Origin of the sequence: Streptomyces sp. Isolate_45, from assembly GCF_024721315.2 — a bacterium.
Taxonomy (GTDB): Bacteria; Actinomycetota; Actinomycetes; order Streptomycetales; family Streptomycetaceae; genus Streptomyces.
In genome coordinates, this window is record NZ_JANFAK020000003.1 from 55,951 (window position 1) to 113,621 (window position 57,671).

Annotated in this window: 48 protein-coding genes and 1 pseudogene (2 of these 49 only partly in view); 24 read left to right on the forward strand and 25 right to left on the reverse strand. The window is 71.9% G+C overall.

Annotation, left to right across the window (positions count from 1 at the left end; genetic code table 11):
• A protein-coding gene (gene katG, locus NOD94_RS01935) for a catalase/peroxidase HPI (protein ID WP_281203912.1) crosses the window boundary here: on the reverse strand, positions 1–905 show its 5' end (the start). The gene continues 1,282 nt to the left of window position 1, outside the view; 905 of the gene's 2,187 nt are visible here — the first part of the coding sequence; the start codon lies at positions 903–905; the stop codon falls past the left edge of the window.
• Positions 906–1,189: 284 nt separating this feature from the next.
• Between katG and NOD94_RS01940 the strand changes: the two genes are divergently transcribed.
• From NOD94_RS01940 to NOD94_RS01955, 4 genes are all read left to right on the forward strand, one after another.
• Positions 1,190–1,366 (forward strand): CsbD family protein, encoded by a 177-nt coding sequence (locus NOD94_RS01940; protein ID WP_281203913.1) that lies wholly within the window; start codon positions 1,190–1,192, stop codon positions 1,364–1,366.
• Between the two features lie 114 nt (positions 1,367–1,480).
• Entirely contained in the window at positions 1,481–1,747 is a 267-nt protein-coding gene (locus NOD94_RS01945) for a DUF4235 domain-containing protein (RefSeq protein WP_281203986.1), read from the forward strand.
• 146 nt (positions 1,748–1,893) lie between these two features.
• Positions 1,894–2,181, forward strand: a complete 288-nt coding sequence (locus tag NOD94_RS01950; protein ID WP_281203914.1) for a hypothetical protein — start codon at positions 1,894–1,896, stop codon at positions 2,179–2,181.
• A 54-nt stretch (positions 2,182–2,235) separates the two neighbouring features.
• Positions 2,236–3,207 (forward strand): LLM class F420-dependent oxidoreductase, encoded by a 972-nt coding sequence (locus NOD94_RS01955; RefSeq protein ID WP_281203915.1) that lies wholly within the window; start codon positions 2,236–2,238, stop codon positions 3,205–3,207.
• Between the two features lie 26 nt (positions 3,208–3,233).
• Here NOD94_RS01955 and NOD94_RS01960 read toward each other — a convergent pair whose 3' ends face one another.
• Positions 3,234–4,340 carry a barstar family protein gene (locus NOD94_RS01960; protein WP_281203987.1) on the reverse strand — a complete coding sequence of 369 codons (1,107 nt, stop codon included), beginning with the start codon at positions 4,338–4,340 and terminating at the stop codon, positions 3,234–3,236.
• 167 nt (positions 4,341–4,507) lie between these two features.
• Here NOD94_RS01960 and NOD94_RS01965 point away from each other — a divergent pair, with 167 nt between their 5' ends.
• On the forward strand, positions 4,508–5,119 hold the full coding sequence (locus NOD94_RS01965; protein ID WP_281203916.1) for a GPP34 family phosphoprotein: 612 nt from the start codon (positions 4,508–4,510) through the stop codon (positions 5,117–5,119).
• Positions 5,120–5,223: 104 nt separating this feature from the next.
• Here NOD94_RS01965 and NOD94_RS01970 read toward each other — a convergent pair whose 3' ends face one another.
• From NOD94_RS01970 to NOD94_RS01995, 6 genes are all read right to left on the reverse strand, one after another.
• A complete protein-coding gene (locus NOD94_RS01970) occupies positions 5,224–5,460 on the reverse strand; it encodes a hypothetical protein (RefSeq protein ID WP_281203917.1) in 237 nt (78 codons plus the stop codon).
• Between the two features lie 111 nt (positions 5,461–5,571).
• Positions 5,572–5,958: a Rid family hydrolase gene (locus tag NOD94_RS01975; protein ID WP_281203918.1), complete on the reverse strand. Its 387-nt coding sequence runs from the start codon at positions 5,956–5,958 to the stop codon at positions 5,572–5,574.
• A 29-nt stretch (positions 5,959–5,987) separates the two neighbouring features.
• A complete protein-coding gene (locus NOD94_RS01980) occupies positions 5,988–7,058 on the reverse strand; it encodes a DUF5954 family protein (RefSeq protein ID WP_281203919.1) in 1,071 nt (356 codons plus the stop codon).
• A 197-nt stretch (positions 7,059–7,255) separates the two neighbouring features.
• Positions 7,256–7,741 carry a hypothetical protein gene (locus tag NOD94_RS01985; protein WP_281203920.1) on the reverse strand — a complete coding sequence of 162 codons (486 nt, stop codon included), beginning with the start codon at positions 7,739–7,741 and terminating at the stop codon, positions 7,256–7,258.
• A gap of 232 nt (positions 7,742–7,973) precedes the next feature.
• Positions 7,974–9,032, reverse strand: coding sequence for a serine hydrolase domain-containing protein (locus tag NOD94_RS01990; protein ID WP_281203921.1), 1,059 nt, complete (start codon positions 9,030–9,032; stop codon positions 7,974–7,976).
• 129 nt (positions 9,033–9,161) lie between these two features.
• The gene (locus NOD94_RS01995; RefSeq protein WP_281203922.1) at positions 9,162–9,479 is read right to left on the reverse strand and encodes a hypothetical protein; all 318 of its coding nucleotides are present in this window, start codon (positions 9,477–9,479) and stop codon (positions 9,162–9,164) included.
• Positions 9,480–9,805: 326 nt separating this feature from the next.
• On the opposite strand from NOD94_RS01995, the gene NOD94_RS02000 reads away from it, so the two are divergent.
• Positions 9,806–10,624 carry a polysaccharide deacetylase family protein gene (locus NOD94_RS02000; RefSeq protein ID WP_281203923.1) on the forward strand — a complete coding sequence of 273 codons (819 nt, stop codon included), beginning with the start codon at positions 9,806–9,808 and terminating at the stop codon, positions 10,622–10,624.
• Between the two features lie 108 nt (positions 10,625–10,732).
• Here the strand turns inward: NOD94_RS02000 and NOD94_RS02005 are convergent, their stop codons facing one another.
• The 6 genes from NOD94_RS02005 to NOD94_RS02030 form a co-directional block, all read right to left on the reverse strand.
• Positions 10,733–11,212 (reverse strand): peptidase inhibitor family I36 protein, encoded by a 480-nt coding sequence (locus NOD94_RS02005; protein ID WP_281203924.1) that lies wholly within the window; start codon positions 11,210–11,212, stop codon positions 10,733–10,735.
• A gap of 221 nt (positions 11,213–11,433) precedes the next feature.
• Positions 11,434–12,879 carry an argininosuccinate synthase gene (gene argG / locus NOD94_RS02010; protein WP_281203925.1) on the reverse strand — a complete coding sequence of 482 codons (1,446 nt, stop codon included), beginning with the start codon at positions 12,877–12,879 and terminating at the stop codon, positions 11,434–11,436.
• A gap of 111 nt (positions 12,880–12,990) precedes the next feature.
• Positions 12,991–13,764 (reverse strand): PIG-L deacetylase family protein, encoded by a 774-nt coding sequence (locus NOD94_RS02015; protein ID WP_281203926.1) that lies wholly within the window; start codon positions 13,762–13,764, stop codon positions 12,991–12,993.
• A gap of 56 nt (positions 13,765–13,820) precedes the next feature.
• Positions 13,821–14,366, reverse strand: coding sequence for an AAA family ATPase (locus NOD94_RS02020; RefSeq protein ID WP_281203927.1), 546 nt, complete (start codon positions 14,364–14,366; stop codon positions 13,821–13,823).
• A complete protein-coding gene (locus NOD94_RS02025; RefSeq protein WP_281203928.1) occupies positions 14,341–15,003 on the reverse strand; it encodes an NUDIX domain-containing protein in 663 nt (220 codons plus the stop codon). The genes NOD94_RS02020 and NOD94_RS02025 overlap by 26 nt, the downstream gene beginning before the upstream one ends.
• Positions 15,000–15,533: an NUDIX domain-containing protein gene (locus NOD94_RS02030; protein ID WP_281203929.1), complete on the reverse strand. Its 534-nt coding sequence runs from the start codon at positions 15,531–15,533 to the stop codon at positions 15,000–15,002. Before NOD94_RS02030 ends, NOD94_RS02025 begins: the two co-directional genes overlap by 4 nt.
• 396 nt (positions 15,534–15,929) lie before the next feature.
• On the opposite strand from NOD94_RS02030, the gene NOD94_RS02035 reads away from it, so the two are divergent.
• The gene (locus tag NOD94_RS02035) at positions 15,930–16,304 is read left to right on the forward strand and encodes a hypothetical protein (RefSeq protein ID WP_281203930.1); all 375 of its coding nucleotides are present in this window, start codon (positions 15,930–15,932) and stop codon (positions 16,302–16,304) included.
• Positions 16,305–16,491: 187 nt separating this feature from the next.
• A complete protein-coding gene (locus tag NOD94_RS02040; RefSeq protein WP_281203988.1) occupies positions 16,492–16,872 on the forward strand; it encodes a metalloregulator ArsR/SmtB family transcription factor in 381 nt (126 codons plus the stop codon).
• A 72-nt stretch (positions 16,873–16,944) separates the two neighbouring features.
• Here the strand turns inward: NOD94_RS02040 and NOD94_RS02045 are convergent, their stop codons facing one another.
• Positions 16,945–17,448: a hypothetical protein gene (locus NOD94_RS02045; RefSeq protein WP_281203931.1), complete on the reverse strand. Its 504-nt coding sequence runs from the start codon at positions 17,446–17,448 to the stop codon at positions 16,945–16,947.
• A gap of 401 nt (positions 17,449–17,849) precedes the next feature.
• Here NOD94_RS02045 and NOD94_RS02050 point away from each other — a divergent pair, with 401 nt between their 5' ends.
• Complete coding sequence (locus tag NOD94_RS02050) at positions 17,850–19,310, forward strand: carotenoid oxygenase family protein (RefSeq protein WP_281203932.1); 1,461 nt, start codon at positions 17,850–17,852, stop codon at positions 19,308–19,310.
• Between the two features lie 73 nt (positions 19,311–19,383).
• On the opposite strand, the gene NOD94_RS02055 is transcribed toward NOD94_RS02050, so the two are convergent.
• The gene (locus tag NOD94_RS02055) at positions 19,384–20,058 is read right to left on the reverse strand and encodes a macro domain-containing protein (protein ID WP_281203933.1); all 675 of its coding nucleotides are present in this window, start codon (positions 20,056–20,058) and stop codon (positions 19,384–19,386) included.
• A gap of 398 nt (positions 20,059–20,456) precedes the next feature.
• On the opposite strand from NOD94_RS02055, the gene NOD94_RS02060 reads away from it, so the two are divergent.
• Positions 20,457–22,124, forward strand: coding sequence for an ADP-ribosyltransferase domain-containing protein (locus tag NOD94_RS02060; protein ID WP_281203934.1), 1,668 nt, complete (start codon positions 20,457–20,459; stop codon positions 22,122–22,124).
• Positions 22,125–22,198: 74 nt separating this feature from the next.
• Here NOD94_RS02060 and NOD94_RS02065 read toward each other — a convergent pair whose 3' ends face one another.
• The 3 genes from NOD94_RS02065 to NOD94_RS02075 all read right to left on the reverse strand — a co-directional run bounded on the left by NOD94_RS02065 (position 22,199) and on the right by NOD94_RS02075 (position 23,774).
• Positions 22,199–22,729 carry an adenylate kinase gene (locus NOD94_RS02065; RefSeq protein ID WP_281203935.1) on the reverse strand — a complete coding sequence of 177 codons (531 nt, stop codon included), beginning with the start codon at positions 22,727–22,729 and terminating at the stop codon, positions 22,199–22,201.
• A 74-nt stretch (positions 22,730–22,803) separates the two neighbouring features.
• Positions 22,804–23,235, reverse strand: a complete 432-nt coding sequence (locus tag NOD94_RS02070) for a hypothetical protein (protein WP_281203936.1) — start codon at positions 23,233–23,235, stop codon at positions 22,804–22,806.
• Between the two features lie 59 nt (positions 23,236–23,294).
• On the reverse strand, positions 23,295–23,774 hold the full coding sequence (locus tag NOD94_RS02075) for a hypothetical protein (protein WP_281203937.1): 480 nt from the start codon (positions 23,772–23,774) through the stop codon (positions 23,295–23,297).
• 307 nt (positions 23,775–24,081) lie between these two features.
• Between NOD94_RS02075 and NOD94_RS02080 the strand changes: the two genes are divergently transcribed.
• Positions 24,082–24,960 (forward strand): aminoglycoside phosphotransferase family protein, encoded by an 879-nt coding sequence (locus tag NOD94_RS02080; protein ID WP_281203938.1) that lies wholly within the window; start codon positions 24,082–24,084, stop codon positions 24,958–24,960.
• Positions 24,961–25,050: 90 nt separating this feature from the next.
• On the opposite strand, the pseudogene NOD94_RS02085 reads toward NOD94_RS02080, so the two are convergent.
• Positions 25,051–25,442: pseudogene (locus NOD94_RS02085) on the reverse strand (alpha/beta hydrolase); the annotation flags it as partial.
• Between the two features lie 355 nt (positions 25,443–25,797).
• Here NOD94_RS02085 and NOD94_RS02090 point away from each other — a divergent pair.
• Positions 25,798–26,856 (forward strand): iron ABC transporter permease, encoded by a 1,059-nt coding sequence (locus NOD94_RS02090; protein ID WP_281203939.1) that lies wholly within the window; start codon positions 25,798–25,800, stop codon positions 26,854–26,856.
• On the opposite strand, the gene NOD94_RS02095 is transcribed toward NOD94_RS02090, so the two are convergent.
• Positions 26,843–27,169 carry a hypothetical protein gene (locus NOD94_RS02095; protein ID WP_281203940.1) on the reverse strand — a complete coding sequence of 109 codons (327 nt, stop codon included), beginning with the start codon at positions 27,167–27,169 and terminating at the stop codon, positions 26,843–26,845. The two genes, NOD94_RS02090 and NOD94_RS02095, sit on opposite strands and share 14 nt — an antisense overlap.
• Between NOD94_RS02095 and NOD94_RS02100 the strand changes: the two genes are divergently transcribed.
• The 6 genes from NOD94_RS02100 (at position 27,156) to NOD94_RS02125 (ending at position 44,942) form a co-directional block, all read left to right on the forward strand.
• Positions 27,156–28,139 carry an iron chelate uptake ABC transporter family permease subunit gene (locus NOD94_RS02100; RefSeq protein WP_281203941.1) on the forward strand — a complete coding sequence of 328 codons (984 nt, stop codon included), beginning with the start codon at positions 27,156–27,158 and terminating at the stop codon, positions 28,137–28,139. The genes NOD94_RS02095 and NOD94_RS02100 overlap by 14 nt on opposite strands.
• Before the next feature lie 55 nt (positions 28,140–28,194).
• Positions 28,195–29,076: an ABC transporter ATP-binding protein gene (locus NOD94_RS02105; protein WP_281203989.1), complete on the forward strand. Its 882-nt coding sequence runs from the start codon at positions 28,195–28,197 to the stop codon at positions 29,074–29,076.
• Positions 29,077–29,228: 152 nt separating this feature from the next.
• A complete protein-coding gene (locus NOD94_RS02110; RefSeq protein WP_281203942.1) occupies positions 29,229–30,293 on the forward strand; it encodes an iron-siderophore ABC transporter substrate-binding protein in 1,065 nt (354 codons plus the stop codon).
• The gene (locus NOD94_RS02115; RefSeq protein WP_281203943.1) at positions 30,290–32,080 is read left to right on the forward strand and encodes an ABC transporter ATP-binding protein; all 1,791 of its coding nucleotides are present in this window, start codon (positions 30,290–30,292) and stop codon (positions 32,078–32,080) included. Before NOD94_RS02110 ends, NOD94_RS02115 begins: the two co-directional genes overlap by 4 nt.
• A 57-nt stretch (positions 32,081–32,137) precedes the next feature.
• Positions 32,138–43,255, forward strand: coding sequence for a non-ribosomal peptide synthetase (locus NOD94_RS02120; RefSeq protein ID WP_281203944.1), 11,118 nt, complete (start codon positions 32,138–32,140; stop codon positions 43,253–43,255).
• Positions 43,242–44,942 (forward strand): ABC transporter ATP-binding protein, encoded by a 1,701-nt coding sequence (locus NOD94_RS02125; protein WP_281203945.1) that lies wholly within the window; start codon positions 43,242–43,244, stop codon positions 44,940–44,942. Before NOD94_RS02120 ends, NOD94_RS02125 begins: the two co-directional genes overlap by 14 nt.
• A 15-nt stretch (positions 44,943–44,957) precedes the next feature.
• Here the strand turns inward: NOD94_RS02125 and NOD94_RS02130 are convergent, their stop codons facing one another.
• A complete protein-coding gene (locus NOD94_RS02130) occupies positions 44,958–46,067 on the reverse strand; it encodes an alpha/beta hydrolase-fold protein (RefSeq protein WP_281203946.1) in 1,110 nt (369 codons plus the stop codon).
• 161 nt (positions 46,068–46,228) lie between these two features.
• Between NOD94_RS02130 and NOD94_RS02135 the strand changes: the two genes are divergently transcribed.
• Entirely contained in the window at positions 46,229–46,453 is a 225-nt protein-coding gene (locus tag NOD94_RS02135) for an MbtH family protein (protein WP_281203947.1), read from the forward strand.
• A 24-nt stretch (positions 46,454–46,477) separates the two neighbouring features.
• Here the strand turns inward: NOD94_RS02135 and gyrB are convergent, their stop codons facing one another.
• On the reverse strand, positions 46,478–48,427 hold the full coding sequence (gene gyrB / locus NOD94_RS02140) for a DNA topoisomerase (ATP-hydrolyzing) subunit B (RefSeq protein WP_281203948.1): 1,950 nt from the start codon (positions 48,425–48,427) through the stop codon (positions 46,478–46,480).
• Positions 48,428–48,878: 451 nt separating this feature from the next.
• On the opposite strand from gyrB, the gene NOD94_RS02145 reads away from it, so the two are divergent.
• Entirely contained in the window at positions 48,879–50,051 is a 1,173-nt protein-coding gene (locus NOD94_RS02145) for an alpha/beta hydrolase (protein ID WP_281203949.1), read from the forward strand.
• A 378-nt stretch (positions 50,052–50,429) separates the two neighbouring features.
• On the opposite strand, the gene NOD94_RS02150 is transcribed toward NOD94_RS02145, so the two are convergent.
• Positions 50,430–51,467 (reverse strand): DUF4436 family protein, encoded by a 1,038-nt coding sequence (locus NOD94_RS02150; protein WP_281203950.1) that lies wholly within the window; start codon positions 51,465–51,467, stop codon positions 50,430–50,432.
• 148 nt (positions 51,468–51,615) lie between these two features.
• Complete coding sequence (locus tag NOD94_RS02155) at positions 51,616–53,196, reverse strand: adenosine deaminase (protein ID WP_281203951.1); 1,581 nt, start codon at positions 53,194–53,196, stop codon at positions 51,616–51,618.
• Between the two features lie 351 nt (positions 53,197–53,547).
• On the opposite strand from NOD94_RS02155, the gene NOD94_RS02160 reads away from it, so the two are divergent.
• The 4 genes from NOD94_RS02160 to NOD94_RS02175 form a co-directional block, all read left to right on the forward strand.
• Positions 53,548–54,960 carry a family 2B encapsulin nanocompartment shell protein gene (locus tag NOD94_RS02160; RefSeq protein ID WP_281203952.1) on the forward strand — a complete coding sequence of 471 codons (1,413 nt, stop codon included), beginning with the start codon at positions 53,548–53,550 and terminating at the stop codon, positions 54,958–54,960.
• Positions 54,961–55,127: 167 nt separating this feature from the next.
• Positions 55,128–56,477, forward strand: coding sequence for a family 2 encapsulin nanocompartment cargo protein terpene cyclase (locus NOD94_RS02165; RefSeq protein WP_281203953.1), 1,350 nt, complete (start codon positions 55,128–55,130; stop codon positions 56,475–56,477).
• Between the two features lie 14 nt (positions 56,478–56,491).
• Positions 56,492–57,373 carry a geranyl diphosphate 2-C-methyltransferase gene (locus NOD94_RS02170; RefSeq protein WP_281203954.1) on the forward strand — a complete coding sequence of 294 codons (882 nt, stop codon included), beginning with the start codon at positions 56,492–56,494 and terminating at the stop codon, positions 57,371–57,373.
• 237 nt (positions 57,374–57,610) lie between these two features.
• Positions 57,611–57,671, forward strand: the 5' end (the start) of a protein-coding gene (locus tag NOD94_RS02175) for a TetR/AcrR family transcriptional regulator (protein WP_281203955.1). The gene runs 587 nt beyond the window's last position; the window shows 61 of its 648 coding nt (coding positions 1–61); the start codon lies at positions 57,611–57,613; its stop codon lies off the right edge, out of view.

The window sequence follows — 57,671 nt, forward strand, 5'->3', positions numbered from 1 at the left end:
AGCGCGTCGACGCCCTTTCCGCTGCCGCACGTGTTCCGCCAGCCGAAGCCCTGCTGCTCGATGGGCCCGGCTTCGGGCTCCGGGCCGATGCAATCGGGATCGACGGCGCCGTGGCACTTGCCGAACGTGTGGCCGCCGACGATGAGGGCCAGCGTTTCCTCGTCGTTCATCGCCATGCGGGCGAAAGTCTCGCGAATGTCCCGGGCGGCGGCCAGCGGGTCCGGGTTTCCGTTCGGCCCTTCCGGATTGACGTAGATCAAACCCATCTGCACGGCGCCGAAAGGACCCGTGAGTTCCCTGTCACCGCTGTAGCGCTCGTCCCCGAGCCACGTGTCCTCGGACCCCCAGAAGATTTCCTCGGGTTCCCAGATGTCCTCCCGGCCGAAACCGAACCCGAAGGTCTTGAACCCCATCGATTCCATCGCGCAGTTTCCGGCGAACACCAGCAGGTCGGCCCAGGAGATCCGGCGGCCGTACTTCTGCTTGACCGGCCAGAGCAGACGGCGCGCCTTGTCGAGGCTCGCATTGTCCGGCCAACTGTTGAGAGGGGCGAAGCGCTGGGCACCGGAGCCGCCGCCGCCCCGGCCGTCGGCGATGCGGTACGTTCCGGCGGCGTGCCAGCTCATGCGGATGAAGAGCGGCCCGTAGTGCCCGTAGTCGGCGGGCCACCAGTCCTGGGAGGCCGTCATCACGTCGAAGACGTCCCGCTTGAGCGCTTCGACGTCGAGGTCCGCGAATTCCTTCGCGTAGTCGTAGTCGTCGGCCATGGGATTGGACAGGGGCGAGTGCTGGTGGAGGACCTGGAGGTCCAGTTGGTTCGGCCACCAGTCCCGGTTCGTCCTGGGTCGCGTCGCGGTGGCGGTCGGGGAGGGGATTGCTGGGTTCTCGCTTTCGCTGCCGGACACGTCCGCCCTCTTTCCTGTCTCGGTTCTTCCTACTGCCGGCTCTCACTACGCCGGAAAGGGTGCCTGGGTCGGCGTCCGTATGGTTGCGCACCGTGGACCGCACCGTCACGAGAACACGCAGAGCACGCTCGCATTACCGGAACGCGAACTCCGCGCGCCAAAGGGATTCGGTGACGGGCGCTTATCAGGGGGACAACGGGGCAGGTGCCCCCACGCATGGGCGAACGGCACGTTGTTCCACCGTCGCGAGCCCCGAACGCAACCCGACCGGATCGGAGATCACCATGGCCGACAAGGGCGCAATGGACAAGGCGAAGGGCAAGGCCAAGGAGGCCGCGGGCAAGGTCACCGGAAACGACCGGATGGCAGCCGAGGGCAAGGCCGACCAGGCCAAGGGCAAGGCCAAGGAAGCCATGGGGGACGCGAAGGAAGCGATGAAGGGCAAGCGCGACAAGATGTGACCGGCGAGATGTGACACTCGCTGACGCACAGCCACGCGCGGGCCCCCGGTAACGCCGCCGGGGGCCCGCGGAACCGCAGGTACCGACACCGGAGACATGGGCAGGCGGAAGGACATGAAGGCATCGAAGGTCGCCTACAAGCCGGTCGGCCTGGCCCTCGGAGCAGGGGCCGGAATCGTGGCCGGGGCGCTGTTCAAGCAGGTGTGGAAGTTGGCGGGGCACGATGACGACGCCCCGGACGCGATGGACGAAGGGCGGCATTGGCGGGAGATCCTGCTCGCCGCGGCGATCCAAGGGGCGATCTTCGCCCTCGTCAAAGCAGCCGTCGAACGCTCGGGAGCCGTCGCCGTACGACGGGTTTCGGGGACCTGGCCGGGCTGAGAAACCGACGCCGGCAGGGCCGGCGCGGTGAGCAACCCAAGGATTCCTTCCCCACCGGGTGAGCTTTGTTATGTGTGACGGCGCGCTCACCGGGCATTTCCATGGTGAACATGGCGCATCGGCCATGCAAGGGGGAAGGGGTTGCCATGTTGCTCACCCACCTGTTCGACGGCGAGGTCCTGTTCGTCCGGCTCCCCGACGACCTCGCCGTCGACACACGCGGAACCGCCGTCTCGGAGTTCGAGTTCCTGCTCAGGTGCTACCGGCCCCGCAGCGTCCTGATGGAGCTCCCGTGCCCCGCGGGGGCCGCGGCCGTGAGCACCGTCCTGCGCGCCGAACGGCTGTGCCGGGCGACCGGGGCCTCGTTCGGTACGACGACCTCCTCCGCGGCCCCGGCCCTCGCCGCGGAGGACGACACGGCGGCGGCGGCCTGAGCCCGGCCGCCGACCCGCAGGTTTCGCGCACGGGAGACCGGTAAGGCGCTGCACATGGTGCGATTCGGATACACGATGATGACCGAGCAGGCCGGCCCCCGGGAACTGGTGGAGCACGTCGCCGCGGCCGAGCGGGCGGGATTCGACTTCTCCGTCACCTCGGACCACTACTTCCCCTGGCTCGCCTCCCAAGGGCACGCCCCGTACGCGTGGAGCGTCCTGGGGGCGGCCGCGCAGGCCACGACGACCATCCCGCTGATGACCTACGTGACCTGCCCGACGGTTCGCTACCACCCGGCGGTCGTCGCGCAGAAGGCGGCCACGATGCAACTGCTGTCCGATGGCCGGTTCCGACTCGGCCTGGGCTCCGGCGAGAACCTCAACGAGCACGTCGTCGGACCCGGCTGGCCCGCCGCGCACGTGCGGCTGGCGATGCTGGAAGAGGCCGTGGGGATCATCCGTGACCTCTTCGACGGCGGCTCCGTGAACCACCACGGGCAGTACTTCGACGTCGAGAACGCCAAACTGTGGGACCTCCCGGACGAACCGCCGCCCATCGGCATCGCGGTGTCCGGCAAGCGTTCCTGCGAACTGGCGGGCCGGTACGCCGACTTGGCGATCGCCATCGACCCGGAGCGGGAACTCCTGGAGTCCTTCGACCGGGCGGGAGGCGTGGGCAAGCCACGCGTCGGCCAGCTGGCGGTCTGCCACGACACCGACCGGGACGCGGCCGTCCGCCGCGCCCACGAACAGTTCCGCTGGTCGGCGGGCGGCTGGCAGGTCAACGCGGAGCTCCCCGGCCCCTCCGCCTTCGACCAGGCCACCCGGTACGTCCGACCCGAGGACATCGCGAAATCGATCCCCTGCGGAGACGATCCCGAGGCCTTCGTCGACGCCGTTCGCCCGTTCGTCGAAGCGGGCTTCACCGAGATCGCCCTGGTCCAGGTCGGCGGATCCCACCAGCACTCGTTCATCGACTGGGCGGAGAGCACCCTCCTCCCGGCCCTGCGCGGCATGGACGCATAGCCCGCACCTCCCGAGCGCCCGACGGCTCACGCGAAAGCGACCCGCATCCCGCCCTGGGAAAGGACGCCGAGCACCTCGGCGACCAGGTCGTACGGGTGGCCGTCCGGGGCCAGGACGTGGGACAGGTGCTCGTGCGCGGTCGCGGAACCGCGCCAGAGCAGGGTCGAGGGGCCAGCGGCGTGGCCGAAGCCTCCGCGCAGGCAGTCGGCGACGGCGTCCAGGCAGCCTCCGAAGTACCCGCCCGGCCCGTTCACGGCCTCGCCGAGGGCCAGGTAGAGGCCCGGTACGTCGGTGACGTGCCGGCCGTCGAGTTCGTACGCGCCACCGGACCGGTCGTGGTGCGCCGGCCGGCAGCCCCGCTCACGGACCAGGTCCAGCCAGGTGTCGCGCTGCCGGGTACCGAGGCCGACCCAGGCTCCGCGCGCCCGCGGCGGCCCGGCGCGCCACCGATCCCACACCGGCCGCGCGTGCGCGGGCACCACCGCGAACGGACTGCCGTCGAGGTCCAGTTCCATATCGATCAGATCCGCCCCGAGGGAGGAGGGACGCCGGCCGCCGACGGTGGGCCACATGGACCGCTCGGTCAGCCGGTCGCCCAGGTCGTCCCGGATCTCCAGCTCGGCCTCTCCTAGGGTCAGCGCCCGACGGGTGCCCTTCGCGAGTACCTGCCGCATGGCCTCGCCCGGGGCGAACCCGCGCAGCACGAGCAGGGGTTGCGCCTCCTCGACGCGCAGGACGCGGGCGAACTCGCGGCAGCCGCCGAGGAGGCGGTACTCGTCGTGCAGCCGCACGGGACCCCGGTACCCGAGGGGCGGACCCTCGTAGTCGTCCGTGCCGGTCAGGACGGGACCGTCCGTCCCCGGGTGCGGACCGAGGCCCTCCACGTCCTCCAACAGCCAGGGGCCGAGGGCCGTGTCCTGCGGTACGAGCCACACCCGACCGCCGCTCCGCCAGGGTTCCCCCGGGCTCTCCGGAGCCCAGCCGAACAGTTCGTACGTCTCCCGGACCGGCTCGCCGAACAAGCCCTCCACCTCGTAACAGGAGCCCCAGGAACGGTCGTTCTCCGTATCGGTCAGCCTGTACCGCATGCGCCCTCGACGGACACCGTTGTTCTCCCACATGCCGACGATCATGCCCTGGGGCCCGGGGAGAGTGCGGCGGACCGCCGAGCGGAGCCACCGGCCGGCCCGGTCGACGTCCGCCGGGCCGGGGACGCGGGTAGCCTGCCCCTGTCGGACCGTGCCGGACCAGCCGTTCAGGTACGCATTCACCAGCGGACGCATCGGACGTGGAGCCCCAAATGACCACACCGCGTGACTTGTTGATCGTCACCATGGGCACGGCAGCCGACCACCCGGCGGAGAAGGGCGATCTGTCGCTCGCGCTCGCGGGCGCCGAGGCGATCGACCTCCTGGGCACCCGGACCATCCGGCTGGACGGCGATCTGATCGTCCCCGACGACGACCGTCCGGCACCGACCGACCCGCTGATGGCGGAGGCGGCCTCCTCGATCGTCCAGGAGGAGCCCTACGAGTCGGTCACCGACTGGCTGTGGCGCCGGGGCCGCGGCCTGTCCGCCGTCTACGAGGCCGCGCTGGAACAGGAAGGGCTGCTCGCCCGGCAACGCCGCCGCGGGCTCTCCTTCCGCGTCGGCACCCCGGAACTCGTCGAATCACCCGCCCGCCGCAGGGCCGTGGACCGTTGGAGGTCGGAGGACCCCGTCCTCGCCAACCTCGCGGAAACGGTCGGGGTCCGCGGTGACCGGACCGGGGACATCCCGGACGTCGCCGACGAGGCCGTGGCCACCGTACTGGCCGCCATCAGCGACGCGGTGGTGGAACTGGCCTCCGTACGGCAACGCCGCGCCATCGACGAGGCCGCCTTCGACAACATCTGGCGGGGCGGGGTCTGACCCGTGCGGCGGCGCACGCACCACCGCCCCGACAAGGACACCCCGCCGCCCGGACGGCGGCTCGGGCCCCGTCCATGACGGACGGGACACATCGCGTCCGGTGGTCACATGGCGGCGCGCAGCATGCCCGCCGTCCTGGCCATGGCGGCCTTCGTCGCCTCGTCGGAGGCGGTCCGTGCGGCTTCCTCCAACAGGAGCGTCGCCGCCTGGAGGAGCCCGACGTGGACGGGGACCGTTTCGAGTCCCGTGAGCGCGGCCATGGCCTGGTCGGTCGCGCTCTGCGGGATGAGGGTGCTGACGCCGCGGCCGACGCCGCGCTGGGACTGGGTTGGTGTGCTCACCCGCCGATTCTCGCCGGTCCGACCACCGAACCGGGCACGATCGCGCACGGTTTCACCGGCGTGGCCCCGGCGACGCCGGGCCGACCACGCCCTGTGGACCGGCACGACCGCTCACGCGATGACGGCGTCGACCTCGACCAGCCGGTCGGGATCGATGAAGCGGGACACCTCGACGACCGTCAGCGCGGGCCGCACGGCCGCGAACCGCTCACCGTGCGCCCGCGCGGCCTCCTCCCACCGGGTCACGTCGGTCAGCATCAGGCGGGTGCGGGTGACGTCCGACACCGCTGCCCCGGCCGCTTCCAGCGCACGCACGGCGATGTCCGGGCAACGTACCGTCCGGGCGTACACGTCACCCGGTCCGACGGTCGACCCGTCGTCGCCGATGGGGGCCGTACCGGCCACCGCCACGTGATGGCCCGCCCGGACCGCCCGCGAGAAACCGATCAGCGGTTCCAGCGGGGACGCGGAACCGACGGTCCGTCGAATGGATTCCATCCGGTCATCCTCGCGGACGGCCCCGGGCCTCAGCCCTGGGGCCGGACGTTGCCGTCCTCGTCGAGCGCGACGTGGATCCGCATCGGATCCTCGCTGTTGACGTCGGAGGGGCGCGGGCCCTCGGGCCCGTCGGGCCCCCAGCGCAGCAAGCGGCGGGTCCGGACGATCCGGTAGACGGAGCCCTCCAGTTCCAGCCGGTTCACGCGCCCCACCCGGAGGGAGTCCGCGGCCCGGGCGTACGTGGCCAACCGTGCGGCCCGCTCGACGTCCGGCGTCGCCGTACGGGCGTCGACGTGCGCGCCGGCGACGGGGGAGATGAGGCCGTGCATGCGCGGCCACATCCAGGTCAGGGCGAAGTCCAATGACTTGCGGGCCTCGTGGGCGGTGGCGTGCGGACCGCTGACCGGCCTCCAGCCGCTCTCGCGCCGCTCCGCGACCGTGAACGTCGCCGGCAGCAGCAGCACGTCCGGATGGGTGTCCAGCGCCCGCCGCGCGTCGGCCAGCACGTCGTCGGGAAACCGCGCACCCGCGTAACACAGACCGCGCAACGCCAACTGCTCCACCGCCCGGCTCGGGGGGACCGGCGCCTCCGGGTCGACGACCAGGCCTTCGTCGATCCCGGGGACCTTGGCCGTACGGTCCCAGTCCGGGACGGGGGGCTCCGGGTCGGTCGGCCGGGGCTGTTCGATGCCGCCAGGGCCGGCACCGGCGTACTCCTCGGCGCGCACGATCCGGTACCGGGTCCCGGCGACGGAAAGGTCGTCGACCCGCTCGGTCTCCAGCCGGGAGACCGCCGCCAGGAGTTCCCGCCGCTCCGCCCGGTCCTGCGCGTGGTCCTTCGCCCGGAACCACAGCCAGGAGTTCAGTCCGTCACGTGCCTGCTGCGGACAGCCGGACGTCACCTCGATCACCACCCGCCACCGCGGCGCGTCCCCGGCCCGTTGCTCGGCGACCCCGAAGAGGGGACCGCGCACCGCCGGATTGCCCACGCCCGCCACGGCGTCGATCGCGTCGGCCTCCACCACGGCCTCCACCGGTTCCACCGGCACCCGCACCACGATCGGCCGTGATCCGCCCGGCACCACATTCCCAGGGTCCATCCGCCCATCCTGGCGCCGCCGACCGTTGCCGCGCTCCGGATCCACCGATTCCCGTGCCCCGATCCGCCGTGACGAGGTACAGTCCGAACGCCCTCACGGAACTACCGAACGCCCGCTCGCCGGGGGGCGTCGACTGCTTGCCCCGCGCCCACGACCCGTCCTGGCGGGGCGCGAGCACGTACGGCGGCCGCCGACGGTCAGGCCTCTTCCGGCAGGCGCCCCTCACCCGCCATGAAGCGCCATACCAAGGCGTGGCCGAGGACGATCAGGGCGATGAGCATGATGGCCTCGGCCTGGATGGGGCGCAGGCCCGTGTGGCGGCCGAGTTCGGGAAAGGCCCCCACGACGGCGATCAGCGCGTAGAGGACGGCGGCCCCCGCCTGCTGCCACACGAGGAAACGGTTGCCCCGCCCGAGGGACAGCAGGCGGAGCGTGCAACCGCAGCCGATGACGGCCAGCACGATGAAGGCGCCGCGCCAGATCTGCGGCTGATCGGTACCGCCGACCTGGGCGAACAGCCCCATCAGGGCGGGGAGCAGGAACGAGAGGTAGATCCCGCCGACGACGCGCCGCAGGGCGGGGTCGCGCATCCAGTCGTGGTGGCTCTGCACGACGTTCCACCACAGGCCGACGAGGGTGAAACAGGTGGCGGAGAACAGGGCGTAGAAGGTGCTGACATCCATGGGTGCCGAGGGTGACAGCCGGAGCGGCGCCGGCGGGCCCTACACGCCCGGAGGACGCCGCCGGCCCGCCGGTACGGGCTAGCGCCCGTCGTGAAACCCGGCAGTGCACGCCCGCCACACAGACGGCCCCGGTCGGTCCCGGTCTGTCCCGGGTCGGCCCCGGCGAGGGCCGCCGACGTGTCGTCCGGGGCGGCGAAGAAGGTGACCATGACGCTCGTCCGGGCCGCCTGCCCTACCTCCCGGGCGACCCTCCGGCGGCCTCCGCCTGCAACGTCCGCAGCAGGTCGAAGGCGGGGCGGTCCACCGGACGGGCGGTGTTGGCGAGGGCGATGACGCCGCACCGGGTCTCCGGGTCGAAGCCCACGAAGGAGCAGAAGCCGCCGGTTCCTCCGTTGTGCCAGACCTGCAGGTGGGAACCTTGCCCCGGGTGCAGACGGTGGGCCGTCCAACCGAGGTGCACCCAGCCGAAGGGGCTCGTACGGTGCTGGTCGGCCCGGCTCGTGCGGATCGCCTCGGCGAGTTCCGGGGGACCGCCGTCGAGCTGGGCCCGCACGTAGGCCACCATGTCGCCGGCGGTCGACCACAGGCCCCCCGCCCCCGCCAGGTCGGCGAGGTGCCAGGGCCGCACGGGGCGCCCGCGCCGGCCGTGACCCCGTGCCGAACGGTCCGCCCTGGTGTCGTCCACCGTCACGAGGGTGTCGGCCATGCCCAGGGGGGCGCAGACCTCCCGGGTCACGAGGCTCTCGTAGTCCGTACCCGCCCGGCGGGCGAGGGCCAGGCCCAGGAGTCCGGCTCCGAGGTTCGAGTAGTGGAACTTCTGGCCCGGGGTGGCCCGCAGTCGGGTCCGGGCGAGCCCGGCCAGGAGCACGTCGGCGGTGCAGTCGGCGTACGGATCCGGCTTCGAGGGGTGGAGCAGGGCCTGGAGCATCATTCCGCGGGGCAGGCGGGGCAGGCCGGACGTGTGGTTCGCGAGGTGACGCAGCGAGATCTGCCGACCCCCGCGCGAAGGCACGGCCACCCCGCTCGGCAGGAGGTCGCGCAGCGGCTCGTCCAGGTCCACCGACCCGAGGACCGCCATGCGCGCCAGGACCAGGGCCGTGAGTGACTTCGTCACCGATCCGATCTCGAACAGGGTGTCCGGCCCCGGGGCACGGCCGAGGTCCCCACCAGTGCTGCCGGCGCCCCTGATCTCCACGTGGTCCCCGGTCACGGCGGCCACCACCACGCCGACGCGCTGCCGCGCGAGCCGGTCGGCGGTCTGCTGGGCAAGGGTGCCGAGTTCTTGATCCATGCTCGAAATCATGACGGCGGCGATCCGTCGACCGATGAGCCTGGATGATGATTTACGGGACGACGCGCTCAGACCTGAGCAGTACGCGGATACGCCGCCGGAACGAAGCGCGGCGCCCGCCCCGCCGGCCTATTCGGTGGCGATGCCCGTGATGACGGGATCGCCCAGTCGGGCCCCCTCCCCGCCGAGCCCGGCGCGCCCCAGCGCCTCCGTCGCCAGATCGCGCGCCTTGCGCTCGGCGGACTTCGTGTCCGCCGCCTCCACCTCCAGGTGCAGGGCGAAGCCGGGCGATTCCGGATAGAGGGAGAGGAGGTGCAGGTCATCCTCCACGCCGATGTCCGTGGTGCGCGGGTCGGCCGGACGGAGTGCTCGGAGCAGCTCGGCGCGCGCGTCCGGCGTGAGCTCGGTCAGTAGGGTCCCGGGAACGGTGACGACGTAGACGGTCATGCCGGTCCGGATGCCCGCCGGAGCCGAAAAAATGCCCCTCCCGCCCGGCCTGCCCACGGACGGCGCCCCGAATCGACCCGACTGGCCGCCGCCGCGGGCCCGCGGCGATGGAACCGTACGCGGTACTTCGCCGAGGCGCCGGAGCTGCCCGCACCCCCTCACGCCCACGCCCCGGCCCGGGCCCATTCCCGTGTGGCGAGTGGCCGTTCTCACGCCCCGGACGGCCGGCACGGGCCGTTCGGCCCATGGGCGCCGCCCTACCCGCCGCCTAGCCTGGACGGGCAACGCGAGTCCAGGGGGGCCGAGTGCAAGGGAAGAGCACATCCATGGGCACCACCACCTCCGGAAGCCGCCGTCGTCGTACCGGCATCACCGTGACGGCAGCCGTTCTCGGCCTCCTGGCCGCAGCCGGCGCTCCGGCCCTCGCTGCCGGTGGAGGCACCCCGGGACAGGCGCCCGAAGCGCCGGGTTCCGGTTCCGGTTCCGGTTCCGTACAGGCACAGCCGAAGGTCCCCGGGGCGGCGCCCGCGAAGACGCCGGAGGGGATATCCCGGCTCGCCCAGGGAAGCGGTCGTGACATCGCGATCACGATCGACGACGGCCCGGACCCGCGCTGGACCCCGCAGGTGCTGGAAGTGCTGAAGGAGAACCACGTCCGGGCCACGTTCTGCATGATCGGCACGCAGGCCCGGGCGCACCCGGACCTGGTCCGTCAGGTCGCGGCCGCCGGGCACCGGCTCTGCGACCACTCCGTCGACCACGACGTGACGATGGACCACAAGCCCGTCGACTACCAGAGCCGCCAGATCCTCGACGGCAAGAAGATGATCGAGGAGGCGGCCCCCGGAGTCTCCGTCGACTACTACCGGGCGCCGGGCGGGGCCTTCACCCCCGAGAGCCGCGCCATCGCCGCCGCGAACGGCATGCGGCCCCTCGGGTGGACCGTGGACCCCAAGGACTGGAGCAAGCCCGGCCTCGACGCCATCGTCTCGGCGGTGGAGAAGGACCTGCCGACCCGGCCCACCGTGCTCTTCCACGACGGGGGCGGAGACCGCAGCGAGACCGTCGCGGCGCTGCGCCAGTACCTCCCCTGGCTCTCCGGCCAGGGCTACCAGTTCACGTTCCCGGTCCGTACCGCGTCCTGAGCCCGATGCGCCTGGCCGGCCGGCCGGTGACAACGGGTCGGCGCGGGCGGTGACAGCCGGTGTTGAACGGGTCGGCCACCGGGCCGTGACCGCCGGTGACGCCGCGACTCAGGACACGCGGCACACGTGGAACCTGCCGGAACGCATGGTGCCGAAGTCCGCGGGGAGCCGGGGAACCCCCTGACCGGGACGAACGGTCAGGTGCTGCCCCGTGTAACCGACGCCGCTGTACACGGTGACGCAGCGCCCCCACAGCCGGCCGCCGTCGCGCCACGTCCCGCCGCCGTTCCACACCGACGAACCGTCGTTGAACCCGACGTAGGCGGTGGTCTCGGGATATCGCGGCATGTCGTGCGCCACGAGGCTCACCACACCCGCGTAGCCGGGGTCCGTCCAGCCGCACACCCAGCCAGGACTGCAATGGTCCGCCGGAGCCGCCGGGCCGGCGGGGGCGAGTACGAGGGCGAGGGCGAGGACGAGCCACGCGGCGCCACGAGCGCCCGGCGGCCCCGCCCGCCCCCGGCCGGGCCGGCAACGGTGCTCAGGGGCTCGGGAGAGGGCGTCGGCGTGCGCGTCCACGGTGATCACCGCCAATCTCCGGCCGACCGTCCGCCGGATCGTGCGACGGCTCGACGCCGGGCTTCCATCGCACCCCCGCACGGGGTTGATCGCACCCCGGCGGCCTCGCGCGACGCACCCCGCCCGGCCTCCTACGCCGGATGGGCCGTCCCGGCACCCGTGGGTGCCGGGACGGCCCATCCGATGGAGCGTCCTGTCGGAGTGCCGGGCCCTGGGCCCGGCGCGCCGGGTCAGTCCGTGCCGGACTCCATCGCGGCGCGGTCCAGGACCTCTTCGTCGGCGGAGACCTCGCCGCGGGAGGCGATCGCCTCGGCGCCGCCCTCCTGGAGGCTGCCGATGAGCCCGGTCGCGGCGGCCTGGGCGGCGCCGATCGCGGGGTTGTCGCTGCCGATGAGGCCGAGTACGGCGTACTGCTCCAGCTTGGCGCGCGAGTCGGCGATGTCGAGGTTGCGCATGGTGAGCTGGCCGATCCGGTCCACCGGACCGAACGCCGAGTCCTCGGTGCGCTCCATGGACAGCTTGTCCGGGTGGTAGCTGAACGCCGGGCCCGTGGTGTCGAGCAGCGAGTAGTCCTCGCCGCGCCGCAGCCGCAACGTGACCTCGCCGGTGACGGCCGCGCCGACCCAGCGCTGCAGCGACTCGCGGACCATCAGCGCCTGCGGGTCCAGCCAGCGGCCCTCGTACATCAGGCGGCCGAGCCGACGGCCCTCGTTGTAGTACTGGGCGAGGGTGTCCTCGTTGTGGATCGCGTTGACCAGCCGCTCGTACGCCGTGTGCAGCAGCGCCATGCCGGGCGCCTCGTAGATGCCGCGGCTCTTGGCCTCGATGATCCGGTTCTCGATCTGGTCCGACATGCCCATGCCGTGGCGACCGCCGATGGCGTTCGCTTCCATCACCAGGTCGACGGGCGAGCCGAAGGCCTTGCCGTTGATCGTCACCGGGCGGCCCTGGTTGAAGCCGATGGTCACGTCCTCGGTGGCGATCTCGACCGAGGGGTCCCAGAACCGCACGCCCATGATCGGCTGGACGGTCTCCACGCCGGTGTCCAGGTGCTCGAGGGTCTTGGCCTCGTGGGTGGCACCCCAGATGTTGGCGTCGGTGGAGTACGCCTTCTCGGCGCTGTCGCGGTAGGGGAGGTCGTGGGCCAGCAGCCACTCCGACATCTCCTTGCGGCCGCCGAGCTCCGTCACGAAGTCGGCGTCGAGCCACGGCTTGTAGATGCGCAGGTGCGGGTTGGCGAGCAGGCCGTAGCGGTAGAACCGCTCGATGTCGTTGCCCTTGAAGGTCGAGCCGTCGCCCCAGATCTGGACGTCGTCCTCGAGCATCGCCCGGACGAGGAGGGTGCCCGTGACGGCGCGGCCGAGCGGCGTGGTGTTGAAGTAGGCGCGCCCGCCCGAGCGGATGTGGAACGCCCCGCACGTCAGCGCGGCCAGGCCTTCTTCCACGAGCGCCGCCCGGCAGTCGACCAGGCGCGCGACCTCGGCGCCGTAGGTCTTCGCACGGCCGGGCACCGACGCGATGTCGGGCTCGTCGTACTGGCCGATGTCGGCGGTGTAGGTGCACGGGATGGCGCCCTTGTCGCGCATCCAAGCGACCGCGACGGAGGTGTCGAGGCCGCCGGAGAAGGCGATGCCGACGCGCTCGCCGGCGGGAAGGGAGGTGAGAACCTTAGACATAGGAAGAGTATGCGCAATAATGCATGGTCATGCAAAACTGAATCTCGGACCGCCCCCGATCGGGGTCGGATCCGGTACCGCCGGCCGTGGTCCCGCGCGCCGCCGACGGGCTCATGCGGTCAGCTCCGTCAGGCCGCCCGAGCCGGCGGTGAGGCCGTGCCGGAGGTCGTGCCGCACGAACCATTCCGTACCCAGGATCCGCTCCCGGGCCGCCTCCGGCACTCCGGACAGGAGCCCGGGCAGCGAGCGGGCCCGGGCCGCCTCGGAACGGTGTGCCCGGATCGCCGCCCACTTCCGCCCGACCCAGGGGCGGACGTCGACGGTCGCGCCGATCGTGTCGTCCGCGACGGTGTGCACCCGCTTGCCGACCCCCAGGAGCAGCTGGGCCAGCTCGCCCGAAGCCGAGCGCGGATGGGCGGAGAGGTAGAGGGCGCCGGGCTGCCACGGCGGACCGGCCTCGGGGCAGAACCCTTCGAGCCCGGCGGCGTGCACGGCCAGCAGGGTCACTCGGTGGGTGTGGACGTGGTCGGGGTGGCCCGAGGACCCTTGGGCGTCGTGGGTGACGACGATGTCGGGCCGGAAGGCGCGCACGTGGGCGACCACCCGCCCGATGGCCTCGTCGAGCGGCGCGTCGCACCAACGTGGTCGTCCGGGGGCCGATGACGGGACCCGGTGGTCGGCGTAGCCGAGCATGCGGGGCTCCCCGGCCCCGAGGACCCCCAACGCGTCGGCGAGTTCACCGGCGCGGTGGCTGTCGGGTGCCCAGGTGGCCGTCACGACGGCGGTCCGCGCGCCCGCGGCCGCGTGCCGGGCGAGGACACCGCCGGCGGACAGGGACTCGTCGTCGGGATGGGCGTACACCGCGAGGACGTCGGCACGGGACATGTCGGATCGGACCTTCCTTCGGGAGGGGCGGGACGGTACGGGTCTCGTGCTCGGGGTCATGAGGCCAAGCCGGCGAGGCTGGTGTCGTTCATGATGCGGTCAGTCGTGTCACGGAGGGTGCTGTCCGCTCCGATGACCGTTTCCGGGCCGCCGGGGAGGAGGTCGCGTTCGCGGTACCAGGTCCGCAGCTCTCGCTCGGTGACCTGGATCAGGTAGTCGTGATCGGCTTTCGTGGCATGTCGGGTCAGCGTCTCCTCGATCGGGATGTCGAGGTAGTAGCAGCGCGAGACCCCGCGGTGGTCGCCGAGCAGGCCCGCGAGCATGTCCGCGTACCGATCGGCGTACAGGATGCCTTCGACCACCACGTGGTAGCCGGCGTCCAGGGCGTAGCGGGCGACCGTGTCGATCAGTCCGATGTTGGCGCCGCCGGGCACATCACGCTCCCTCAGTACGACCCGCCGCAAGTTGTCCTGGCCGACGACGGCCAAGCCGCGGCCGAATCGGTCACGGACGCCTGCCGCGACCGAGGACTTGCCCGACGCCGAGTTGCCCCGAAGGACCACGAGCCGGGTCTCCTCACTTCCTACGGTCGTCCGGGGCACGCCACCCACCTCCGAGGATTTCGCGACGCAGTGTTCGAACGAGGCCGGTGGCCGCTCGCACGCACGCGACCACCTTCCGCCTCCGCGCCCGCGGCGGAGTACCGCCCGCAGGGGAGGGGCCGGTCAGGAGCCGGGTGCGTACGGGCCCGCCGGGTTGGTGGGGCACCGGGTCGCCGGGTTGCTGGAAGTGGACGGCGCCGGGATGGCCGCCGCGGTAGGCGTCCAGCCCGGCACGGCAGTACGCCACCATCGGCTCGGGCAGCGCGTCGAGGGCGTACCAGCCCATGGCGTCGCAGAGGCCGGGCTCCATGATGTCGGGCTCGCCGGTGAAGCGCCGGACCTCGAAGAAGAAGCCGACGCGGGCGCGGCCGTGGGGGCTCCGGTGGTGGACGGTGGTGGCGAGGGCCACGTCCGTCCGGTCGATGGCGACGCCGGTCTCCTCGGAGGCCTCGCGCATGACCCCGTCGACCACGTCCTCGTGCGGCCCGTCCAGATGCCCCGACGGCAGGTGCCACAACCCGGAGGCGTACACGGGGCCGGCCCGCCGGGACAGCAGCACTTCGGGGCCGGTCGCGCCGTCGCGGGCCAGGATCAGGTGCACGTCGACCGTCAGCGCGTAGCGCTCGCGGCCGCTCACGGGCCGTTCCCGGGGTCGGCCGGGAACAGGGTGAGGGTGCCGTGGAGGGTGCCCGTCACGTACTGGTCGAGGACGGCGCGGGCCAGGGGGAGGGCGTCGGCCGGAGGGCCGCCGGGGTCCGCCCACACCACTTCGTCGCGCCTGCCCGGTACGGCGTTGTCCGGGCTTCCCGACCAGTTTTGTGTGGTGAACACGACGCAGAGCCTGCCGGCGCCGTGCTCGCCGCGATAGTGGAGGAGCCCCGAGAACTCCACGTCCCGCTCCGCCACTTGGATGCCGAGGGCCTCGTGTGCCTCACGGCGGGCCGCCGCGGCGAGCCACTCCGCCGGCTCCGGTCGCCCGCCCACCAGGTCCGGCCGACCCCGGTGGGGTCCGTCGGGCCGCCGGATCAGGGCGATCCGCCCGTCGGGGCGGAGGGGGAGCAACGCCACCTGGGTCAGGGGCCGGTAGCCGGGTCCGGTGGAGGAGCCCGCGGCGGGATCCCGTGCGATTTCCCCACCTGTCGTGCGGCGGCCGAACGCTGTCTGCAAGGGTCCTCCCTGGTTGACGCGGAACCGAGCGGTGCTCGAACAACCCCGCACCGCGGGGCGCCGTAACGGGCCTTCGAGGGCGAAGATTTCGAACGGATTTACGGAACCGGTGTGCTGGGCAGTCCCCTCGGGTGGGACGGATCCCGAACTCACACGTTCGAGTGGACAGGGCCCCCGAAGCACTCGATCGGGGACTTGCGGGACTCCCCACGAACCCCGATCCCGCCCGTCGTGGGCTACGGGAGGCCGGTCGTCGGAGGGAGCGGTTTGCGCCATGTTCGTCATTCTCCGCACGCCGCCGAGTGCGCTCAGTAGCGTGACCTTCGAAATCGGTTCGACTTCGTGCACGCGAGTGTCGGACCCCGGTGGAGAACGGCACGTGAGGGAGCTGGACCGATGGCGAACGTGGAAGTGTCCTTGAAGGAGACGATGACCTCGATCGAGGGGGCGCTGGGAGCGGCGCTGGTGGACTACACCAGCGGCATGGCGCTCGGAACCCTCGGTGGTGGCAAGGACCTTGACCTGGTGGTTGCCGCCGCCGGCAACACTGATGTGATCCGCGCGAAGGTGCGCACCCTGGAGATGCTGGGGCTGCGCGACGAGATCGAGGACCTGCTGATCACGCTCGGCAGCCAGTACCACCTGATCCGGCTGCTCAGGGGGCGGGGTACGGACGGTCTCTTCTTGTACGTGGTGCTGGACAAGGGCAATTCCAACCTGGCCATGGCCCGCCACCAGTTGAAGCGCATCGAGTCGGCGCTGGAGGTGTAGCGCGGCCTTCTCGGGCCCACGCATGCCCACGAGTTGCAGAATTCTTCAACTCGGCACATCTGAAACCGGTCAACCTTGGACATGCGTGGGCCCGCGGAACGGGAAGATGGGTTCCGACAGCTGTCCGACTCCGAACCCCCGGAACGGCAAGCACCGTTCCACGCACACGGCGGGAGCATGCGTGGGAATGCAGGTACCCCTCTACCAGGCGAAGGCCGAGTTCTTCCGAATGCTGGGCCACCCCGTCCGCATCCGTGTGCTGGAACTGCTCCAGAACGGTCCCGTCCCCGTCCGGGACCTCCTCGCGGAGATCGACATCGAACCGTCCAACCTCTCGCAGCAGTTGGCCGTGCTGCGCCGGTCCGGCATCGTCGTCTCCATACGGGACGGCGCGACCGTGAGCTACGCGCTGGCGGGCGGGGACGTCGCCGAACTGCTGCGCGCCGCCCGCCGCATCCTGACCGAACTCCTGGCAGGGCAGCACGAACTCCTGCAGGAACTCCGCCAAGGGGAACCGAGGCCCACCCCAGCGGGTCCGCTGCGGACCACGGGCGTACACGCGGAATGAACATCTGCCGCACCCGATCCGGCCGACCTCCGCGGGGGCCGGGCCGGGCCGGGCGGGGCGGGGCGGAGCCGGTTACGGGAGCGCGCTGGTCACCCCATCGACGATCATCATCCACATGGGCTGGGCGCCCGTGCCGAACGCCGACGCCAGCGCGTAGCCGATCGAGGCGTCGACCGGCCGGACCTCGGCGCCCTCCCGCCACTCGGCGATGACCATCTCGTCGCCGTCGCAGGAGAAGTCACCCAGGTGCGTGCCGTCGCGGGTCAGCCTGCTACTGGGGACGGAGTCCGGGACCAGTCGGTAGACGGACCCGTCGTACGTCACGTCCACCCGGTACGAGCGCCTGCTCAGCCCGCCCTTCGCCGGCATCAGTCCGGCCTCCCGGCCGTCGATGCTCAGGGTGAGGAGGGCCGGGTCACGTGTGCCGATCGCGATCTGGGGATCCACCTCAGTGGTGGGGGAACGCTCCAGGACCGCGAGGGGTATCCCTTCGCCCCCGACCTCGATGCGGTCCTGGCCGTCCTGTCGGACGGTGACGCCGCCGAAGAGCGTGTCGTCGATGGGTGCGCGGTCCATGTCGTTCACAGTCATGTGTCGTTTCGGTAGGAGGGGGCGGATCGGTCGGCCGGGCGGCCCGCACCCGGACACGACTACATGCGTACGTGGCAGGGGACATGACGTCCGGCCGGCTCACCGTACTGGTCGCGCGATCTCGCCCGACCTCCGGGGGACGGAGCTGCCCGTCCCGTGCCCACCAGTGCTTTTCCGTGATCCGGGGAGAGCGTCGCGACGGACCCGCCCCTCCCCGGGGCCCCCGGGCCCCCGGGCCCCGCGCCGCCCCGAGGCCGTACGCGGTCGTCGCCTGGCGCCCGCGCCCGGCCCGCGTTTCACTGGAAGGTGCCGCACACGCGTGCCCGCGGAGGGCCCATCGCGTCGGTAGGGAGCCCTCCGGCCGCGGGCGCATGCCGGGAGGTCCCGTGAACACGCACACACCACCCCGCTTCGACCCGACACGGGTGCCCCACCTGCAGGGGTCGTTCGCGCCGGTGACCGAGGAGGTCGATGTCGCCGACCTGGAGGTGACGGGGGAACTGCCGGACGCCCTGGACGGTCTCTACCTGCGCAACGGGCCCAACCCGCGCTTCACACCGATCGGCTCCTTCCTCTACCCCATCGACGGGGACGGCATGCTGCACGGCATCCAGCTCTCCGCCGGCCGTGCGCGCTACCGGAACCGCTTCGTGCGCACCCCGGCGCTGCTCGCCGAGGAACGGGCCGGCCGTGCTCTGTGGGGCGGCCTCGAATCGATGATCACTCCGGACGTCGACCAGGTCGGCCCGGAACTCGCGGGCACCTTCCGGGACCTCCCCGACATCAACGTCGTCAGACACGGCGGACGCCTACTGGCGCTCGCCGAGTCGGCCTGCCCCTTCCGCGTGGGGACCGACCTGGAGACCCTCGGCAAGGAGGACTTCGGCGGGGCCCTGCCCGCAGGCATCACCGCCCACCCCAAGATCGACCCGGTCACGGGCGAGATGGTCGTCTTCTGCTACGGCCTGGAGCCGCCCTACCTGACCTGGTCGGTCATCGACCGCGACGGCGCGGTGACTAGCGGTCCCACCCTGGTCGACGGGGTGGACGAGCCCATGATGGTCCACGACATGGCCCTCACCGCCCGCTACGCCGTCCTCGTCCTGGCCCCAGCCTTCTTCGACCTCGACGCCGCCATGGCCGGCGGTTCCTTCCTGGCCTGGCGGCCCGAGCGGGGCACCCGGGTGGCATTGATCCCGCGCGACGGCGGACCGCTGCGCTGGGCCACCGACGAGGCCTTCTGGCTGTGGCACACCGTGAACGCGTACGACGACGGGGACGCCACGGACGCCCCGGTGATCCTCGACTACGTGCAGTGGAGCCGGCTGACCGTCGGCGGGAGCCCGGAGGCCCCGGCGGACCCGGTGAGCGGCGGCCTCGTACGGGCCCGCATCGATCCGGTGGCGGGCCGCATGACCCGCACCATGCTCGACGACACCCGGGTGGAGTTCCCCCGGATCGACGACCGGCGCATCGGACACCGCCACCGGCAGGTCGCACTGGCGACCGGCACCGGCCGGACCGACCTGTTGCCCGGCGAGTACGACGCCGTGCGCTGGTACGACACAGAGACCGGCACCAGCCGTGTCTGGTCGGCCGGGAACCTGTCCGTCGGTGAGCCGGTCTTCGCCCCGGAGCCCGGACATGATGCGGACGGACCCGGTCCGGGCAGCCCCGGTTCGGACGGACGCGGCTACTGGCTGACCTTCGCCACCGACCGCACCGACGGGTCGAGTTGGTTCCTGGTCATCCCCGCCGAGGACCCCGCCGCCGGCCCGGTGGCCCGCGCACGCATCCCCGTACGCGTCCCGCTCGGACTGCACGGTTGCTGGCTTCCGACGGTGTGACCGCATCCCTGACGCCGCCGGGCCGCACACCGCCGAACGCGTAGCCGCGGCGCGCTCGTCGTCAGCCGCGGTGTCAGCCGATCCGTGAAGGCCGGGGCGGCGCGATGCGTATGCGGGCCCCGGCGGGCGCGTCGCCGATGTCGTCGAGTTGCGCGACGATCGTGCGGCGCAGCTCCTCGTAGTCCTCGAAGCGGTGGTCGTTGAACAGGGTGTGGCCCGTCCACATCAGGTTGGCGCACACCCGCGCCGGAACCCGGCCGGTCCGGGCACCCATGCCGACCAGCGCCACCGACGTGATGCTGCCGGGAACCCGCTGGTTCTGCCGGTGGACGGCCTGGAACGCCGCGGCGCAGGCCAGGGCCACGTTCAGCGTCTCACTCACGTTCTCCGCGGACGTTTCCATCGTCGGCGTCGATATCAGGAACCTCGGGTTCGTGGCACCGGAGGGAACCGTCACCGCGCTGCCCACGGGGAGGCTTCCCGCGAACCGGTCGCGGATCGCCCGCTGTACGCGCAGTTGGATTCCCGCTCCGAGGTGCCGCTTGATGGCCGCGTCGACGCCACCGTCCATCCGACCGCGGGAGTTGGTGGGGGTGACCCAGGCATCGGCTTCCTCGTCGAGGATCGAACCCTGGCGAATCTCGATCCCTGGAGTGTCGGCGAAGGCCGCCCGCCATGCCGCCACGACTTCGGTGTTGATGTCCGCGAGTACCACTCTCAGTGGCGACTGCACGAGATCCACGGCCATGATCCACTCCGATCGACAGGGGTTTTTTGCACTGCTCACGACGTTATCGCGCGCCACTGACAACGCGGCCGACGGAGCGGCGTCGTGACGTACCGTCATGATTGCGAGTGTCCGAACCCGGTGTTAGCCTGCCGCCAGATTCCCGCCGATGAGGCCCCGGAGCCCCCGCCGGCCCGATCCCGCCAGGCTCCGCCCAGCCCTGACCGGGTACACCGACGCCCCGCCCGGGAGCGCTCGGCCTCCATGCCGCAACCCGCTCCGGGGCCCGTGGCCGTGCCGGCACCCGCCGGATGCTCCGCCCGCAAGCCTCGGCAGCAGCCCCACCCCGCTCCCACCCCGCCCCACCCTCTTCGCTCATGTGGCCATGAGCCCCCTCGACGATTCGGAGTGCCTTCACGATGCGTGATGAAAACGCCCCGGCCGATGCCGCCGCCGATGCGGACGTCCCCACCGACGCCGGCGTTCCCGCCCACGCCGACACAGGCGACCCGCTCGCCCTCGCCGAACTGTTCAAGGGCGGCGGCGAACCGTGGCTTCCGCTGCTGAAACCGGTCATCGAGGCGCAGCCGGAAGCAGCCGGGCTCATCGGCCCGGGCCGCGGCCCGGAGGTCGTCCCCGTCCGCGAACTGACCTTCCAGGCCCTCAAGCCCCATCCGCCGCACAAGTGGAAGGTCGTCGTCTTCGGCCAGAACCCCTACCCGCGGCCCGAGAGCGCCACCGGCATAGCCATGTTCGACAACACCTTCCACGACTGGAAGGACAGCCAGTTCGGCAAGGTCGTGAGCATCCGCTGCATCATCAAGGCGGCAGCGATGTGGAAGCACGGCATCCCCAAGAAGACCCCGATCGCCGACGTACGCGCCCTCCTGGCGGAGCACGACGTGGTCCAACCTCCCGAGTGGTTCCAGGCGATGCTCACGCAGGGCGTGCTGCTGCTGAACGCCGCACTCACCGCGAGCAGCGACGGAGCCATGGGAGCCGGACGACACACGGCCTTCTGGCGGCCGGTCGTCGAGCGCGTCGTCGAAGAGATCCTCAAGGCGAAGCAGGATGCCGCCGAGGAGGACCGGGGTGTCGTCTTCGCGTGGTGGGGGGCGCACGCACGCACCCTGAAGAAGGTGGTCCTGCGGCTCCAGCAGAAGTACCCGGACGTCGAGGTCCGGCACATAGACCACCCCAACCCGGCCGCGCAGGGTGACGTCTTCTGCGAGGGCGACCACTTCCGCATGGTCAACGACGCCCTCGCGTCCCTGGGCGCCGACGAGGTCGACTGGCTTCCGAGCAAGGGGTGGAACCAGGCCGGTGCCGGTGCCGGCGGGACGAGCGACGACGGCACGGCCGATCGTATGGGCGCGTTCATCGCGTCCACCATGGAACAGCACCAGCTGTACTTGGACCGCCTTTCCGGCGTCAAGGACGAGGGCCTCGTCCTCCCGGCGATCACCGGAGTGTTCGACACCCCGCTGATGGACTTCACCGAAGCCGTCGCTCCGGTCGCCGCGTTGCTCTCCAACCTCGGCCGGCACGTCGACAGGTCGTACGAGTTCGGCAAGGTGCGGGCCGACGACGGCGTCGACGGCCTGTCCGCGGACGCGATCGCCGCCCTTCACCTCTACACGTGCGAGTCCGCGTTCTACCGCGAGATCAACGCCGTCCTACGTGCTCCGGACCGCACCAAGGTCGTCCCGTACCTGCCGTACCTGCGGCTGCTGTTCTCCGCGGTGTCCCATCTCCCGGCCCGTACGGAGTCCCTGTGGCGCGGGGTGTCGCTGGACCTGCGGGCGCAGTACCCGCTCGGTCGGACCGTGACGTGGTGGGGCGTTTCCTCGTGCACGTCGAAGCTCGGTGTGGCCCGGGCGTTCCTCGGCAGCCGCGGCAAGCGGACGCTCTTCGAGGTGGTCCCGGTCCGGGCGGTGGGGATCCGCCGCTTCTCCGCGTTCACGGACGAGGAGGAGTTCATCCTCTCGCCGGGCACGCAGTTCAAGGTGACGGGCGTCACGACCGAACGCGGCGGCCTGTGCACCGTGAAGCTGACAGAACTGGAGGAACAGGGACTGGTGACCTGACGACGGAACGCCGCGCGCCCCGCACGGCCGCTCGGACGACCGGGGCCGCGCCCTTCGGGCGCCCGGCGCCACTTTCACAGCACGCCCTGGACGCCCCGCAGCCAGTGTCGTACTTCCCGGGCGCTGCGCAGTCGGACGGCGGCGAGGTGGGGATGGGCCGCGAGTCGTTCACCGATGGCGGCGCGCCTCACCGAGTGGCGGGTCCAGGCCCAGCGCATCGGGTGCTCGGGATCGAACAGGAACTCCCGCAGGGTCTCCCGGTTCCCGTTCCACAGTTCACGTCGGGTGACGACCCGGAGGACCGATCGGCGTACGACCCGCCACATCACCGTCCGTCGGGGCAGGTCGAGCCAGACCAGGGTGTCCGCCCTGGTCCACAACAGGCCGCCGAGCGTGGAGTAGTACTGTTCCTCGCACACCCATCGGGGCTCCGCGCTGAACGTGGCCACGTCGTCCTCGAACTCGGGGCGCTTCACCCACTGCGGACCGTGGTAGAGGCCATCCAGTTCGGTCCGCGGCAATCCGAGGCGAGCGGCGAGCGCCGTCGCCATCGTGGTTTTGCCCGATCCCGAGATCCCGGCGACGATCACACGTTCCATACCCATGCGCGGCAGGCTATCCGAGCCGTGTCCGAGCCGTGCCCGAGCGGCTCGGCGAGGAAGTCGCCCCCGGGTGCCGGCTAAAGCTCGTGGTCCCGGGCCAGTTCCGCCCAGCGGATGCCGCGGAGCGCGAGATCGGCGTCCTCGCCCGACGGGACCTCCGGCACGGCCTGGAACCAGGCCACGGTGAGCACGGAACGGTGCAGCACCGGGTCGAGTTCGGGGGAGATGGCCGTCGAGCCGAAAACACCGATGCACGCCACAGGGGGCAGGACCTCAACGGGGCCGAAGGCGCCCCCGCTCAGCTCCGGGTACTCGCGCGAGGGCTGGACGAGATGGACCGGCCCGAAGGAGAACTCGCGGTCGGCCTCCAGTCGCAGACCGCGCACCCGCATGTCGTTGACGACCTTGCACGGGTAGCCCTCCAGCATCCCCGAATAGGTCGAGGACATCCGTAGTTGGGTGAGCTCGATCGATCGACCGGACGTCAGGACTATGTGGCTCAGCGACATGCCGACACCCTATGCGCGTGTTCCGCCGCCGACGCGCGTCCCGGGCGCGTCCTGCGGATTCAACCGGTGGGCGCGTGGGCGGCGTCGTCCGTGCCGGACCGGCACGGACGGAGGACGGGCTCGATCCCGGCCAAGGCGTCTAGCAGTTGTCGCGCCCCCCGGGCAACGCGACTGTCAGGGTCCCGGACCAGTTCCTCACACAGTCGGGCCGCTCCGTCCCGGTCGTCGGAGTGGATGCCGCACACGTCGTCGATCGCGGTGTGGATCCAGTCGGCGTGATTCGGGTCGGAGGCCGCGACGGCGGACGCGAGGATCGCCGGCCCGGGCCGGTCGGCCCGACGGAGCAGGGCTCGCGCCGTCACCCGGGTGACGAAGGTGTCGGAGCGGTCGAGTACGAGTTCCAGCAGTGGTCCGGCGGCGTCGGGTACCTCGGCGAGCGCTGCCAGGCCTTGACCGGCGTCCGCGCGATCCCGGTGGTCGGAGCTTCGCCCGAGCTCCACGAGTGCCGCCACGGCCGCATGCCGCAGTTCGCTGTTCATCCGGCGCACCGCTGGTTCGCCGTGGGGGCGACCGGAGCAGGACGCCATCCGGAGGGGCCTGAGCCCGCGTGGTCGTGCACGTCTCGTCCCTCTCCCTGTTCGTGTTCCGGTTCCACCGGCGAGCCGAACGCGCTTCCCCCCGTTACCGTCACGCGGGGCAATGTAGCGCCCGCAGTGGGCGGGGTGGGATCCGGGAGGGGGCCGGCGGGGCGCCGGCACGGCGAATATCGGTTCCGGGTCGTGGTGCGGTCGTGCGACGATCCGGGCAGGAACCGGGAGAACGGGCAGGCGGGGGAACATGGGCAGGATGCACGCCGACGAAGCGGAAACCGACGTCGGGCTGGTCCGGCGGTTGCTGCGCACCCAGTTCCCCCACTGGGCGGACCTCCCGGTCGCCCGGCTCGCCTCCGGAGGCACCGTCAACGCGATCTACCGGCTCGGCGACGACCTGACCGTCCGGTTGCCGCTGCGCCCCGGCGGCGCCGGGGCCATCGCCATGGAGGCGCGGCTGCTGCCCCGGCTCGCTCCGCTACTGCCGTTGCCGATCCCGGAGGTGGTGGTGACCGGCGCTCCGGGCGAGGGGTACCCCTTGCCCTGGTCGGTGTACCGGTGGATCGACGGCCGCAACCCCGTCGAGGGCGACCTGGCGGAGCCCGGCCCCGCGGCCCGTGACCTCGCGGAGTTCGCCGTCGCCTTCCGGAAGGTCGGCCTCCCCGGCGGTCCGCCCGCACACCGGGGCGCGCCGCTGATCACCGAGGACCAGGAAGTACGGGCCGCGATCGAGGCGCTGCGCCACACCGACGAGCCCTTCGACGCCGACGAGATCACCGCGGCCTGGGAGGAAGCACTCGCCGCACCGCCCTGGACGGGCCCGGCCTGCTGGACGCACTCCGACCTCATGCCGAGCAACCTGCTGCTCGCGGGCGACCGTGTCTCGGCGGTCATCGACTTCGGCACCGTGGGCATGGGCGAACCCGCCACCGACCTCATTCCCGCCTGGAACCTGCTGCCCGCCCCGGTGCGGCAGGTCTACCGGGAGGCGGTGGACGTGGACGACGCGACGTGGGCCCGAGGGCGGGGCTGGGCCCTGTCCATGGCGGTCATCCAACTGCCGTACTACCGGACGACCAATGCGATCATCTCGGCCAACGCCCGCCACGTGATCCGTGAAGTCCTCGGGACCTGAGCACGTGCGGGCCGTGCGCCGCGATCCACCGGTAACCACCCGCCGCAGCGGGGCCGGCGGGCGTAGCCCGTAAGGATGGCCATATCGGCCTCAACGGCCTGAGCAGGTAAAATCGTTGTCCCGTTCCGGCCGGTTGACGGTGCGACGGAGCCGGCGCGTACGGGCGCCGCGGGCGTCCTGACTCAGGGCCGCTCGCGGGCCGTAGGTGTCGAAGCCGTTGAAGGCTCCGGGCCACACGTGCGGTTCGGCCTCGCAGCCGGCCTGTCAGATCTCGTCGGTGTAGGGGACGCCCTCGTCCCTGAAGGTCTCCGGTCGCCCAACAGTGCTCGCCACGCGGTGGCGTTGGACGGCCGATCCCAGGTGTCGACGCCCGCCGTCCGGTGGCTGGAAAAGCCGTCGCCGCGGTCGTCGAGCATCGGGCACAACAACAGCTGCCCGATCGGTACGGGTCCACCCCGAACGCGGGCGAGCAGGGCGAGGGCGGGCGGCGTCTTGCGCCTGCCGTGGGGCTCGGTTCTCCGGCGTGTACGGTTCCCGCGCCCGGGTGCTCATGGCGGCCTGCGCCGTGCGCGGTTAGGGATCGGTCGGGGGCGGGGTACGGGGCGTGGGGGCGGCGCACTCCCGAGCGTCCGTTTTGTCTATCGACAGCCATAAAAGATCAGCTTAGCCTTGCCTAAGTCCTGCACGCGACCGCCTGTCCGTGTGCCCCGATCCTCCTGCTTCGAGTACCAGCCGCACTTCGTCCGGCACCGAGCGACGTCCATCCGCGCGGCCGCCGGTGGTGAGGGCCGCCGATCCGGGTTCACCCGGTGGATCGAAGGGATAACGTACAGCGACATGGGCACGACCACGGTGGAGCGCTTGGCGCGCAAAGGTACAACTGACTTACAAAACCGCAGAGTTACCGGCTTCTTCGCGCTCGTACTGGTTCTCCTGGCCGCCGCGGTCCTGTCGTTGGCGGTCGGGGCGCGGGCGCTGAGCCCCGCCGAGGTGTGGGAGGGGCTGCTGGGGGCGCCGGACCCCGATCGGCGGCTCACCGAGATCAGACTCATCGTGCGGACCGTACGGGTGCCCAGGACGGTGCTCGCGGTCGTGGCGGGCGTCGCCCTGGGGGTCGGCGGGGCGCTGATCCAGGGGTACACGCGCAACCCGATCGCCGATACGGGCCTGTTGGGGGTGAACTCCGGAGCATCGTTCGCCGTGGTGACGGTGATCGCCGTGTTCGGGTTCGTCAACCCGTTCCAGTACGTGTGGTTCGCCTTCCTGGGCGCCGCGGTCTCCGGCGTCGTCGTGTTCGGACTGGCGAGCATGGGTCGCGGGGCGGGGAACCCGTTGACGTTGGCCCTCGCCGGGCAGGGGGTGACCGTGTTCCTCGCGGCGATGACGACGGCGGTCGCGCTGTCGGACAAGGCGTCGTTGAACGCGCTGCGCTTCTGGAACGCGGGCTCCGTCGCCGGGGTCGGATTCGATGTGATCCTGCCCGTGACCGCTTTCATCGGGGCCGGGCTGCTATTGGCGCTGACCACCCTGCCGGCCGTCAACCTCCTGAACCTGGGCGACGACGTGGCTCGGGGGCTGGGGGTGAACGTCGCGCTGGTCCGCACCACCGGCATCATCTCCATCACCCTGCTGGCCGGAGCGGCCACCGCGGCCTGCGGGCCCATCGCGTTCCTCGGCCTCATGGTGGCGCACGTGGCCCGGTACCTGACCGGTCCCGACTACCGTTGGCTGGTTCCGTACGCCGGTCTGCTCGGTGCCATCGTCCTCCTGGTCTGCGACATCGTGGGACGCCTGCTGGTGCGCCCCGGCGAACTGGACGCGGGCGTCGTCGTGGCCCTCCTCGGCGCCCCCTTCTTCGCGTTCCTGGTGTGGCGCGGAAAGTTCAGGAGCGCGTGAACGGGGCCGGCGCCAGGCCACCGGGCGCGCGGGCATCAGACGCGCAGGCGACGGGCGCGCAGGCGTCCGACGTGAAGGCGTCGAACGTGAGGGCGTCGAACGTGAAGTTACCCGACACGAACGCATCGCAGGTGAGGGCACCAGTCATGAGTGCATCCGGTGTGAAGTCATCCGGCATCGAGTCGTCGGACCCGAAGTCGTCGGACCCGAAGTCGTCGAACGCCGAGTCGTCGGGCGCGGGGCCGACCGTGGCGCCGGGCGTGCGGCTCGGCCGGGTGTCGTTCGTCTGGCGGCCGTGGATGGTGACCGTCACCCTGCTGCTGGCCGCGGCGACCTTCCTCGTGTTCTGCCTGTCCATCGGTGTCGGGGACTTCCCCATCGGCCTGCCCCGGGTGATCGGCACGATCCTGGGCGGCGGCGAACAGGTCGACGAGTTCGTGATCATGGATTTGCGGATGCCGCGCGCCCTGGCCGGATGCGTCGTCGGCATCGCGCTCGGCGTGTCCGGGGCGATCACCCAGTCCATCGCGCGCAATCCGCTGGCCAGCCCGGACATCCTCGGCATCACCGGGGGCGCCGGTGCGGTCGCCGTGTTCCTGGTGACCGTGTCGGGCGGGACCGCCACGGCCGTCGTCAACTCCGCCGGCCTGTCAGGGGCGGCGCTCGCGGGCGGTCTGGGTACGGGGCTCCTCGTGTACTTCCTCGCGTGGCGGCGCGGCGTCGACGGTTTCCGGCTCATCCTCATCGGGATCTCCGTGAGCGCCGTGATGGAGGCGATCACGACCTGGCTGTTGGTCAGCGCGGACATCCGGGACGTGGCCCGGGCGCAGGCATGGCTCATCGGCTCGCTGGACAACCGCTCCTGGGACGACATCACGGTGGCGCTCTGGTCCACGCTCGCCCTGATGGCCGTCGTCGCGTGCGTGGCCTTCCAGTTCAAACCGATGCACCTCGGCGACGAGGTGGCGGCCGGCCTGGGCGTCCGGTACACGATGGTCCGGGCGGTCCTGCTCCTGTGCGCGGTCCTGCTGGCCGGCGTGGCGGTCAGCGCGGCGGGTCCGGTCCCGTTCGTCGCCCTCGTCGCGCCGCAGGTGGCCATGCGGCTGGCCAGGTGCCCCACACCGCCGATGGTCGCCTCCGGCATGGTCGGAGCCCTGCTGCTGATCGGCGCGGACCTCGTCGCGCGCACGGCGCTGCCGATCACCCTCCCGGTCGGCGTGGTGACGGCGGCGATCGGCGGTCCGTTCCTCGTCCACCTACTGGTGCGGGCCAACGTCCGCTGACCGGTGCACACGTTCGAGCAAGTCCAGATCAGGGGGAATCGTGTCCGTTCAGCACATCACCGGGACCGGCTCCGGAGGCGACGGCACCGCCTCCGGAGGTGACGGCGCCGCCCGGCTGGCGGCCCGGGGCGTCACGGTCGGGTACGGGGCCCGCACCGTCATCGACGGTCTCGACGTGGCGGTGCCGCCTCGGGTGATCACCACGATCATCGGCGCCAACGGCTGCGGGAAGTCGACCCTGTTGCGGACCCTGTCGCGGTTGCTCAAACCGACCAGCGGGACGGTCGTGCTGGACGGGGAGGACATCGCCACCCTCAGGACCAGGGACGTGGCGAAGAAGCTCGGCCTGCTGCCGCAGGCGCCGGTGGCGCCCGAGGGGCTCACGGTGGCCGACCTGGTAGCCAGGGGCCGTCATCCGCACCAGAGTTGGCTTCGGCAGTGGTCGTCGGACGACGCGGCCGTCGTGGAGCGGGCGTTGGCGATGACCGGCGTGTCCGACCTGGCCGACCGTCCGGTCGACGCCCTGTCGGGCGGCCAGCGTCAGCGGGTGTGGATCTCGATGACGTTGGCCCAGGGCACCGACCTGCTGCTGCTCGACGAGCCGACCACCTACCTGGACCTCGCGCACGCGATCGACGTGCTCGACCTCGTGGACGACCTCCACGAGTCCGGGTGCACCGTGGTCATGGTGCTCCACGACCTCAACCTGGCGACCCGCTACAGCGACAACCTCATCGTGATGAGGGCCGGTTCGATCCTGGCGCAGGGGCACCCCGGCGACGTCATCAACGCCGAGTTGCTGTACGAGGCGTTCGGGCTGCGCGCCAAGGTGATCGACGATCCGGTCGGTGACCGGCCGCTGATCGTGCCGATCGGCCGCGCCCACGTACGGGCCGACAGGTCGGACAAAGATACGGAGCAAGTAAGGCTAGGCTAGCCTCACTTGCGCACGGTAGGGTTTGCCTGCCTTCGGGCGGGACGAACGTCAACGGGAACTGGGACGCGGAGGGCGACACGGACCGCGACACGGACCGCGGCGCGAACCGCGACACGGACCGCAACGGACAGTACGACAGCAAGGGACTGCGGATGCTTCTCCAGCGAACGACGCGTACGAACTCCCGGCGAAGGGCGGCGGCGTTACTGTCCGCGGCCACCCTCGGGATCGGCCTCCTCGCCGGGTGCGGTTCGGGCTCCAAGGACGAGGGGGACAAGAAGAGCGACGGCGCCCCGGCCGCCGCGACCGGTGCCTTCCCCGTCAGCGTGGAGCACGCGTTCGGATCAACGAAGGTCGCCAAGGCGCCCCAGCGGGTGGTCTCCGTCGGCTACACCGACGATCAGGCCATCCTGGCCCTCGGCATCAAGCCCGTCGGGATGGTCGACCAGTACCCGAACCCGCCGGGCGCGGCGCCCGACATCAACACCCAATGGCCCTGGGTGAAGGAGAAGTGGGGCGACACCCGGCCCGAGGTCGTGATGAGCAACGGCGACGCCGGCCCGAACTACGAGAAGATCGCCGCCCTGCGGCCCGACCTGATCATCGCGGTCTACTCCGAGATCGACCAGGCCGCCTACGACAAGCTCTCCAAGATCGCCCCCACGGTGGGCCGCACCAAGGCCGAGAAGGAGCCGTTCAGCGCTCCCTGGCAGGACAACGCCCTCCACATCTCCAAGGCCCTGGGCAAGGCCGACGAGGGCACCGCCCTGGTGAAGGGGATCCAGGACAAGCTGGACGCGGCCCGCGCCGCCCACCCCGAGTTCGCCTCCCAGACCGCCGTCGCACTGTCCTGGTACAAGGACTCGGCGGCCCCGTTCACCACCACCGACGTGCGCGGACGACTCGTCACGGGCATCGGCTTCAAGGGGCGGACCGAGATCGACAAGATCGCGGACGGTAAGTTCTTCACCGTGCTCTCCCCGGAACGAATGGACCTGATCGACGTGGACCGACTCTTCGTCATCAACGACAAGGCGGACACGGAGGCTCTGAAGAAGTTCGAGCTGTTCGCCAACCTGTCCGCCGTCAAGAACGGCAAGGTGTCCTACCTGCTGGACAGCGAGGGCCCCGCGATCGGCGCGGCCATGTCCCAGGGCACCCTGCTGTCCCTGCCCTACGCCATCGACGAACTCGTCAAGTCGGTCGGCAAGGTGTGAGCACCACCGACACGCGCGTGGCGGCCCCGTCGACCCTGCACACGACGACCGGACGGGAGGCCGCCCGCTGGGTGGGCGCGCACTGCCGCGAAAGGCCGTGGCTGACCTCGGCCACCGTACTCACCACGGTGGCCGGGGCGGCGCTCCAGGTGCTCCCGCTGCTGCTGCTCGGCCGGGTCGTCGACGCGGTCGTCGCGGGCGGATCCCGGTCGATCCTGATCACGACCGGGGTGGTGATGGTGGCCGCGGCGTTGCTCGGCGCGGCTGCCACCGCGGTGTCGACGTACCTCGTGGGCCGGCTCGGCGCCGACCTGCTCGCCCGGCTGCGCGAGGGCGCCGTCCGGGCCGTGCTGGGGATGCCGAGCGCGCGGATCGAGCAGGTCGGCCGGGGCGACGTGCTGTCCCGGGTCGGCGATGACGTGGCCGTGCTGTCCAAGGGCATCCGTACGGCCGTCCCCACGGTGTTCTCGGCGGGCGTGCTGGTCGTCATCGCCACGGTCGGCATGTTCGGCCTGGACTGGCGGCTCGGCCTCGCCGGCGCCGGCGCGCTACCCGCGTACGCGCTGGCCCTGCGCTGGTACCTGCCGGTGTCCGCCCCGCTCTACCAGCGGCAGCGCGCCGCCCAGGCCGACCGCGCGCAGGCGCTGATCAGCGGACTGAACGGGATCGACACGGTCAGGGCGTACCGCCTGGAGGGAGCCGTTCGGGACAAGGTCACGGACGAGTCGTGGCGGGTGCGCAACCTCGGCGTCGAGGTGTTCCGGCTCTTCGGGCGCTTCGTCGGCAGGGAGAACCGTGCCGAGTTCATCGGGCTGGTCCTGATCATCGTGGTCGGGTACGCCCTGCTGGAGGCCGACGCCGCCACCCTGGGTGAGGTGTCGGCGGCGCCGCTGCTGTTCCACCGACTGTTCACCCCGCTCGGCTCCATCATGTTCACCTTCGACGAGGCACAGAAGTCGGGCGCGAGCCTGACCCGGCTGGTCGGAGTGCTGGGGGAGGACGCGGAGGACCGCCTCGTCGGCGCCCTGGCCGCCGCGTCGGCCGTGGACGTGCGGTACCCGGTGACGGTGCGGGGTCTGACGTTCAGCTACCCGGACACCGAGGAACCGGTCCTGCGGGACGTCGACCTGACGATCCCCGCCGGCGGCTCGCTCGCCCTGGTCGGGGCGACCGGCGCGGGGAAATCGACCCTGGCCGCCCTGATCGCGGGCATCGGGACCCCGCAGGCCGGCTCCGTGCGCATCGGCCCGACGGACCTCGCCGGAGTGGACGAGGCCGGGGCCCGGGCGCTCGTGAGCATCCTGACGCAGGAGACCCACGTGTTCTCCGGACCGCTCGCCGAGGACCTCCGGCTGGCCGCTCCGGAAGCGACCGACGACGAGCTGATGGCGGCCCTGACCACGGTCGGCGCCGACACCTGGGTCCGGGCCCTGCCCGCCGGACCGGACACCCCGGTCGGTGAGGGCGGCGAGCGCCTCGACGTCACCAAGGTCGCGCAGATCGCTCTGGCCCGGCTCGTCCTGGGCCGGTCTCCGGTGGTCGTGCTCGACGAGTCGACCGCGGAGGCGGGCAGCGAGGGCGCGGCCGAGTTGGAACGCGCCGTGCTGGCCGCCTGCACGGGACGGACCACCTTGTTCGTGGCACACCGGCTGACCCAGGCCATGGCGGCGGACCGGATCGCCGTGCTGGACGCGGGACGCGTCGTGGAACAGGGCAGCCACGAGGAACTGGTGGCCCTCGACGGCCGCTACGCGAGGCTGTGGCAGGCGTGGCGGGAAGGCAGCTGAGTGACCCCTGCTCCGTACGGGGCCGGATGGTGAAACGGAAAGGACGTTGATTCCCCGATGACGGAACCGACAGCTCGTCACGTACGGCTTTCCGCGAAGCGCCTGGCCGACGTGCGCCGGAGAACCGGTCAGCACTCCGACAGGACCATCGCCGAGGCGTGCGCCATCGGGCTGTCGTACTGGGCCACGGGCCGCGACCCCGAAGGCCTGGGGCTGACCCCCGGGACCCTGTTCGTCGACGTCCTCGCGTGGGTGGACAACGGCGGCGTCGGACCGGCCGGTTGGGAGGTCGGCGCGGACGGCCGGAGCATCGCCGTCCCGGAAGGCGTCGTACGCGCCGACGCGCAGCTCGCCCTGGACGACCTCGCCGACTTCCCGGACCGGCCCGTCGCCACCATCGGCCCCTCCGGCGTCGCGGGGCGGATCGAGGCCCTGGCCGGGTGGAACGACACCGGGGCCGATCGGATCCGCCCGACCATCGTCGAGATGTTCCTGGAACAGGCCCGCACCAGGCCGGAAGCCGTCGCGATCGTCGATGAGAACCGAACCCTGACGTACCGTCAAGCCGCGCGATTATCAGGCCAGTTGGCGCATCATCTGATCGAGCGCGGAATCGCCGCCGAACAGGTCGTCGGCATCTCGCTGGGCCGATCCGCCGACATGGTCGTCGCCCTGCTCGGCGTCCTCCGGGCAGGCGCCGCGTTCGTCCCCCTCGATCCCCAGTGGCCGGCCGCGCGCCGAGCCGTCGTCATCGCCGACGCCCGCGTCGGACTGCAGATCAACACCTCCGGCGAGCACGCCCCCGACGAACCGGAAGCCGTGCCGGTCGACCTCGGCGACTGGCGGTTCGACTCCCGTCCCGACCCGGGCGCCGGCCCCACCGTCCCCGGCGAGGCCCTGGCCTACGTGATCTTCACGTCAGGTTCGACCGGCCGGCCCAAGGGCGCGATGATCCGCCACGAGGCGATCAGCGAGCGCCTGCTGTGGCAGGTCGACGAGATCCTCCACTTCGGAACCGACGACGCCTCCCTGTTCAAGGCCCCGCTGTCCTTCGACATCTCCATCAACGAGATCTTCCTGCCCCTGGTGTCCGGCGGCAGGCTGGTGGTCCTGCGCCCCGGCGGCGAACGAGACCCGCACCACCTGCTGGAAGTGATCGCCGAACAGCACGTCACCTTCACGTACTTGGTCTCGTCCATGCTCGACGTCCTGCTGGAGATCGCGGGCGACACCGACCGGCTGGACAGCCTGCGGCACGTGTGGTGCGGCGGCGAGGTCCTGACCCCGGAGCTGTACGAGCGCTTCCGCACCCGGCTCGACATACCGATGTACCACGGCTACGGCCCGGCCGAGACGACCATCGGCGTTTCCCACGTCATCTACCGGGGCGCCGCGGAACGCCTGTCGACCTCGATCGGCAAGGCCAACCCCAACACCCGGCTCTACGTCCTCGACGACGAACTCCGCCCCGTCCCCGTCGGCGTGGGCGGCGAGCTCTACGTCGGCGGCTTCCTCCTGGGCCGTGGCTACGTCAACGCGCCCGGCCTGACCGCGTCCCGGTTCGTCGCGAACCCGTTCGCCGCCGACGGTTCCCGGCTGTACCGGACCGGTGACCTCGCGCGCTACGCCCCGGACGGCTCGCTCGACTTCCTGGGCCGCGCCGACAACCAGATCAAGATCCGCGGCATGCGCCTGGAGATCGAGGACGTCGAGGTCGGCCTCGCGGAGCATCCCGCGGTACGGCACACCTGCGTCGTCGCGAAGAAGAACACGGCGGGCGGCACCTACCTGGTGGGCTACGTGATCCCGGCCGCCGGGAACGAGGGCTTGCGGGCGGACGAGGTCAAGGCGTGGGCCGCCGGGCACCTGGTCGAGTACATGGTCCCCACCCACATCGTCGTGATGGAGGAGTTCCCGCTCACGGCGAACGGCAAGATCGACCGGGCCGCGCTGCCGGAGCCCGCGATCACGGCCGGCACGGTCACCCCACCCGCCACGGAGAACGAACGCCTCGTGTGCGCGGCGGTCGCCACCGTACTGCGCCTCGACGAGGTCGGCGTCGACCAGGACTTCTTCCAGCTCGGCGGGGACAGCATCCTGGCGATCTCCCTGCTGAGCGCGTTGCGTGACGCGGGCCTGCACGTCACCGCCCGCCAGATCTTCACGAACAGCGCCGTGGGGGCGCTGGCCGCGGTCGCCGACCGTGGAGCCGTCGTCGGCGTGGACCACGACGACGTGGCGACGGGCGCCGTCGTCGGATCGCCCGTCGTGCGGTGGCTCGGCGAGACCACGGACGCGATCGACGGCTTCGTTCAGTCGGTCGTGCTGAACACCCCGCCCGACCTCACGGCCGACGCCCTCGACGCGGTCCTCACCGCCGTGCTCGACCGCCACGACATGCTCCGCGCCCGACTGGTGCGCGCGCAGCACTGGGGCTTCGAGATCCCGGAAGCGGCCCGGCCCGCCTCCGGGATCTGGCAGGAGAGCGACGGGCCGCTCGACGCCTGCGTCGCGCTCGCCACCGACGGACTGGACCCGGACGACGGCGTCATGCTGCGGGCCGTCTGGCGCCGCACGGCACGCCAACTCGTGCTCGTCGCCCACCACGTCGTGGTCGACGGCGTGTCCTGGCGGATCCTGATGGAGGACCTCGCCACGGCATGGCGCCGGTTCTCCGCCGGTACGCCGATCGAGTTGCCCCGCGCGGGCACGTCGTTCCGACGATGGACCCAGTTACTGGAGCGCGCCGCGTTCGACCCGGACCGCGCCTGCTACCGGCGCCCCCTCCCGGGACCGGACGCCCCGCTGGGCCGACGCGCCCTGTCCGCGGCCGACACCGTCGCCCGGGAACGGACGACGACCGTGCGCGTCGACCCCGACACCACGGCCGCACTGCTGGGCGAGGTACCCGCGAAGTTCCACGCGGGCGCCAACGACGTACTCCTGACCGCGCTGGCCGTCACCCTCGCCCGGTGGCGCCGCGACCTCGGACAGGACCAGACGTTCGCCCACGTCGAACTGGAGGGCCACGGCCGCGAAGGCCGCTTCGTGGCCGACACCGCCGGCTTCGAACCGGAACTGTCGCGGACCGTGGGGTGGTTCACCACCCTCTTCCCCGTGACCGTCGACCCCGGCCCGGCCGTCGACCACACCGCCCCCGGCCACCTGGCCACCGCCCTCAAGGCGGTCAAGGAGGACCTCGCCCGGATCCCGCGCAACGGCCTCTCCTACGGAGTCCTGCGCCACCTGACCGGAGCCGAGTTCGACACCCCCGCCCCCCAGGTCCTGTTCAACTACCTCGGCCGCTTCGACGCCGGATCCACCGGGGACTGGGAACTGGCGCAAGCCACGGACCAGTTGGGGGAGCGACGCGACCCACGGATGCGCCTGCCGCGCGCCCTGGAGTTCAACGCCATCGCCGAGCCCGACGCAACCGGCGGCCACGAACTGGTCACCACCCTCTCCTGGCCCGACGGGCTGCTCGCCGAGGAGGACGCGGCCCTCATCGGCGCGTACTTCCAGGAGGCCCTCACCGGACTGGCCGCCCTGGCCGCCCTACCCGTGGGCGGCCACTCTCCCAGCGACTTCGCCCCGGTGGCGCTCACCCAGGCGGACGTCGACGACCTGGACGGTCCGACGCTGCGGGACGTCCTGCCGCTGACCCCGTTGCAAGAGGGCCTGTACTTCCACTCGGTCTTCGACGACGGCACCGACGGCAGCTACGTCGAGCAGCAACTGCTCACGCTGGAAGGAGAGGTGGACGAAGAGCGGCTCGCGGCGGCGGCCACCCGACTGCTCACCCTCCACCCCAACCTCGCCGCCCGGTTCGTCGCCCTCGCCGACGGTCGGGTGGTCTCCGTCCTGGAAAGCGGTGTGGAGGCCCCGTTCACCACCCTGGACCGACCCGGCATCACCGACGAGGAGATCCGCGACCACGCCGAACGGGACCGCCGCGCCGGCTTCGACCTGGCCACCGGCCCGCTGATGCGCTACACCCTCATCCGCGCCGGCTCGGGCCGGCACGTCCTGGTACAGACCGTGCACCACATCATCGCCGACGGCTGGTCCGTGCCGCCGATGCTCCGCGCGCTGCTCGCCGAGTACCACGCCCCGGGGACCGGGTACCCGCGCGGCGGCTTCTCCGAGCACGTGCGACGGCTCGCCACACTCGACGAGGACGAGAGCGACCGGGTGTGGCGCCACCAGCTCGCCGGCCTGCCCGGGCCGTCCCTGGTCGCCGGCGGACACCCACCGTCCGACCGGTTCGCCGACGTGGCCGAGGAACCGGACGACGACATCGACGAGGCCGTCCGCTCGGCGGGGGTCCCGCTCAGCGTGGCCGTGCACAGCGCCTGGGCGCTGACGCTGGGCGGCGCCCTGCACACCCGGGACGTCGTGTTCGGCTCCACCGTCTCCGGGCGCGACGCGGACGTCCCCGGCATCGAGGACATGGTGGGCCTCCTCATCAACACCGTCCCCCTGCGCGCCCGGTGGACCCCGACCACCACGGCACGCGAACTGCTCACCTCGGTGCGCGAACACCAGGGCGCCGTACGACCGCACCAACACGTCTCCCTGGCGCGGATCAGCCGTCGCAGCGGCACCGGACCCCTCTTCGACACCCTGGTGGTGTTCGACGTGGCGACCGACCTCCGAGCGCTGCGGAGCCCCGACGACACCCTGGCCATCACCGGCATCGTCAACGAGGGCGCCCCGCACTATCCCCTCACGCTCGTGGTGGAGCGCACCCTCGACGGCCGCCCGCGCTTCAACCTCATTCACGACGCCGCACTGGTACGCGAGTCCACCGCCCGCGCCCTGCTCGGCACCTTCACCCGCACCCTCACGGGCCTGCTGGACCGCCCGGACGCACCGGTGGACGCGCCGGCGCCCGAGAACGCCCGGCGCCCCGCGCGGATCACCCCCACCACCCTGGGCGACCTGTTCGAGGCCGCCGCCCGGCGCGACCCGGACGCCACCGCCGTCACCCAGTGCGCGATCGACGGCCCCACGCACTCCCTCACCTACGGCGAACTGGCCGACGCCAGGGACGCGTTGGTGTCCGTCCTGCGCTCGGCCGGAGTCGGGCCCGGCGAACGGGTCGCCGTCGCCGTTCCGCGCTCCGTGGAGCAGGTCACGGCCCTGATCGCCGTCGTCACCGCGGGCGGCGCGTACGTACCGCTGGAGCCCGCCTACCCGGACGAACGGCTGGTGTACATCCTGGCCGACTCCGCCCCCCAGGTCGTCCTCGTGGACCGTGAGCGGCGGGACCGGTTCACGGAACTGCTGGCCCGGGCGGGAGTCGCGGCCCGCGTGCTCGTCCAGGGGGACGGGCCCGCGCCGGACGACGCCGCGTCCGCGGCCACGGCCCCGCCGCCGGCCGTGGCCGGCGGGCACGATCCGGCGTACGTGATCTACACGTCCGGCTCCACCGGCAGGCCCAAGGGCGTCGTCGTCCCGCACTCCGCGGTTGTCACCCTGCTCGCGAACACCTGGCACGACATGGACTTCGGCCCCGAGGACGTGTGGGTCCAATTCCACTCCTACTCCTTCGACTTCGCGGTCTGGGAACTCTGGGGCGCACTGGCGCATGGCAGCGAACTCCTCGTTCCGGACCACGCGTTGACCCGATCCCCGGTCGACTTCCACCGGCTGGTGCGCGACCGCGGGGTGACGGTGCTCAACCAGACGCCGTCGGCCTTCCACCGGTTCATCGAGGCCGACCGGCACGCCGGATCGCCGCCCACCGCCCTGCGCCGGATCGTCTTCGGAGGGGAGGCGCTGGACCTCGGGCGGCTGCGCGGCTGGGTCGACCGGCACGGCACCGCAACCCCCGAGCTGGTCAACATGTACGGCATCACCGAAACCACCGTGCACGTCACCCACCGCGTCCTCACCGACGAGGACTTCGACCGCGGCGACGACGTCAGCCCGATCGGGGCCCCCATCCCCGGCCTCGTCACCCACCTCCTCGACGACCGGCTCCGACCGGTGCCACCGGGCCGGGAGGGAGCCGTCTACGTGGCGGGCGACCAGGTGTCGCTCGGCTACCTCGGCCGGCCGGCGCTCACCGCGAGCAGGTTCGTGGCCGATCCGTTCGCGGCCGACGGTTCCCGCATGTACCACACGGGCGACCTCGCCCGTCGGACGCTCGACGGGGAGCTGGAGTTCACCGGCCGCGCCGACGACCAGGTACAGCTCAAGGGGTTCCGCATCGAGCTCGGCGAGGTGGAGTCCAGGATCAGGGAACTCGACGGCGTCATCGACGTCGCCGTCACCGTGGCCGACAGCGGTGACCACCTGGTCGCGCACGTCGTGGGCCGGATCCCCGACGACCTCACCGCCCTCCTCGCCGCGAAGCTGCCGGCGCACATGGTGCCCGGCCGGGCCCTGACCGTCGACGCCCTGCCGCTGACGGTCAACGGCAAACTGGACCGGAAGGCCCTCACCGAGCGGGCCGCCCGGCAGGACCCCCCGGTATCCGAGAGCGCGCCCACCGCGCCCGTCGCGCTCACCGCACTCGTCGACATCTTCACCGAGACGCTGCCCGGCACCGCAGTGGACGGCGACTGCGACTTCTTCCGGGCGGGCGGCGACAGCATCCTCGCCATCACCGTCGTCAATCGGGCCCGGGCACTGGGCCTCGCCATCACCCCGCGGGACGTGTTCCTCCTCAGGACCCCGCGCGCCCTCGCCGCACACCTCGCGACGACCACACCGCGGGCAGCGCCGAGCGCACCCGCACCCCACGAAGACGGCCCGCTGACGCCGACCCCGATCATCCTGCGCCGGCGGGAGCTGGGCGGCTCCCTCATCCGGTTCGCCCAGGCCAGGACATTGGAGGTGGCCGAGGGCATCGGATTCTCCGACGTCCTGCGCGCCGCGAACGCCGTCGTGGCCGCGCACCCCGTGCTCCGGATGCGACTGCGCGTCGAACACGGCGTCTGGGCCCTGAGCACCGAACCCGCCCGCGAGGTCACCGTCACCCGGCCCGACGCGACCGGGACCTCGTATCCGACCGGGACCGCCGACGCGACCGGCACCCCCGACGCGACCGGCACCCCCGATCCGACCGGGACCCCCGATCCGACCGGCAATTCCCGCCCGATCGGCGCCTCCCGCGCGACGACCGTGGCGAACGAGGCCGCCGGACGGCTCGACCCCGAGGCCGGCGAGGTCATCGCGTTCGCCTGGCTGGAGGAGAGCCGGACCCTGGTGGTCACCGTCCACCACCTCGCCGTCGACGCGGTCTCCTGGCTGGTCCTGCTCGACGACCTGGCCACCGCCCTCCGCGGCACGGCCCTGCCGCCGCCGACCACCTCCTACGCCGCGTACGCGACGGCACTCGCCCACGGGTCCGCCCACGACATCGACGACCTCGGGCACTGGATCACCACGCTCCAGGCGCCCCCGCTGCTGCCCGTCATCGGGGCCGGCACCCCGCGCGGCACCACCGTCGTCCTCCCGCCCGCGGCGAGCGACCTCGTCACCCGCACCGCGCCCGCCGCACTCGGCGTAGGCCTCACCGAGCTGCTCTGCGGCGCCCTGCGCACCGCCCTGACCCACATCCAGCCCACACCCACCGACCTCACGATCGAACTGGAGCTGCACGGCCGGGTTCCCGCACTGCCCGACCACGACTACAGCCGCACGGTCGGCTGGTTCACCTCCATCGCCCCCGTACGACTCACCGCGCACACCGACCCCCTCGAGGCGGCGCGAGAGCTCGCCGCGCGCCGACCGGACGAGCGGGCGCACGTCGCCTACGGCCGGCTCAGGTACCTCGACACCCAGACGGCCCCGCTGCTCACCGCCCGCCCACAGGTGCTGTTCAACTACCTCGGCCGGGGCGGCGAGTCACGGGCCCCGCAGCTCACCGTGGGCGACGCGAGCAGCCCTTACGCCGTCGAGGTCAACGCGTGGACCGACGCCGACACCGGAAGCCTGCACGCCGCCTTCACCCTCGCCGAAGGCGTACCCGACACGATCACCGAGCACTGGTCCGCCGCCCTGACGGCACTCGCCGACGCCGCGACGACCGCCGAGCGCACCGCTCCCGTCACCCCGCTCCAGCGGGGACTGTTCTTCCAGGCCCAGATGGCGGGTCCGGCCGGACACTACGTCGCACAGAGCCACTTCACCTTCGACCGGCGCCTGGACACCGACGCACTCGCCGAGGCGATGGCCTGGGTGATCGGACGGCACCCGGTCGTCGGCGCCGGGTTCACCACCGACGACGACGGGAACCCGGTCCAGGTCCTCGGCGCGGGCCGACGCGTCGACGTCCGCACCGTCACCCTCGCGACGGACGCGGAGGTCGACACCCTGCTCGCCCGCGATCGCGACACGGGATTCGACCCGGACCGGCCACCACTGATCCGGCTGACCGTGATCCGCCGGCCGGACGACCGGGACGCGCTCCTGCTCAGCTACCACCTGCTGCTGTGGGACGGCTGGTCCCGCGAGATCGTGCTGCGGGACCTGTTCGACGCCTACCGGAACGCGCTCGCCGGCGAGTTGACGGCTCCGACACCGGCCGCGCCGTCCTTCGAGGACCACGCCCGGGCGCTCGCCGCCAAGGACCCCGCCGCATCGGAGCGCTTCTGGGCGGAACACCTGACGGGTCTGCCCGGACCGACCCTGCTGGCAGGACCGGCCCCCACCCTCCCGGACGGCCTGCCGGGCACCCTCGTGCACACCCTCTCCGCCGAACGGTCGCAGCTGCTGCGGGCAGCGGCCCGGACCCACGGCGTCACGCTGAACTCCCTGCTGACGGGGGCCTTCGGTCTCCTGTTGGCCGCTCGCACGGGCCGGGCCGACGCCGTGTTCGGCGTGACCGTGTCCGGCCGTGAGGGCGAGAGCCTGTCCGACATCGTCGGTGTGCTCCTCAACACCGTCCCCATGTGGACCCGGGCTCGGCCCGGCGACACGGTCCGGGAATACCTGTCGGCCGTACAGGAGGCCAGGGTCGCCGCGATGGAGCACGAACACCTCGGGCTCGGCGAGATCCAACGCGCCGGCGGACACGACGCCCTGTTCGACAACCTGTTCGTCCTCCAGAACTTCCTGGACATGGACGCGTTCGCCGCGATGAACGCCCGACACGGCATCACCGCCGTGCGGGCCGACGACTCCACCCACTACCCCTTCACCTGGGTCGTCACCCCCGGTGAACGGCTCACGGTCAAACTGGAACACCGCGACGACGACACCCCCGGCGCCCGCCGCCTCCTCGACGAATACCTGCGCGTACTGGACGACCTGGCCCGGTGGACCGGGCCCCTGGGCACCCTGCGCGGCCTGGGCCCCGACCCCCGGCCCGCCGCCCGCACGGACGTGGGCACGGACACCGTGGTCGACCGTTTCGACCGGGCCGCGGACCGCGATCCGCGGCGGGTGGCCGTCGTCGCCGACGGCCGGACCATGACCTTCGGCCGGCTCCGGGACCGCAGCCGCGCGGTGGCCGGCGTGCTCGCCCGGCGCGGCATCGGCCCGGAGAACACGGTGGCCCTCGCGCTCCCGCGTTCCCTCGACTCGATCGTCGCCCTGTTCGCCGTGCTGCGCACGGGTGCCGCGTACGTGCCGCTGGAACTGGACCACCCGGACGAGCGGATCGCGGCGATCGTCGCGGACGCCCGCCCGGACGCCTTCCTCACCGTGAGCTCCGTGACACCCCGCCTCACCGGCTCCGTGACCGGGGTCCCGGCGACCGCCCTGTTCGAGCTGGACCGGCCCCTTCCCGAAGCCGAGCCGCTCGTGACGTTCGCACCGGACGATCCCCACCGGCTCCGCCACCCCGCCTACACGATCTACACCTCCGGATCCACCGGAAGGCCCAAGGGCGTGGTGACCGAGTACGCCGGGCTCACCAACATGCTGATCAACCACCAGCGCCGGATCTTCGAGCCGGTCCTGGCGGAACACGGCCACCGCACCTTCCGGATCGCGCACACCGTGTCCTTCGCGTTCGACATGTCCTGGGAGGAACTGCTGTGGCTCGCCGACGGCCACGAGGTGCACATATGTGACGAGGAACTGCGCCGCGACGCACCGCGCCTCGTCGAGTACTGCCTCCGGCACGGGATCGACGTCATCAACGTGACCCCGACCTACGCCCAGCAGCTCGTCGCCGAGGGCCTGCTCGACGACCCGGCACACCGGCCGGCCCTGGTGCTCCTGGGCGGCGAGGCCGTCACCCCGACACTGTGGCAGCGGCTCGCGGCGACCGACGGCACGGCCGGCTACAACCTGTACGGGCCCACCGAGTACACCATCAACACCCTCGGCGTCGGCACCTTCGAGTGCCAGGACCCCGTCGTGGGCGTGGCGATCGACAACACCGACGTCCACGTCCTGGACCCGTGGCTGCGCCCCCTGCCGGACGGGGTCCCCGGCGAGCTGTACGTGGCGGGCATCGGCATCGCCCGCGGCTACCTCGGACAACCCGCCCAGAGCGCCCACCGGTTCGTGGCGTGCCCCTTCGGCCCGCCCGGCGAGCGCATGTACCGCACGGGCGACCTGGTCGCCCGGCGCCCCGACGGCAACCTGATGTACCTCGGCAGGACCGACCAGCAGGTCAAGATCAGGGGACACCGCGTCGAACTGGGCGAGGTCGAGGCCGCGTTCGCGGCGCATCCCGCCGTACGCTTCGTCGCGGCGGTCGCCCAACCCGACCCCCAGGTCGACGGCACGTACCGGCTGGCGGCCTACCTCGTACTCGACGACGGCGACGGCGGTTACGAGGCGGGCGGCGACGACCGGGACGGCACCTTCCTCGCGGCCGTCGCCGCCGAAGTGGGCGCCGCACTACCGGACTTCCTGCGCCCCACCCACTACGCCCGGGTGGGTGGCATCCCGCTCACCGTCAACGGGAAGGCCGACACCAAGGCCCTGCCCGAGGCCAAGCCGCTCGGCGCGCTGACCACGGCGGGGGAGCGGGGCCCGGAAACCGCGACGGAGGCCGTCGTCCGCGAGTTCTTCGCCGAGGCACTCGACCTGGACGACGACGAGGTGAGCGCGGTGAGCGACTTCATTTCCCTCGGGGGACACTCCATGCTTGCGGTGCGGCTGATCGGGCTGCTCCGCCGCGAGTACGGTCCTGTGGTGACCGTCCGAGACCTGTTCACCCTACGAACCCCGGAAGCGATTGCGCGCCACCTCGATGACAACTCCTGACACGCAGAGGCCCCGCACGGGGTCCGACATCCTCCGGACGGCACTGCGCCGCAACCTCGGAGCCATGTTCTGGGGAACCGTTCTCATGGGCCTCTACCAGGCCGGTGAGACCGCGTTCCCCATCGCGCTCGGCCTGATCGTCGAGCACACGATGCAGGACCGCAGCCCGGGCGCCCTCGCCCTGTCGATCGGCGCGCTGGCCGTGATCATCACGACCGTGTCGCTGTCGTGGCGGTTCGGGATGCGCGTCCTGCAGAAGGCCAACACGACCGAAGCGCACCGCTGGCGCGTACAGGTCGCGGACTGCGGGCTCCAGCCGGTGCCCAGGGACACCGGCCTCAAGTCCGGCGAGGTGCTGACCATCGCCACCGAGGACGCCGACCAGACGGCCGACATCATCGAGGTGGTGCCGCTCCTGATCAGTTCACTGGTCGCCGTACTGATCGCCGCGGTCGCCCTGGGACTGGCCGACGGCCGACTCGGCCTGCTGGTCATCGTCGGAACCGTCGCGATCCTGCTCGTCCTCAGCGTGATGTCGAAGCGCATCGGCTCCAGCACCCGGGAACAGCAGGCCCGGGTGGCGCGGGCCGGAGCGAAGGTCGCCGACCTGATCACGGGTCTGCGTCCGCTGCACGGATTCGGCGGCAACCACGCCGCGTTCGGGTCCTACCGGAAGGTCAGCACGGAGGCGAGGCACCAGGCGGTCACCGTGGCCATGGCGAACGGCGCCTACGCGGGCACCGCCATGGCACTGAACGCGGTCCTCGCCGCCACCGTGACCCTGACGGCCGGCTGGCTGGCGTTCGAGCGGCAGATCACCATCGGGGAACTCGTGATGGCCGTGGGGCTGGCCCAGTTCATCATGGAGCCGCTCAAGATGTTCTCGGACATGCCCAAGTACGTCATGATGGCGCGGGCTTCGGCGCAGCGGATGGCGCTCGTGCTGGCCGCCCCGCCGGTGACCACCCCGGGGCCGCAGCGCCCGGCCGCGGGAGGATCCCTCGAAATCGACTGCGTCCGGTACGGCGTCCTGCACGAGCTCAAGTTCCAGGTCCCGGCCGGTGAGTTCGTGGCGATCGCCGCATACCAGCCGCGCGCCGCGGCCGACCTCGCCTCGATCCTGTCGGTGAAGGTCCCGCCGCACGCGTACGACGGAGTGGTACGGGTCAGCGAGCAGGAGATCGGCGACCTGTCGATCGAGGCGGTCCGCGCGCACATGCTGGTGAACCCGTACGAGGCGGAGATCTTCGCCGGCACGCTCCGTACGAACATCGACCCGACGGGCACCAGCCGCATGGTCGCCGAGGCCGTCGAGGCGTCCATGCTGACCGATGTCGTCGCCCTGCACCGCGAGGGGCTCGACCACGGTGTCCACGACCGCGGCGCGAACCTGTCCGGTGGGCAGCGTCAACGGCTGTCCCTGGCCCGCGCCCTCGCCGCCGACACGGACGTCCTCGTCCTGCACGACCCGACGACAGCCGTCGACGCGGTCACCGAACAGCTCATCGCCCGCAACCTCGCCGAGTTGCGCCGCGGCCGCACCACCGTCGTCATCACCAGCAGCCCGGCCCTCCTGGACGCCGCCGACCGGGTCCTCGTCCTCGACGACGGAGTCATCACGGCCGAGGACACCCACCGGAACCTGCTCGCCGGCGACGAGGACTACTGCGCGGCGGTGGCCCGCTGACCGGCCGGAAGCCCGCTACGCGAGCACCCGGGCGACGTCCCTGAGCAGGGCGTGCCGCCACCCCGCCCGGTCGTGGCCCGAGGGCGACCGGGAGACGCTCACGCAGGCCCCGGCCCGTTCGGCCAGGGCCTCCGTCAGCTCACAGTGCGGCAGCATGCGGGTCTCGTGTTCCCCGACGTCGAAGGCGACCCGCAGTCCGGACAGGTCGGGACGCTCCCGCAGGCGTGCGGCGACGGCGCCGCCGACCGGGCCGGCCAACGGGTCCGCGAGCCCGGCGGCGTCCGGCGTCCACCAGAACGACCCCGACTGACAGGCCACGCGGGACACCAGCTCGGGGAACTCCAACGCCGCGTACATCGCGCTCAGGCCGCCGAGGCTCTGCCCGGCCACCACGAGCCGGTTCCGGTCCGCGGGGACGCCGGTGTCCGCGATCAGCGGCAGCAGTTCGTCCCGGACGGCCTCCCACAGCTCCGGCCGGCACCCGAACTCGGCCTCCCGGTCCCGGGTCGGCAGGAAGACGAGCGTGACGGGCGGCACGGCGCCGCTCGCGACGGCCGAGTCGAAGGCGGCCACCGCCGGGTGCAGGTACAGCCAGTCGTCGCCGTCGAGCAGCAGGACCAACGGCCCACCACCACCGGCCGGGTGTATCCGTACGGTCCGCCGGCCGCCGAGGCGTCGGCCGGCCCAGCGGATGCGGGTGCCCGGCAGCGGCAGGACGTCGTCCGCGCCGACGGCGGGCCAGTGCGGCTGCGGGGGGGTGTCGGGGGTGGCGGCGATGGACCGGTTCCCGCCGGCGCCGGCCGGGTTGAGCGCGTCGGCGTACGCGCCGTCGTCCGTGAGGAACCAGTAGGTCACCCGCAGCCGGGCGGGCATGGGCACTTCGGTGTACCAGCAGTCCGAGTCGCGCCACCGGCGAAGGGCGACGGGCTCGGACCAGCTCTCGAACTCGATCCGGGCGGGGGAGCCGCGCCGGAGGAACAGGGTCAGCCAGCCGCCGTCGGAAGGCACGGAGGCGGGTGCCCCCGCCGCCGCCCAGAATCCGTCCGTCCCGGGTCTGCCGGGCAGCCCGAACGCGGCGAAGGGGTGTTCCGTCGCGGCGCCGGGGTCGGGGGCGGGATCGCTCACTGCCGGGCCCTGCGTTCGGTCACGAGGCGCATGGAGGTCTCCTTGTGAGGGGCAAGGGGAGAACGCTAAGCTCATTTCAATTAGGCCAGCCTAACCTAAGCATGACGTTTCCTTCCCTTGAAGGTCCACCCCTGGACAGGGGTCCCGAGGAGGCACCGAACGTGAGCACCAATCCATTCGACGATGCCGAAGGCCGCTTCCTGGTCCTGGTGAACGAGGAGGGCCAGCACTCGCTCTGGCCGTCCTTCGCCGAGGTGCCGGGAGGCTGGAGCACCGCCTTCGGCGAGGACACCCGCCAGGCGTGCCTGGACTTCGTCGAGACCCACTGGACGGACCTGCGCCCGCTCTCCCTCGCGCGGTCGATGGACGCCCGTCCCACGGGCTGACGGGGCCCGGTCGACGCGACCGGCTCAGATGTCGAGGAAGCGGACGTCCTTGGCGTTGCGCTGGATGAAGGAGCGTCGGGCCTCGACGTCCTCTCCCATCAGCACCGAGAACAGGTCGTCGGCCAACGCGGCGTCGTCCAGGGTGACCTGGCCGAGCACGCGGTGGTCGACGTCCATGGTGGTGACGCGCAACTCCTCCGCGTTCATCTCGCCCAGACCCTTGAAGCGCTGGACGGTGTCGTCGCGCAGCCGCTTGCCGTGCCGCCGGCCGTGTTCCAGGACGCTGTCGCGGTGCCCGTCGGAGTACGCGTACCGGATGTCGTCCCGACTCCATTTGATCTTGTAGAGCGGGGGTCGGGACAGGTACACGTGTCCGGCCTCGATGAGGGGCCGCATGAAGCGGAACAGGAAGGTCAGCAGCAGGGTGTTGATGTGCTGGCCGTCGACGTCGGCGTCCGCCATCAGGATGATCTTGTGATAGCGGAGCTTCTCGATGTCGAAGTCCTCGTGCACGCCGGTGCCGAAGGCACTGATCAGCGCCTGGACCTCGGTGTTCTGGAGGATCTTGTCGATCCGGGCCTTCTCGACGTTCAGGATCTTGCCGCGGATCGGCAGGATGGCCTGGTGCATCGGGTCGCGGCCGGACTTCGCGCTACCACCGGCGGAGTCACCCTCGACGATGAAGATCTCGCATCTGGCCGGGTCGTTCGACTGGCAGTCGGACAACTTGCCCGGCAGCGCGGCCGATTCGAGGAGACCCTTGCGCCGGGTGAGGTCGCGCGCCTTGCGCGCGGCGGCCCGGGCGGTCGCGGCCGACACGGCTTTGCGGACGATGTCACCGGCCTCGTCGGGGTGGCGGTCGAACCAGTCCGAAAGGTGCTCCTGGACGACCCTCTGCAGGAACGCCTTGGCCTGCGTGCTGGTGAGCTTGTCCTTCGTCTGCCCCTCGAACTGTGGTTCGCCGAGCTTGACCGAGACGACCGCCGTCAGGCCCTCGCGGACGTCGTCGCCGGTGAGGTTGTCGTCCTTCTCCCGCAGCAACCTCTTCTCCCGGGCGTACTTGTTGACCAGCGCGGTGATCGCGGCGCGGAACCCCTCCTCGTGGGTGCCCCCGCCGTGGGTGCGGATGGCATTGGCGAACGAATGGACGTCGGCCTGATATCCGGTGTTCCACTGGAGCGCGACCTCGGCGGACAGGACGCGCCCGGGATCGGCCGCCCCGAAGGAGATGACGGTGGGGTGGACGGGTTCGCCCCTGCGGGAGTTGAGGTGGCCCACGAAGTCGGAGATCCCCCCGTCGAACCGGTACCGAACGGCCTCCCGGGACCCCGGCCGTTCGTCGCTCAGACCCACCGTCAGGCCCCGGTTGAGGAACGCCACCTCCCGGAAGCGCCGCGCGAGGGTCTCGTAGGCGTAGTCGGTGGTCTCGAAGATCGTGCCATCGGCCCAGAAGGTGATGCTGGTGCCGGTCTCCGTGGTCGCCCCGTGGCGTCGCAGCGGTGCCACGGGCGTACCGGCCTCGAAGGTCTGGGTGTACCGGTACCCGTCCTTGCGCACCTCGGCCACCACCTTCGTGGACAGCGCGTTGACCACCGACAGCCCCACGCCGTGCAGCCCGCCCGACACCTGGTAGCCCCCGCCGCCGAACTTGCCACCGGCGTGCAGCACGGTCATCACCACCTCCAGCGCCGGTCTTCCCTCGGAGGCGACCATGTCGACCGGAATTCCCCGCCCGTTGTCGGTCACCCGCAGGCCGCCGTCGGCGAGCACCGTCACCTCGATGGTGTCCGCGACGCCCGCCAATGCCTCGTCGACGGCGTTGTCGACCACCTCGTACACCAGGTGGTGCAGGCCCCGTTCGCCCGTGGACCCGATGTACATGCCCGGCCGTAGCCGTACGGGGTCCAACCCGTCCAGGACGGTGATCGTCCCCGCGTCGTAGGGGGTGGTGGTCGGATCGTCGGAAAGGGTCACGGAGTACTCCTCGGAGCGCAGCACGGAGCACGCCGACGGCCGAACGGGCCGGAGCGTGTCAGGTGCGAGGGGGCGGTGGTGGGTGATTGCGGGCGGTGGTGGAGGTGGTCGCGGATCCGACGGCCGACGGCGCGCACGGTCGGATCGTCGGTCCGGGCAGCCCGTCGACTTGGCCAAAGTTTACGATCTCCACCACCTTTGACGCATCCTCTGAATTGTTTTCCAGGCCGTGGGTGGGGTCGCGAATGGCCCCTAGGGGGCCACCAATTGCCCCTTCAGTGGATTTCAGGGTGGTCGGTCCACCCCCCTCCAGGTTCACCGTCTGTCGGTGCGGCAGAAGGGCTCCTGTCGCCTTTCCGTTCCGGAAGGTTGGTGGCGCCGCGGCGGGAAGCGCTGAATCCGCGCGAGGGAAGTTAGGTAAGGCTTGCCTAAAAGGTTCTAGGATGCGGGCATGAAGAAGATCATTCGCGCGCTGACGGCCGTTGCGGCGGGCCTGGCCCTCGCCGCACCCGTCACCCTCGCGACCCCCGCCGCGGCCACTGCCGCCCCGCCCGGGGAAGCCACGAGACTCGAACTCCCCCGCACCACAGGCGCCTTCGCCGTCGGTCGCGACACCCTGCACCTCGTCGACCGGGACCGCAAGGACCCCTGGGTCCCCACCGCCGACCGGGAATTACTGCTCTCCCTGTACTACCCGGCGCTCGCGCACACCGGCACCCCCGCGCCCTACCTGAGCGTCCCGGAGGCCAAGGCCCTGCTGACCGACCGGGGGCAACTGGGCGAGTACGTCACGCCCGAGCGCGTCGCCGCCACCCGTACGCAGTCCCGCTCCGGCGCCCTGCCCCGCCCCTCCGCGCAGCGGTACCCCCTGATCGTGCTCTCGCCCGGCTTCACCATGCCGCGCGCCTCGCTGAGCGTCCTGGCCGAGGACCTCGCGAGCCGCGGCTACGTCGTGGCGGCGGTGGACCACGCGTACGAGTCGGACGGCACCGTCTTCCCCGGCGGACGGCTGCTCACCTGCAAGGCCTGCGAGCAGGTGTTCCCCGACGGCTCCCTCCACCGGGTCTCCGACGGTCGGGCCCGGGACATCCCGTTCGTCCTCGACCGGCTCACCGGCCCACACCCCGCGTGGCGGTACTCCCGACTCATCGACCCCCGCCACATAGGCATGGCCGGCCACTCCATCGGCGGCGCGGCGGCCTCGGCGACCATGGCCGTCGACCCGCGCGTCGACGCCGGGGTCAACATGGACGGCACGTTCTTCACGCCGGTGCCGCAGAGCGGACTCGCAGGACGCCCGTTCCTCATGCTCGCCGGTGACCCCGCCCTGCTGCCGCCCGACTTCCCGGACACCTCCTGGGAGGACACCTGGCCCCGGCTGGACGGCTGGAAGCGCTGGCTGACCGTCACCGGAGCCGGCCACCCCGGATTCACCGACTGGCCGGTCCTCGGCGACCAAGTGGGCTACGGCCACCCGGAGACGCCGCTCTCCGGCACCCGCTCCCAGCAGATCACGCGGGCGTACGTCGGCGACTTCTTCGACCTCCACCTGCGAGGCCTGCCCGCCCCCCGGCTGAACGGCCCGACGCCGGCCGACCCGGAGGTCGTGTTCCACCGCGGCTGAGACCCGGCGCGGGGGCGCCCCCGGCGAGGGCCGCCCCCGCGCTCCCGGCCCCCACCCGCGCTCCCCGCCCCCACCGCACGCCCCCGTCCGGTCCGCGCGCCCACGACCTGAGGAGCCACGCCCACGCCGACCCCCTCCGACGACAGCGGTTCCGCCCACGGCCCCAGCGGTTCCGCCCACGGCCCCAGCGGCGTGGCCATGACCCTGCTGACCCCCCTCCACGGCCGCGCCCACGCCGCCGAACTCCTCCCGGGAACCGCGTTCCATCGTCTTCGACGAACTGACGGCGAGCTTCCGCCGGGACCACCCCGACGCGGTGGCCCGGCCGCGCGCCGCGGTTCAGGGCCTCACAGGCCGCCCGCGCGGTGCGGAGGCCGGTCAGGAGCGGCGGCGGTGGCCCGCCGGGACGGTGCGCCTGCGGGGCGGGCGGCGCCGGCGGGTCATCGCGTCCTGCCGCGGGTCGGTCACCGGGCCGCCGAGGCCGTGCTCGATGCGGATGCCGTGGAAGACGAGCACGGTGAGACTGAGGACGATCAGCGCCTCGGCCCAGTAGAACGCCAGGTAGTCGAGCAGACAGCCGTTGGGCGGGGAGCCAGGTGCCGCGTTGCGCAGGCCGACGAGGGCGAAGAGGCTGGCGGCCATCCAGCCGAGGGCCGGCCACAGCAGGCCGCGCCGCTGCCCGACCACCAGCCAGCAGGCGGTGACGATCGACAGGGCGACCGCCCACATGGCGGCGATCATGAACCAGGCCAGGATGAAGGTGCTGCGCGAGCGTTTGACCTCACTGGTCAGGTACGCGGCCTGCCCCTCGTAGGAGCCGTCGCCGTTCTTGTACGCGAAGTTCGGGTCCTGGTCGTGCAGGCGCAGGAGGACCGGTACCCGGGTGTCCAGGGAACCGGCCGTCGCGGCGAACGCGAAGTCGGCCGTGTACTTGTCGAACGGGTAGTCCGTGGAGGCGCCGTCCGAGAGGGGGACCTGGATGTCCCGGACCCACAGCCCGCTGCCCGCCGGGAACCGGAGTTCCTGCTGTCCGGTGGTGTTCGCGTACAGCGTGAGGTCCTGGGTGGGGTAGCCGTCGGGGCTCTGGTAGCGGCCGAAGGGGGTGAGGGTGACCCTCACGGTGATCTGGCGCAGCACCGGGTCGGTGCGTTGGACGTCGGCGTGGACGTCGATGCGGTCCGCGGCCTGCCGGGGGCCGACGACCACGGTCTGCTGACGGGTGTTCCGCTCGTCGAAGTACAGGGCGATCCCCGCGCCGCACACCACCGCCAGGATGACGAGGGCGGTCACCAGGGTCCGCCACGGCAGCTCGGCGCTGCGCCGGCTCACGTCCTGGACGACGTCCACGCCCCGGCGCAACTGCCGGGCAGCGGCCTCCCGCCCGGCCGGGCCCGCCCACTCGTCACCGTCGGCCATGGTCCGATGCTGCGGGAGGCCCGCGGCGGGCGCCAGACGGAGGGGGCCGGTGGTGGCCGGGCCCGCCCCCGCCGCGGAGCGATCCGAGCGGGGGAGGGGCCCGGTCGGTCGGGGTCAGTGCGTACCGGGACGGGCCCGTCGGTCGGGGTCAGTGCGTACCGGGACCGCCCGGTCGGGCGCGGTCGGCCTCGAAGCGGGCGAACGCCGCCTCCTGACGCCATTGGACCTGTGCCTTCGGGCTGGACTCCAGGAGCCGCCCGCACCGCGCGCCGACGTGTTCGGAGCCGGACGTCTCGGCGGCGCACGCCGCGACAGGCCGGTAGTCGGTGCGGACGTCGGGCTGCCACAGGCTCCGCCCCGGCAGGAAGGCGTGGTCGAGCGAGGCCCGTGCGAGGTCCTTCAGCTCCCGGTAGCGCAGCCCGTACATTTCCGAGGCCCGGCGGTACTCGTCGGTGATCTCGATCCGCGACACGCCCGGGTCGTCCGTGGCCAGGACCACCGGAACGCCGAAGCGGCGGTACGTGCCGAACGGGTGCGCGTCCCCCGAGACCCGCAGGATCTGCTGGTTGCTGTGGAAGGGCACCTCCACCGCGATCCGCCGCTCGGCCATGTGGCGCATCAGCGACTCCCACCGGTCCTCGTGCAGCACGGACACGCCGTGCCCGATCCGCTCGGCCCGGCCGGTCTGCGCGGCCTCACGGATGTGGAAGGTCAGGTCCTCCGGCTTGACCAGGCCCGGGACGAGCTCGCCCGCGTGCAGGGTGATGTGCGCCTTCGGGTAGTGGGTCTTGAGGTGGTTCAGCATCCGCATGTGCAGCCGGTAGTCGCGCAGGGCCACCGGGTCGTCCTCGGGCTGCACCAGGTTCACGGCGACGAACCGGGAGTCGCGCTCCGCCAGCCGCATGCCGAGCGCCAACTGGGTGAAGACCCGCTCCGGGGAGGCCGCCCGCCCGACCTGTGCGATCCAGCGGTAGGGCAGCGCACACGCCGGGTCGGGGCGCGGGGTGTCGCAGTGCGCGGCCGTGCGGAACTCGACGTCGGTGGCGTCCGCGTCGGCGCGTGCCTGTCGCACGACCGCGTCGAGGGCGCCGTCGGCGAGGAGCTTGTCGTGCATCCGGTCGAGGTCGGCGTCGAAACCGACGCGGTCGGCGAGGGCGCGGGCCTCGATGAAGGCCGGGGAGATCATGGTCTCCAGGTAGAACTGCTTCTGCCGGGCCGCCGTGTTGGCGACCTCGGCGAGCATCCGGCCCGGGTGGCGCCAGGTGACCTCGCCGAACTTGCCGAAGGTGGCGAAGAAGTGGTCGTGCCCGTTCCCGTCGGCCGGGAAGTCCTGCATGGACCAGGCCCGGATGACCTGACGGCGGAACTCCGCGTCGGTCACGGCGTCGGCCGCCGGGCGGGTACCGGCGCCGCAGGGCGGCGGGACCGCGGTGCTCGTGGCCGTGACGACGCACAGGCCGTCCTCGGCGGCGAGTTCGATCAGGAACTCGGTGGAGACGGCGCCGGAGAGGTGGTTGTGCAGGTCGCCGCCCTTGGGGAGGTCGGCGAAGAAGTCCCGCGACCACCCCGGCTGTCGGTGCGGACCGGACAGGTACCGGTCGACTGCCCTCTCGGCGGCCGTGCCCGCAGCGGACGGTTCCGGAGCGGAGGGAAGGGGGGCCGCCTGGGCGGACGAGGGCGCGAGGAGTGCCAGTGCGGAGAGCGCACCGATCACGTGCGGGGAGATCACCGGCACATCGTGGTGAGGACCACGGCCCCAGGTCGGTTCGACGGGCCGGAGGTGTCCGGCTATCACCCGGGAGGGCCCGGAGCGAATCGTTCCTGCCGCCGCCGTGCCCCAAGTCGACTGCCCGCAGCTCCATTTGGCGTGTCCGAATATCGTCTGAACGGGCTTCAAACACCCCGCGCGACAAGATCACCGCATTGAGGTAATGCCCACGGGATCTTGGGGCCGATCGGCCTCGCCCGTGGTTAGTGTGCTTCCGGATCTGGACGGATTGCCCGGATATTCGCCCCCTCGTTTCCCGCGGGTGGCATACACGTGCGCCGATCACCGCCGCTACGAAGGAGAACCTGTCCGATGACCGTGGACACCAGCCCAGAGGCGCAGCTGGAGCCGCCCCCGCAGAGCAGCCTCGGCACGGCCGCTGCCCGGAACCTCGCCACCACCACGAAGTCCGCCCCGCAGATGCAGGAGATCAGCTCCCGCTGGCTGCTGAAGGTGCTCCCCTGGGTGGAGACCCAGGGCGGCACGTACCGGGTGAACCGCCGCCTGAGCTACACCGTCGGGGACGGGCGCATCGAGTTCGTCCAGGACGGCGCCCGCGTCCGGGTCATCCCCCGCGAGCTCGGTGAACTCGCCATGCTGCGCGGCTTCGACGACATCGGCGTGCTGACCGCGCTCGCCGACCGCTGCGTGCAGCGCGACTTCCGCGCCGGCGAGGTGCTGGTCGAACGGGGCACCCCCGCCGAGCGGATCCACCTCATCGCCCACGGCCGCATCAACCAGACGTCCGTCGGCCAGTACGGTGACGAGGTCGCCGTCGCCGTTCTCGCCGAAGGCGACCGCTTCGGTGAGAACGCCCTGCTGGAAACCGACGCGACGTGGGACCACACCGCCACCGCGGCCACCTCCGGCACCCTCCTCACCCTCGCCCGCGCCGAGTTCGACTCCGTCCTGTCCTCGGCGCCGAACCTCCGCGCCCACATCGAGCGGTTCGGCACGCTCCCGCTCCAGCGGCAGAACCGTCACGGCGAGGCCGAGATCGCGATGTCCGCCGGCCACACCGGCGAAGCGGAACTGCCGGGCGCCTTCGTCGACTACGAGCTCAATCCGCGCGAGTACGAACTCTCCATCGCCCAGACGGTCCTGCGCGTCCACACGAGGGTCGCCGACCTCTACAACCAGCCGATGAACCAGACCGAGGAACAGCTCAGGCTCACCATCGAGGCGCTGCGGGAGCGCCAGGAGTACGAGCTGATCAACAACCGGGAGTTCGGGCTGCTCCACAACGCCGCCTTCAAGCAGCGGATCCAAACGCATTCCGGCCCGCCCACCCCGGACGACCTCGACGAACTGCTCTGCCGCCGCCGAGGTTCGCGCTTCTTCCTGGCCCACCCCAAGACGATCGCGGCGATCGGGCGCGAGTTCAACGCCCGCGGGCTCTACCCGGACCACGTCGACCTCGGCGGCCAGCAGGTGCCGGCCTGGCGCGGAGTGCCGATCCTGCCCTGCGGCAAGATCCCCATCAGCAAGGAGGGCACCAGCTCGATCCTCGTGATGCGCACGGGCGAGGACAAGCAGGGCGTCATCGGGCTGCGCCAGACGGGCCTGCCCGAGGAGTACGAGCCGGGGCTGTCGGTGCGCTTCATGGGCATCGACGAGCGCTCGATCATCTCCTACCTGGTCACCACCTACTACTCCGCGGCCATCCTGGTGCCCGACGCGCTCGGGGTGCTGGAGAACGTACAGATCGCCCGCAGGCCCGAATAGGACCTGGCCCCAGGGCCGTCGCCCGCCGGGCCGCGTGCCCCGGCCCGGTCCGGAAGGGTCGGCCCGCACGGGTCGGCCCGCCGGTCACGCGGGCCCGGGAGTACGTCCCGGCCCGCCCACCGTGCCCGGGATCCGGGACAGCCCCATCACCCAGCAAGGAGTTACGGATGCCCGATCCCGGGCCTTCCCCCCTGCGGTCGAGCCTGCCCGGCGCGGCGGCCCGCTTCGGGACCCACGGCCACGGCCGGGGCATCGAAGCCTTCGGCGGCGTACGGCCCACCCCGCCCGAAGCGGCCCCCGTGCCGCCCGAGGCCCCTGCCCCTCCCGCGGTACCCGTCCCGCCCGTGGTGCCCCTGCCGCCCGTGGTGCCCATCCGGCCCGCGGCACCCGTCGCGCCCGACGGCCCGGCTCCCGCCGCGGCGGGAGCGCCGCGCCCCGCCCTGGACCGGATCCTGCGGGGTCCCAGCGGCCTGGGCACGGCCGGCCTCTACCTGACCCGGCCGCGCGAGGAACCCCCCGCGCCCGCGGACCCTCCAGCCGGCATTCCGATCCCGGGCCTCTACCACCACCCGGTGGCGGAACCCGACCCCGCACGGGTGGAGGAGGTCAGCCGCCGGATCAAGGCGTGGGCGGTCGACGAGGTCGAGCTGTTCCCCCCGGACTGGGAGGACCAGTTCGACGGGTTCTCGCTCGGCCGGTACATGGTCGCCTGTCATCCGGACGCCCCCACCGTCGACCACCTGATGATCGCCACCCGACTGATGGCGGCCGAGAACGCGGTCGACGACTACTACTGCGAGGACCACGGAGGCTCGCCCATCGGCCTCGGTGGACGCCTCCTGCTGGCGCACACCGCACTCGACCCCCTCCACACGACGGCCGAGTACCAACCGGACTGGGCGCGGTCCCTCCAGTCGGACGCGCCTCGGCGCGCCTACCGCTCGGCCATGGAGTACTTCCTCCAGGAGGCGACCCCTTCGCAGGCCGACCGGTACCGGCACGACATGGCCCGCCTGCACCTCGGCTACCTCGCCGAGGCCTCCTGGGCCGAGACCGAGTACGTCCCGGAGGTGTGGGAGTACCTCTCGATGCGGCAGTTCAACAACTTCCGCCCGTGCCCCACCATCACCGACACCGTCGGCGGCTACGAACTGCCGGCGGACCTGCACGCCCAACCGGCGATGCAACGTGTCCTCGCGCTCGCCGGGAACGCCACCACCATCGTCAACGACCTGTACTCCTACACCAAGGAGTTGGCGAGCCCCGGCACGCACCTGAACCTGCCCGTGGTGATCGCCGAACGCGAGGACCGCTCCGTCCGCGACGCCTACCTCAAGGCGGTCGAGGTCCACAACGACCTCATGCACGCCTTCGAGGCCGAGGCCGCCGACCTGGCCGCCGCCTGCCCCGTCCCGAACGTGCTGCGCTTCCTACGGGGCGTGGCCGTATGGGTCGACGGCAACCACTACTGGCACCGGACCAACACCTACCGCTACAGCCTGCCCGACTTCTGGTAAGGACGGATCCATCTGTGACCAACACCGAGCTCACCACCGCGACCCCCTCGGCCTTCATCCCGACCCCGGCGACGCCCTACCAAGGTGACATCGCCCGCTACTGGGACCACGAGGCCCGGCCGGTGAATCTTCGTCTCGGCGACGTCGACGGGCTCTACCACCACCACTACGGCATCGGCGACGTCGACCACGCGGCCCTCGGGGACACCGCGGACAGCGAGTACGAGAAGAAGCTGATCGCCGAGCTGCACCGGCTGGAGTCGGCCCAGGCCGATGTCCTGCTGGACCACCTCGGAACCATCGGACGCGAGGACACCCTCGTCGACGCCGGCTGCGGCCGGGGCGGTTCGTCCGTCATGGCCCACCAGCGCTTCGGATGCAAGGTGGAGGGCGTCACCCTGTCGGCCAAGCAGGCCGAGTTCGCGAACCGGCGCGCCCAGGAACTGGGCATCGCCGACTCCGTCCGCGCCCGCGTCTGCAACATGCTCGACATGCCCTTCGAGACGGGGCGGGCCGCGGGCTCGTGGAACAACGAGTCGAGCATGTACGTCGACCTGCACGACCTCTTCGCCGAGCACTCCCGGGTCCTCGCCGTCGGGGGCCGCTACGTGACCATCACCGGCTGCTGGAACCCCCGCTACGGGCAACCCTCGAAGTGGGTCTCGCAGATCAACGCGCACTTCGAGTGCAACATCCACTCGCGCCGTGAATACATGCGGGCGTTGGCCGACAACCGTCTCGTACCGCAGGCCGTCATCGACCTGACCCCGGCGACCCTGCCCTACTGGGAGCTGCGGGCCACGTCCTCCCTGGTCACCGGGATCGAGGAGGCGTTCATCAACTCGTACAAGGACGGCTCCTTCCAGTACCTGCTGATCGCGGCCGACCGCGTCTGACCCCGACGGACGCCCGATCGGGCGGGCCGGGCCCGTATTCCAGGGGCCCGGCCCTTCCGCACGTCCCGGCCGGCCGGGCGTTTCGGGCCTCGCGGGCCCGGGCGCCGCGGCGTCGGCCCCGCGCCACCGCCCCGAAGCAATGCGAACGCATCGGAACTGTAGCCTGGTGAGCGGCGCGTGCGCGTCGTGCGGAGCGCGCGGGACGACGGACACCCGGGAACCAGGAGGCGGCGGGACATGCCCCGACAGGTGGATCACGCGGGCCGGCGGCGACTGATCGCCGAGGCCGTCTGCGAGC

Coding starts and splice junctions, on each gene's coding strand:
- NOD94_RS01940 (WP_281203913.1), top strand. CDS start 1,190: ATGGCCGACAAGGGCGCAATGGACAAGGCGAAGGGCAAGGCCAAGGAG.
- NOD94_RS01945 (WP_281203986.1), top strand. CDS start 1,481: ATGAAGGCATCGAAGGTCGCCTACAAGCCGGTCGGCCTGGCCCTCGGA.
- NOD94_RS01950 (WP_281203914.1), top strand. CDS start 1,894: ATGTTGCTCACCCACCTGTTCGACGGCGAGGTCCTGTTCGTCCGGCTC.
- NOD94_RS01955 (WP_281203915.1), top strand. CDS start 2,236: ATGGTGCGATTCGGATACACGATGATGACCGAGCAGGCCGGCCCCCGG.
- NOD94_RS01960 (WP_281203987.1), bottom strand. CDS start 4,340: ATGATCGTCGGCATGTGGGAGAACAACGGTGTCCGTCGAGGGCGCATG.
- NOD94_RS01965 (WP_281203916.1), top strand. CDS start 4,508: ATGACCACACCGCGTGACTTGTTGATCGTCACCATGGGCACGGCAGCC.
- NOD94_RS01975 (WP_281203918.1), bottom strand. CDS start 5,958: ATGGAATCCATTCGACGGACCGTCGGTTCCGCGTCCCCGCTGGAACCG.
- NOD94_RS01980 (WP_281203919.1), bottom strand. CDS start 7,058: ATGGACCCTGGGAATGTGGTGCCGGGCGGATCACGGCCGATCGTGGTG.
- NOD94_RS01985 (WP_281203920.1), bottom strand. CDS start 7,741: ATGGATGTCAGCACCTTCTACGCCCTGTTCTCCGCCACCTGTTTCACC.
- NOD94_RS01990 (WP_281203921.1), bottom strand. CDS start 9,032: ATGGATCAAGAACTCGGCACCCTTGCCCAGCAGACCGCCGACCGGCTC.
- NOD94_RS01995 (WP_281203922.1), bottom strand. CDS start 9,479: ATGACCGTCTACGTCGTCACCGTTCCCGGGACCCTACTGACCGAGCTC.
- NOD94_RS02000 (WP_281203923.1), top strand. CDS start 9,806: ATGGGCACCACCACCTCCGGAAGCCGCCGTCGTCGTACCGGCATCACC.
- argG (WP_281203925.1), bottom strand. CDS start 12,879: ATGTCTAAGGTTCTCACCTCCCTTCCCGCCGGCGAGCGCGTCGGCATC.
- NOD94_RS02015 (WP_281203926.1), bottom strand. CDS start 13,764: ATGTCCCGTGCCGACGTCCTCGCGGTGTACGCCCATCCCGACGACGAG.
- NOD94_RS02035 (WP_281203930.1), top strand. CDS start 15,930: ATGGCGAACGTGGAAGTGTCCTTGAAGGAGACGATGACCTCGATCGAG.
- NOD94_RS02040 (WP_281203988.1), top strand. CDS start 16,492: ATGCAGGTACCCCTCTACCAGGCGAAGGCCGAGTTCTTCCGAATGCTG.
- NOD94_RS02045 (WP_281203931.1), bottom strand. CDS start 17,448: ATGGACCGCGCACCCATCGACGACACGCTCTTCGGCGGCGTCACCGTC.
- NOD94_RS02055 (WP_281203933.1), bottom strand. CDS start 20,058: ATGGCCGTGGATCTCGTGCAGTCGCCACTGAGAGTGGTACTCGCGGAC.
- NOD94_RS02060 (WP_281203934.1), top strand. CDS start 20,457: ATGCGTGATGAAAACGCCCCGGCCGATGCCGCCGCCGATGCGGACGTC.
- NOD94_RS02065 (WP_281203935.1), bottom strand. CDS start 22,729: ATGGGTATGGAACGTGTGATCGTCGCCGGGATCTCGGGATCGGGCAAA.
- NOD94_RS02070 (WP_281203936.1), bottom strand. CDS start 23,235: ATGTCGCTGAGCCACATAGTCCTGACGTCCGGTCGATCGATCGAGCTC.
- NOD94_RS02075 (WP_281203937.1), bottom strand. CDS start 23,774: ATGAACAGCGAACTGCGGCATGCGGCCGTGGCGGCACTCGTGGAGCTC.
- NOD94_RS02080 (WP_281203938.1), top strand. CDS start 24,082: ATGCACGCCGACGAAGCGGAAACCGACGTCGGGCTGGTCCGGCGGTTG.
- NOD94_RS02090 (WP_281203939.1), top strand. CDS start 25,798: ATGGGCACGACCACGGTGGAGCGCTTGGCGCGCAAAGGTACAACTGAC.
- NOD94_RS02100 (WP_281203941.1), top strand. CDS start 27,156: ATGGTGACCGTCACCCTGCTGCTGGCCGCGGCGACCTTCCTCGTGTTC.
- NOD94_RS02110 (WP_281203942.1), top strand. CDS start 29,229: ATGCTTCTCCAGCGAACGACGCGTACGAACTCCCGGCGAAGGGCGGCG.
- NOD94_RS02120 (WP_281203944.1), top strand. CDS start 32,138: ATGACGGAACCGACAGCTCGTCACGTACGGCTTTCCGCGAAGCGCCTG.
- NOD94_RS02125 (WP_281203945.1), top strand. CDS start 43,242: ATGACAACTCCTGACACGCAGAGGCCCCGCACGGGGTCCGACATCCTC.
- NOD94_RS02145 (WP_281203949.1), top strand. CDS start 48,879: ATGAAGAAGATCATTCGCGCGCTGACGGCCGTTGCGGCGGGCCTGGCC.
- NOD94_RS02150 (WP_281203950.1), bottom strand. CDS start 51,467: ATGGCCGACGGTGACGAGTGGGCGGGCCCGGCCGGGCGGGAGGCCGCT.
- NOD94_RS02160 (WP_281203952.1), top strand. CDS start 53,548: ATGACCGTGGACACCAGCCCAGAGGCGCAGCTGGAGCCGCCCCCGCAG.
- NOD94_RS02165 (WP_281203953.1), top strand. CDS start 55,128: ATGCCCGATCCCGGGCCTTCCCCCCTGCGGTCGAGCCTGCCCGGCGCG.